The sequence below is a fragment of the Kitasatospora sp. NPDC127060 genome (assembly GCF_042724935.1).
Classification (GTDB): Bacteria; Actinomycetota; Actinomycetes; order Streptomycetales; family Streptomycetaceae; genus Kitasatospora.
The window spans coordinates 78,080-127,078 of record NZ_JBHXEG010000008.1; the positions used below are offsets into that span (position 1 = coordinate 78,080).

The window sequence follows — 48,999 nt, forward strand, 5'->3', positions numbered from 1 at the left end:
GGCCCCAACCCCCTCCCCGCTCCACCCCCCACCCCCCCCCCCCCCCACCCCAAAAAACCCACCCCCTGTATAAAACCGGTGTGGGGGCATCCCCCCCCCCCCCCCCCCCCACTCCTCGCTCCACCCATTCCCTACAGTGCGGTGCGGTAGGCCTCCAGCCGCTCGGCCAACTCCTTCGGGTGGCCGAGCATCGGCAGGTGGTCGCCGGGCATCTCGTCCGGCTGGATGCCGAGCCGTTCGACCGTCACCCGCCGCATGAACTCCACGGGGAAGAACCGGTCGCCGGCCGACAGCAGGGCCCTGGTCGGCACGTCCGGCCATGAGGTCAGCGGCCACGGTTCGCCGAACGGGGCTGCTGCCTGGGGCCGTTGGTGTTCGGCCAGCAGTTCGGAGGCGAGGGGTGCCGGGGTGTCGTGGAGGTAGAGCGAGCGCGGTTCCTCCTCGGTGCCCTCGGGGACGCCCCGGTGCCGGTCGGCCTCCTGTCGTGCGGGCCCGTATCCGGTGTTGTCCCACCAGAGGCCCGGTGTCTCGCCCGGGGCCGGGACCTGCGCCTGGAGCATGACCAGCAGGTCCACCGGCAGCCGTTCGCACACCAGTGGGCCGGTGAATCCGCCGAACGAGTGGGCGACGACGACCAGTTCGGTACGGTCGCCGATCGCCTCGACCACGGTGTCCGCGTACTCGGCGAGCCCGGCCGCCTCGTCGTCGCACGGCAGGTCCGGCGCGACCACCGCGTGGCCCCGGTCGCGCAACTCGGCGGCCAGCGGCCCCCAGTACCACGCGTCCGCCGCCGCGCCGTGGATCAGTACGTACGTCGCCACCGTGCCCACCTCCGTCATCGGGAACCCGCCACCCTCCGGCGGCACTTCACCCGCCGCACCGTACTCGGCCGCGCGGACGACCGGCCGCGCCGACGCGTGGGTTCACCAGCCCGGTCGACGGTTCGCGGGTGCACCCGACCCCCTCCTCCGGCGCCTCGGGAGGCGGAGGTCTAGGCTGGCGCGGTGACTGATGAGCGGGAGCGGGAGCAGCCGTCGGGAGTGTGGGCCACGGCGGTGGGGGTGGCCCGGGTGCGGGCGCTGGAGACCGAACGGGCGGACGCGTTGTTCCGCGATCCGCTGGCGCGGGCCTTCGCCGCCGCCGGCGGCCTCTGGCCCGGCTCGCCGCCCCCCGCCGACGAGGCCGCGCACCGGCGGCGGCTGGCCGTGTCGTACTCCATCGTCATCAGGACGAAGTTCCTCGACGACCTGGTGCGTGAGGCCTCCGCGTCCGGAGTCCGGCAGGTCGTGCTGCTCGGCGCGGGCATGGACAGCCGGGCCTTCCGGCTGGACTGGCCCGAGGGCACCCGGCTGTTCGAGGTCGACACCGCCGTGCCACTGGACTTCAAGGCGTCGGTGCTGCGCCAGGAGCGGGCCGTCGCGCGCTGCGAGCGGATCACCGTCCCGGTGGACCTGCGCGAGGACTGGCCGGGCGCGCTGGCCGCCGCGGGGCACGACCCGGCCGCGCCGACCGTGTGGATCGCCGAAGGGCTGCTGATCTACCTGCCCGAGGACGCGGTGGAGCTGCTGCTGACCCGGATCGGCGCGCAGTCGGCGGCGGGCAGCCGGATGGGGCTGACGCTGGGCTCGCGCGGCGTGCTCGAGCGCTTCGGCGCGGACGCCGTGCCGGGATCGGCGGCGTCCATGTGGGTCTCGGAGATGCCCGACGACCCGGTGCACTGGCTGGCCGGGCACGGCTGGGAGGCCGAGAGCCACACCCTGCGCGAGTGCGGTGCCGCCTACGGCCGCCCGATCAGCACCCCGCCGCAGCGCGAGGAGCGGCCCGGCGGGCTGATCTCGGCGGTCCGCCGGTAGAGCGCCTCCCGGTTCCCCGGACGGTGAACCGGTGCGGCGGGGTGGCGGGGTACCGGGGCGCCGGAGTGGCGGGGTGGCGTTCGGGGTGGAGATCGGGGAGGCTCGGGCGCATGGTCTCGGTGGTGCAGAACGTGGCGATCGACTGTGCGAACGCCTATGAGCTGGCGCAGTTCTGGAGCAGGGTGACCGGCCGTCCGCTGGGCCCGGACGACAAGCCGGGGGACGAGGAGGTCGCGGTGGCGCTCGCGGAGGGAGGCCCGGTCCTCTACTTCGCCCAGGTGCCCGAGCCCAAGACGGTCAAGAACCGGCTCCACCTCTGCCTGCGCCCGGAGGACTCGCGCGAGCAGGAGGTGGAACGACTCCTGGGACTCGGCGCCACCCTCGTCGCCGACCACCGGCAGCCCGACGGCGGAGGCTGGGCGGTCCTCACCGACCCCGAGGGCAACGAGTTCTGCGTTCTGCGCAGCACGGCCGAACGCGCCGCCACGGAGGCCTGACGTCCTGCGGCCCGCCGCAAGGGCGCCAGGCCGTCGACCAGCATCCCGATCAGGTCGAGCTTCGGCGGCTGACTGTCGAGCAGCGCCTCGCCGCCGATGGTGTGGGCGATGTACGCGTAGGCGTGGAGGTCTTCCTCGATGCGTGCTGGAGGAATGGCCCTTGTGTGCGCCATGATCGCCCCATCTTCGTAGGAGGCGACCTTGACGACGGCTGGGCAGTTGGATCTGGCTCTGTTCCGTGATGACGAAGGCAACAGCGTTCGCATCACGGTGCTCGGCCCTTTGCCGGGAGTACCTGGAGGGCTCGCCGCCGAGATCGTCGTCGACACGCCGTTCGTGGCCGGACGCGTGAAGCTCTCGTTGTGGCGGTCACGGCTGACTTCGTGGGGCGAGGCCCTGGATCGCCTTGAGGCCGGCGAGGACATCGCCTGGTTGCACGTCCAGCGTGGCCCGTCCGTCTTCGTTCAGCTCGACGGCGAGCGTGGCTGTCCCGAGGTGGTGATCGAGGATGCCCTGGTCTCGATGGCGACCGTGCGGGTGCCGATCGACCTGCCGCCCGACTGGATCGCGACCCATCGGCACCTGCTGAGCGCCGTTCTCGCCACCTGGGACGACCGGCTGTCATCGGAGTGAGCACCGTTTCCACGGACGGACGGACGGACGGACGGACGGGCGGACGGACGGATAGACGGATGGCGGCAGGGCCGGGCACGACAGGTGTCGTCCGCCGGACTACAGCTGAAGTGTCGCCAGTTCCGCCGCCGAGAGTGCCAGCCCCGCTGCGGCGGCCGAGTCGCGGACGGACGCCGGGCGGCGGGCGCCGGGGATCGGCAGGACGGTGGGGGACTGGGCCAGGTGCCAGGCGAGGCAGACCTGTTGGGGGCTGACGCCCCGCGAGCCGGCGAGGGTGTGGAACGGGGTGTCCGTGCCCGGTCCGCTCGCGCCCGGGTCGTCGACGGCGCTGCGGGAGATGCCGCCGAGCGGGCTCCAGGGGAGGAAGGCCAGGCCGAGGTCGGTGCACAGGTCGAGGGTGTCGCGGGTGGCTTGGTGCGCCGGGGAGAAACGGTTCTGCACGGCGACCAGGCGCGGGCCGAGGATCTCCCGGGCGGTGCGGATCTGCGCACAGTCCACGTTGGAGAGCCCGACCAGCCGGATGGTGCCCGCGTCGGCCAGGTCGCGCAGCGCGCCGACCGAGTCGGCGAACGGCACGGCCGGGTCGGGCTTGTGCAGCTGGTAGAGGCCGATGGCCTCGACACCGAGCCGGGCGGCCGACGCCCGGGCGGCCCGGCGCAGGTGGCGCGGGTCGCCGTCGACCGTCCAGCTGCCGTCCCCGGGGCGGCCCCGGCCGCCCTTGGTCGCCACCAGGACGCCGTCCGCCGAGCCGCCGTACGCAGCCAGCGCGCGGGCGATCAGCCGCTCGTTGTGGCCGACTTCGTCGGCGTGCCAGTGGTAGGAGTCGGCGGTGTCGATCAGCGTCACCCCCGCGTCGAGCGCGGCGTGGACCGTGGCGATCGCCTGCTCCTCGTCGGGCCGGCCCTCGACGGACAGCGGCATCGCGCCGAGACCGATGGCGCCGACGGTGACGTCACCGATCCTACGGGTGGCCGGAGCCGTCTGAACGGCGGTCATGCGTGCGCCTCCTTGACGGCCTGCGGCAGCCAGTCGCTGATGTGGGAGAAACGGAAGCCCTGCCGGGCCGACCGGCCGGTGTCCATCGCGTAGCAGTGGTCGAAGGAGAACGGCGAGAGCGGCTCGCGGGCACCGCCGGCCGTCAACAGCGGCTCGGCGCCGACCACCTGCCCGACGACCTCGCACAACTGCCGTACGTCCAGCGCTCCTTCGGAGGCCGCGTTGACCGGCCCGGTGAAGTCCGCCAGCGCGGCCCAGGCCAGGAAGCGGGCGATCTCCGGCGCGTGGACGAAGGACGCGGGCTGCGGTGCCGGGTGGACGGCCACCGGCAGCCCGGCGCGGATCCGCTCCACGTAGTGGGCCAGCCGCCCGGTGAAGTCCGCGCCACCGAGGACGTGGGCGGTACGGACGGTGACGAGGTCGAAGGCTGCCTCCCGGGTGAGCAGCGCCTCCGCCTGGCGCTTGCCCTCGGCGTACCGGTCACTCCGGAACTCCTTCTCCGACCAGGGGAGTTGCAGGTCAACCCGCTCGGCGGAGAGGTCCAGCGCCGGTTCCGCGAGCGCCGGTCCGCCGGGCCGCCCGAGGTGGGCGTAGACCTCGACGGTGGAGGTGAGCAGGTAGCGCGGGGTGCGGTCGGCGAACACCCGGGCGGCGATGGCGGCCTGGACGGGCGTGTAGCAGACCTGGTCCACGACGGCGTCGAAGCGCCGGTCGGCGAGCGCGGTGTGCAGCGCGGCCTCGTCGTCGCGGTCGGCGCGCAGGTGGGTCACCCCGGGCGGGGTGGGCGCCGAACCGCGGTTGACCACGGTCACCGCCGCACCCGCGTCGCGGAGCTCCTCGACCAGCCGCCTCCCGAAGTGGCGGCTCCCGCCGATCACGCACACGTCCATGTCGTCGATCCCTTCCCTGCCGTGCCCTGTCGCGCCTTGCCGCGCCTTGCCCCGCCCCGCCCCGCCGTGCCCTGTCGTGCCGTGCCGTGCGGTTCGGTGATCAGTCTGCCCGGCTCTGGACAACAGCAGTAGTGTCGGGGTCGAAGGCTCGTCATTAGGAGAACTGTTGATCGACGTCCAGCGCCTCGCGGTGCTGCGGGAAGTCGCCCGCCGAGGCAGCTTCAACCAGGCGGCCCAGGCGTTGCACTGCACGCCCTCGGCCGTCTCCCAGCAGGTCGCCGCCCTCGAACGCGGCCTCGGCGCGCCCGTGGTGGAGCGATCCACCCGGGGCGTCTCCCTCACCGACGCGGGCCGACTGCTGGTCGAGGCCGCCGACGCGATCGCCGCCGAACTCACCGACACCCAGCAGCGCATCACCCGGCTGACCGCCGAGCGGACCGCCCTGACCATCGCCACCTTCGCCAGCGGCGGCCGGCGCCTGCTGCCCGCGGCCCTGGCCGGCTTCACCGCCGACCACCCCGAGGTGGAACTGACCATCCTGGAGGCGGAACCCGAGGAGAGCCTGCCCGCCGTCCGCGAAGGACGCGCCGACCTGGCCCTCGCCTACCACCTCGAAGGCCCCCCGCCCGTCCGCCCCGGTGACCGCTCCGGCCTGGACTGGACCACCCTCGGCGAGGACCCGCTGCGCGTCGTCCTGCCCGTCCACCACCCGGCCGCACTCCGCCACCAGGACCGTCCCGAGGCGCCCCACCTGGCCGAACTCGCCGACCAGCGCTGGATCCTGGGCTGCCGCAAGTCCGCCGGCCAGCTCGCCCGGTACGCCGCCCTGGCCGGCGTCGAACTGCGGATCTCCTGCACCGCGACGGACTACGAGTTCGCCCAGTCCCTGGTCCGCGCCGGGATCGGCATCGCCCTGATCCCCGAGATCGGCCTCGCCCCGCACCCACAGCTGGTCGCCCTCCCACTGGCCGAACCCAGCCCGCGCCGCCACCTCGGCCTGGCCCTCTCCCGCCGCCGCCGCGGGCCCGCCGCACGGCTGGCGGAGGACCTGGCCGCCCGACTGGCGGAGGGAGGGCAAGCGGACGGGGAGCACGGGGAGCCGGCCGTCACCGTACGGCGCTGAGCGACGCGACACCTCCCGAAGGGTCCCCGGCCCGAGTGCCGGGGGACGGCAACGCCTGGACCAGCACCGTTCGGCTGCTGTGGGCCCCCGGCTCCGGCTGCCCGGGCGAGGCCTGCCCGCCACTGAGCTCCTCGGCCGACCAGCAGCAGGCCGTCGACCTGCTGCTGGTCGGCGCCCGCACCGGGGCCCGCCGGCGCAACGCTCGCTGGGTCAACTACTGCTGGCCGGGCCCCGCCGGCCCCGGGTCCGAATGCGCTGGCCGGGTCTCCCGCCCGCGGGCCAGAATGCCCGTCATGCAGCCGATCACCGAACACATCGAGCACATGGCGGCCCGACTCGCCGACGTACCGGGCGTGGTGGGGGTGATGCTCGGCGGGAGCCGGGCGCGGGGTGAGCACCGGCCGGGGTCGGACTGGGACCTCGGCGTCTACTACCGCGGTGAACTCGACCTCGCCGCCCTGGGGGAGTTGGCCGGCCCCGGGGTGGAGGTGGCCGGGCCCGGGGGATGGGGGCCCTGGGTGAACGGCGGGGCGTGGCTGCGGGTCGACGGCGTCGCGGTGGACTGGATCCTGCGGGACCTCGACCGGGTCGAGCGGGTGTGGGCGGACTGCCGTGAAGGTCGCTACGAGGTGGGGGTGCAGGCCGGGCACCCGCTGGGTTTCTGGTCGCCCTGCTATCCGGGCGAGGTCGCGCTCGGGCGCGTACTCGCCGACCCGGCAGGGGAGTTGGCCGCTCTCCGGGCCGAGGTCGCGGACTATCCCGAGCCGTTGCGCGAAGCCCTGACGGCCGGGGCGTGGGAGGCGGAGTTCCTGGTCGGCGTCGCGGCGAAGGGTGCGGCGCGTGGCGATGTCCTGTACGTCTCGCTCTGCCTCTCCCGGGCGGCGGGCGTGCTGGTGCAGGCGCTGTACGCGCGGGACCGGCGCTGGTGCCTCAACGAGAAGGGGGCCCTCGCGGTGGCGGAGCAACTCGCTGACGTGCCAGCGGACTTCGGTACCAGGGTGCGGGGGCTCCTGGGCGCCGTCGGGGAGACGCCCGAGGCGCTGACCGCGACGGTGGGCCGGGCGCGGCAGCTGGTCGGGGAGGTGATGGCGGTCCTACGCGGATGACCAGCGCGGATGACGAGCGCGGATGACGAACCGGTGAGCGCACGCGCTCCCCGCCACTCTCAACGTATAGCGCACGGGGGGCCTTGCCACAAGGCCCCGGTCGTGCCGCAGAATCTCCAACTCCAGGGCGGCCCCTGGGGGAACGGGAGAATGACGAGATGCGAGTGGTGCTGTCCACCTACGGTTCGCGCGGCGACGTCCAGCCGTTGGCGGGGCTCGCGGTGAAGCTGCGGGAACTCGGCGCGCAGGTGCGGGTGTGCGCCCCGCCGGACGAGGAGTTCGCACGGCGCCTGGCCGTGGCCGGGGTCGAGCTGGTGCCGGTGGGGGATCCGGTGCGGAAGCTGGTGAGCGGCACGCCGCCGGCGCCCGGCGACTTTCCCCGGCGGGTGGCCGCGCTGGTCGCGCGGTTCCACGAGGCCGTCGCGGCGGTGGCCGAACCGGGCGGTGCGGTGGTGGCGACCGGGCTGTTCCCGGCCGTGGCGGGGGCGCAGGCCGCGGCCGAGACGGTCGGCGCCCGCTTCGCGTGCGTCGCCCTCCAGCCGACCATGCTGCCCTCCCCGCACCACCCGCCGTTCGAGTACCCCAGCCAGCCGTACGCGTCGGGGCTGACCGGCAACCGGGAGCTGTGGCAGGACAACGTCCGGACCATGAACGCGCTGTTCGGCGAGCAGGTCAACGCCCACCGGGCCTCGGTCGGCCTGGCCACCGTGGACAATGTGCGCGACCACGTCTTCACCGACCGGCCCTGGCTGGCGACCGACCGACTCCTCGATCCCTGGCGGCAGTTCGCCGGGAGCGAGGTCGTGCAGACCGGCGCCTGGCTGCTGCCGGACCACCGCCCGCTGCCCGCCGGACTGTCGGCCTTCCTGGACGCGGGCGAGCCCCCGGTGTACGTGGGCTTCGGCAGCATGCCGCTGCGCGGCGCGCCCGACGCCGCCGGCGTGGTGGTCGAGGCCGCCCGGGCCCGGGGCCGGCGGGTCGTGCTCGCCCGGGGCTGGGCGGAGCTGGCCCCGGCCGACGGCGGGGCGGACTGCTTCGCGGTCGACGAGGTCAACCAGCAGGCGCTGTTCCCCCGGGTCGCCGCGGTCGTCCACCACGGCGGCGCGGGCACCACCACCGCCGCCGCCCTGGCCGGCACCCCGCAGGTGGTGGTGCCGCAGATCGTCGACCAGCCCTACTGGGCCGGTCGGGTGGCCGAGTTGGGCATCGGCGCCGCCCATGACGGGCCGGTCCCGACGGTCGGGACGCTGTCCGCGGCGCTCGGGCAGGCCCTGGCCCCGGAGGTCGGCGCGCGGGCGGCGGCCGTCGCGGGGGAGATCCGCACCGACGGGGCCGAGGTGGCGGCGAAACTGCTGCTGGGCTGACGGCGCGGAGAGGGGCCGTACGCCCGCCCACCACCGGTTCGAGCGGCGGAGCGGCTGAAACGCCGGTGGGAGCGGGACGTCGGTCCTACCGACTTCCCACTCCCACTCCTCCCGAGCACCGCCAGCGGGGTCGTCAGGCCGGTGTGCCTCACCGCCTCGAACACCGTGGAGGCGAGCAGGAACAGCCCGATCCCGCCCCGACCGCACCGCGCCGCCGTTCGAGCCCCCTGGGCCGTCACCCGGCCACGGAACCACCCGGCCGGGTGGCGGCGCGTCGGACCACAGGCGGAGCCGGGCGGGATCAGCGGGTCAGGAACTGCTCACCCGAGTCGGGGACCTTGGCGCCGGCCTTGTCGAAGTACTCCCAGAGCTTCGCCGTCTTGCCCTCCGGGCGGGCCACCACGGCCTCGCGCAGCGGTGAGTCGGCGACCGTGACGATCTGCGGTTCGGTCGTGCTGCCGTCCGTCCAGGTCACCTTCACCCGGGCGATGTCCGGGCCGAGGGTGAGCCCGATGATCTCCCCGGGGGCCACCGTGTCGCCCTTGCCCCGGGCACCGAGCAGGCCGCCGGCGATGGACGTGCGTTCGCGCGGGTCGAGCTCGCCCGGTGAGGGCGTGGTGCCCGTGGAGTCGTGGCTCAGCCGAATGCCGTCCACCGTGAAGTAGGTGTTGGCGATATCGGACTTGGGATCGTAGTACTGGTCGACGAACTCCTTGGTCGGCTTGGTGAGCGCCGAGTCGTACGGGCTGCGCTCCTGCCACACCGCCAGCGCCTGCTCGAACGCCCGGTCCTTGGGCGCCGTCGGCCACACGGCCCGCCACAGCTTCCACTGCTTGCCGTCGGGCGTGGTGCCCTCCCCGACCACCACTCGTACCGGGGTGAACGGGTCCCGCGCCGCCGGGGTCGCCGCCGCGCCCGGGGTGGCCGACGGCGGGCCGCCGGTGCCCGCGCCGTGGCCCGTACCCGCCGCGACCAGCGGCTGGGAGGCCGTCGGCACCGGGTGCAGCTCGGAGAGCGCCCCGCCCGCCAGCACCACCGCGGAGGCCAGCGCGAGCGCGCCCACCACCGTCCGGCGACGGCGCCGGATCCGCCGGCCGCCCGCCATGATGTCCGCCACCGGCACCGGGCCGATCCGCGCGGTCGACGCCGCCTCGGCCAGACCCAGCCCGACCCACAGATCGGTGTCCTTGTCCGCTTCCGCGTTCCCGATGGTCATACCGCCCCTCCGATCTCAGTCCTGTCCTTCAGTTCCACCAGGGCCGACACCTGCCGCAACCGCCCGATGCCCTTCGCCGCGTGGCTTCGCACCGCGCCCGCCGAGCAGCCCATCGCCGCCGCGGTCTGGCTGTCGCTGAGGTCCTCCCAGTAGCGCAGCACCACCGCCTCGCGCTGGCGCGGCGGCAGTGTGGCGAGCGCCGCCAGCAGTGCCCCGCGCTGGTCGGAGCGGGCGAACCCGTCCTCCGTCCCCGCCGCGTCGGGCACCGCGTCGACCAGCAGCTCCGGCGGCCGGCGGCGCCAGCGGCGGGCGTGCTGGTTCACCAGGATCCGCCGAACATAGGCGTACGGATCGTCCGCCCGGCGCACCTTCGGCCAGGCCGCGCACGCCCTCTCCGCCGTGGACTGCACCAGGTCCTCCGCCGCGTACTGCTCCCCGGCGAGCAGGAACGCCGTCCGCACCAGCCGTGGCCAGGCCACCACGATGAACGACTGGAACTCCTCGTCCCGCACGCTCTTCGGTTCTCCCATGAGCACCTCCTCACCCACCCAGAGCCCACCCGGGGCCGGAAGCGCTTACTTGCTCTCCGCCCGCTCGCTCGCCGTCGGACCGGGCGGGAACCGGCCGCGCCACACCCCCGCCCCGAAATGACTCGCGCCCGACCAGTGGCGATGGCTAGCATCCGCCGAATGATCCTCTCCCATGACGACTCCGGTACCGGACCCGCCGTTCTCCTGCTCCACTCCTCGGTGTGCGACCGACGGATGTGGGACCACCAGCGGCAGGCCCTGCTCGACGCCGGTCACCGCGTCATCCGCTGCGACTTCCGCGGCTACGGCAAGACCCCGCACCCCGACGAGCCGTACGGCGCCGCGGCCGACGTGCTCGCCCTGCTCGACCACCTCGGCGTCGAACGCACCGCCCTGGTCGGCGCCTCCTACGGCGGCCGGATCGCCCTCACCGCGGCGGCCCTGCGCCCGCAGGCGGTCACCGCGCTGGCCCTGCTCTGCGCGGGCCGGCCCGGCCACGAACCCACCGAGGCCATGCGGGCCTTCGGCGCCGAGGAGGACGCGCTGCTGGAGGTCGGCGACATCGACGGAGCCGTCGAGCTCAACGTCCGCACCTGGCTCGGCCCCGAGGCCGGCGAACCGGCTCGGGAGCTCGTCCGCCGCATGCAGCGCCACAACTTCGACGTGCAGCTGGAACTGACCGGCGGTCCGCGGCAGGAGGAGGTCGACCTCACCCGGGTCACCGCCCCCACCCTCGCCGTCTCCGGCGCCCATGACCTCCCGGACTTCCAGCAGATCGCCGCCGCCCTCCCGGACGTCCTCCCCGACGCCCGCCACCTGGCCCTGCCCTGGGCCGGCCACCTGCCGAACCTGGAGCGCCCGGCCGAGGTGACGGCCCTCCTGCTGGACTTCCTGCGCGAGGCGGCCTAGCCAGCCCGCCGCCCGCCGCCCGCCGCCTGCCGCCTGCCGCCTGCCGCCGGGGTGCGCCGCCCGCCGGTGGCGGGCGGCGCCCGTGCCACCCCCGGCGACTATCGGCCACGGGACGGAAAGGGCGGACTCGAACGTGTGTCGGGCGCCATCATGGGTGGGTGCACTTCACCTCGGAGACCAGTTCGGACGGCGTCGTGGAACGCAGCTTCGTCCTCGACGGTGTCCCCGGCCTGCTCTGGCAGCCGGACGGGCCGGGCCTCGGGGGTCGGCCGCTGGTGCTGTTGGGGCACGGCGGCGGGCAGGACAAGCTGGGGCCGCGGGAGCGGGCCCGGCGGTGTGCGGCGCGGTACGGGTGGGCGGCGGTGGCGATCGACGCGCCCGGGCACGGCGAGCGGGTGCGCACCGCGCAGGACGAGCGGTTCGCCACCGAGATCGGGCAGTTGCTGGCGGCCGGGCGGCCGATCAGCGCCTGGGTGGCCCGGCACACTGCGGCGCTCGCGGAGCGGGCCGTACCGGAGTGGCGGGCGGTGCTGGACGCGCTTGAGGGTATGGCCGGGGAGCGGTTCGGGCCGGTGGGCTACTGGGGGTTGTCGCTCGGGACGGTGATCGGCATCCCGCTCGCGGCGGTCGAACCGCGCATCGTGGCCGCGGTGTTCGGGCTGGCGGGCCACGCCTCGTTGGTGGAGCCGGCCGGGCGGGTGACGGTGCCGGTGGAGTTCGTCCTCCAGTGGGACGACGAACTCCAGCCGCGCGAGGGCGCGTTGGCGTTGTACGGCGCGCTGGGCTCGGGGGAGCGGTCGCTGCACGCCAACCCCGGGGGGCACCTCGCGGTGCCGGAGTTCGAGGTGGCGGCCTCGGAGGGGTTCCTGCGTCGGCACCTCGACGGTGCGGTGCCGGTGGCCGACTGACGCCGGGGAAGCGGCGCCCGTCGCCGGATCCGTGTACATCCGCCCCCGATCCGTGCACACTTCCGCCACATCGACCCTGCCCTCCACGGCTTTCCCGCGGCTTCCCCCGGCTTCGCGCGTCCGTATTGCCGGGATGAATGGAATTTGTCGAGGATCGCTTGACATGGTCATATTCCGGCGCCTGTCCGGGGGCGAGTAAAACTTCGCAAAGAATTGCCCCGTTCGACGACCTGTCCGGGCGCCCGTTTCAACAGAATGTTGCAGCTCAGTGGCCTGATGGTCACCCGGCGTCGATTTGACGTGACGCGTCGTGCCCGCCCCGTTCCGCAATCCACAGGAGTACGGTTCCCAACGAATCGCCGAACGGGCTCCCGAGCAATCTCCCGAGCCCCTCGGCCGTACCGGGGAATTGGCGCGCCGTATGGGACGACAAAAGGGTGGGGAAGGGGTCTCGGAAGGAGGTCAGGTGGCTGTCCGTCCGTCACTCGTCAGATTGGCCGTCGAAGTCCTGCGCGGTGTCGCCCAGGTCGATTTCATGCCGTCGGCCGCGTGCGGACTCTTCTTCGTCTCCGCACTGTTCGCCGCCGGCTGGCAGTACGGCTTCTACGGGCTGTTGGGCAGCGCCGTCTCCACCGGCGTCGGCTACGGCCTCGGGCTGCGGCGGGACACCGTCGAGGCCGGGCTGACCGGGTACAACGGGTGCCTGGTGGCGCTCGGTTGTGCGGTGTTCCTCGATCCGGGGCATCCGGCCACGCTGGTGGTGGCCGTGCTCGGCGCCGCCGTCGCCGTGGTGGTCGCGGCGGGGGTCGGGGCGCTGCTGGACGGCCGGGGGCTGCCCGTGCTGACCGCGCCGTTCTGCCTGGTCGCGACCGTCGGAACGGTCGTCGCGCCCGGGTTCCGGCGACTCTGGCCGCAGGGCGCCGGTCCGGCCGCGCCGCCCGCCCCGGCCACCGGTGGCGGCGGGCCGAGCTGGGAACAGCTCTGGCACGGGTTCTTCGCCAACATCGGCCAGATCTTCTTCATGCCCCAGTGGTACGTCGGCCTGCTGTTCCTGGCCGGACTGTTCGCGGCCAATCGGCTCGCCGGGCTGATGGCCTGCGTCGGCAGTGCCACCGGGCTGCTCTCGGCCTGGGCGTTCGGCGCCCCGGCCGGGGCCGTGGCGCGGGGGTTGCTCGGCTACAGCGGTGTGCTGGTGGCGCTGGCACTGTGCGGGGTGTTCGTCGCCCCGGGCGGCTGGAGCGCGGCCTACGCGGTGCTCGGCGCGGTGGCGGCCACCGTGCTGACCCCGGCGCTCGGCGCGATCGCCGGGCCGTTCGGCGGCCACGCCTTCACCTGGCCGTTCGTCCTGACCACCCTGCTGTTCCTGGCGGCGGTGCCGGCGATTCCCCGGTTGCGCCGGGTCTGATCCTGCGGGCGTCGGAGAGCACCGGTGCCGGCGCAGCCCCAATCCGGTATTCCGTCGGCCAACTCCCCTGCATTTCCTCTGACTTGCATTTCGTCGGATTCCCGGAAAGGAGAAGTGGTTCCCGTGAACCTCTCCCCGCGTGAGATGGACAAGCTCTACATCTACGTCGTGGCCGATCTGGCCCGCAAACGCCGCGACCGCGGCGTCAAGCTCAACTACAGCGAGGCCTGCGCACTGATCAGCGAGGCCATCATGGAAGGCGCCCGGGACGGCCGCACCGTCGCCGAGTGCATGGAGATCGGCAAGCAGGTCGTCAGCAACGCCGAGGTCATGCCCGGCGTGCGCGAGATGCTGCCGCTGCTCCAGGTCGAGGCCGCGTTCCTGGACGGCACCAAGCTGGTCTCCTGCCACGACCCGGTCGGTGCCTGACCGATGACGGCGCGTCAGCCCGTCAGGGTCGTGCTGGCCGGCGGGCACGAGAGTGACGGCGGGCGCCGGCTCGCCGCCTTGGCCGAGCACGTCCCACCCGCCGGTCCAGCCGTGCACGCGGTGGCGGCCGCCGGTCGACCGCTCGCCGAAGCCGTCCGGTCCGCCCTGGCGGCCGACGACGACGCACCGGTCTGCGTCGTCCCGATGACCCTCGGCCGCGACCCGAAACTGATCGCCGACACCGCCCGTACCCTGCGCTGGCTCGCCGCCGGCCAGGGCAGGGGACGGCTCGCCCTCACCGCGCCCTTCGGTGCCGCCGAGCACCTGATCGGCTGGCTCCGCGCCGCCGCCGCCTCGGCAGCTGGCGAGGACGCCGTCCTCGTCACCGCCCCGGCCGCCGGGCCCTTCGAGGACGCCGAACTGTTCCGGATCGCCCGGCTGGTCCGCCAGTACGGGCGGCACCGCTGGGTCGAGGTGGCCTTCGCGGGCGGCGACCCCGACCCGGCCGGGGGCGTGGAACGCTGCCGCCTGCTCGGCGCGGCGCGGGTCACGGCCGTCCCCGCCTCCTTCGGCCCGGCGCTGCCCCCGGGCGCGGCCGGCGAGGGCGTGCGGGACGGCGGCCCGCTGCTGCGCCCGTCCGCGGTCTCCGGAGTGGTCGCGGCCCGCACGGCGGCGGCCCTCCACCTGCTCGGCCACGGCGAGGACGGCATCCTGGCCGGCCTCGACGCCGAGCACGGGCACGGCTACGCCCACAGCCACGGGCCGGGCGCGGCGCACCACGGCCACAGCCACCGGCACGAGGAACCCCACGCACCAACTCCCCACGCGCACACCCCCCACGCGCACACCCCCCACTGAACCGGCAGAGAGGAAGGCCCGCCATGTCCGGCAGCGCCGCATACCTGTACGGCGACGACCCGGTGGAGATCAACGCCGGCCGAGCCAAGGCCACCATCACGGTCAGCAACACGGGCGACCGCGCGATCCAGGTCGGTTCCCACTACCACTTCTTCGAGGCCAACCGCGCCCTCGACTTCGACCGCAACGCGGCCTTCGGCAAGCACCTCGACATCCCGGCCGGCACCGCCGTCCGCTTCGAGCCCGGCGACACCAAGGACGTCACGCTCACCGAGTTCGGCGGGCACCGCCGCCTGGTCGGCTTCAGCAACCTCGTGGACGGCGGCACCACCGCCCGCGACACCCGTGCCCGCGCCATCGAGCGGGCCATCGCCCTCGGCTTCAAGGGCACCAACCTCGACCACAAGGACGACCTGTACGGCGGGGACTCCCACACGCACACCCACGAGGAGGGCGACCACTGATGGCCATCCTGTCCCGCAAGCAGTACACCGACCTGTTCGGCCCGACCGTCGGCGACCGGTTCCACCTCGCCGACACCAACCTCGTGGTCGAGGTCGAGCAGGACTTCAACCAAGGCCACTACGGCGACGAGGCCGTCTACGGCGGCGGCAAGGGCATCCGCGACGGCATGGCCCAGGACCCGGCCGCCACCTCCGCGCAGGGCGCGCTCGACCTGGTCATCACCAACGTCGTCGTCATGGACGCGGTGCTCGGCGTGGTCAAGGGCGACATCGGCGTCAAGGACGGATTCATCACCGCCGTCGGCAAGGCCGGAAACCCGCACACCCAGAGCGGGGTGCACCCCAAGCTGGTGATCGGCCCCGGCACCGAGGTGATCTCCGGCGAGCACCTGATCGCCACCGCCGGCGGCATCGACACCCACATCCACTTCATCGCCCCGCAGCAGGCCCAGGAGGCGCTGAGCAACGGCATCACCACCCTGATCGGGGGCGGCACCGGCCCGTCCGACGGCACCAACGGCACCACCTGCACGCCCGGCCCGTGGAACATCGGCCGGATGTACCAGGCGGTGGAGGACCTCCCGGTCAACGTCGGCCTGCTCGGCAAGGGCAACGGCTCGCTGCCGGGCGCGCTGCGCGAGCAGGTCGAGGCCGGGGTGTGCGGGCTCAAGGTGCACGAGGACTGGGGCAGCACCCCGGCGGCGATCGACAGCGCGCTGCGCGTCGCCGACGAGTACGACGTGCAGGTGGCCATCCACACCGACACCCTCAACGAGGGCGGCTTCTTCGAGGACACCCTGTCCGCGATCGACGGCCGCACCATCCACACCTTCCACACCGAGGGCGCGGGCGGTGGCCACGCCCCCGACATCATGCGGATCGCCGGCGAGCCCAACGTGCTGCCGTCCTCCACCAATCCGACCCTGCCCTACACCATCAACTCGGTGGACGAGCTGCTGGACATGGTGATGGTCTGCCACCACCTCAGCCACGACATCCCCGAGGACGTCTCCTTCGCCGACTCCCGGGTGCGTGCCGAGACCATCGCCGCCGAGACCGTGCTGCACGACGAGGGCGTCATCTCGATCTTCTCCTCCGACTCGCAGGCCATGGGCCGGATCGGGGAGTCCTTCACCCGGGCCTTCCAGACCGCCCACCACTGCAAGGCCCAGCGCGGCAAGCTGGCCGGCGACAGCGAGCGCAACGACAACCACCGGGTGCTGCGCTACCTCGCCAAGCTCACCATCAACCCGGCGATCGCCTCCGGTACCGCCGAGCACATCGGCTCGCTGGAGCCCGGCAAGCTGGCCGACATCGTGCTGTGGCCGATCAACTCCTTCGGCGCCAAGCCCAAGTTGGTCATCAAGGGCGGCGTCATCAACTGGGCGCTGATGGGCGACCCCAACGCCTCGCTGCCCACCCCGCAGCCGGTCTACTACCGGCCGATGTACGGCGCGTTCGGACGGGCCAAGCAGGCCACCCGGATCACCTTCATGTCCCAGGCCGCCGTCGACCTCGGGGTGCCTGCCCGACTGGGCCTGGACAGCCGGGTGTTGCCGGTCCGGCACTGCCGCTCGGTCGGCAAGCAGCACATGGTGCGCAACGACGCCCTGCCGAAGATCGCGGTCGACCCGGAGACGTACAAGGTCACCCTGGACGGCGAGCCCGCCACCATCGAGCCGGCCCGCGAACTGCCGCTCAACCACCTGTTCTACCTCGCGTGAACGCCGTGACTGCCCGAAACGCCGTGAACACCGCGGGCACCGTGAACACCGGGGCCACCGGGGCCACCGCGGACACGGGGACCACCGCGGACACCGGGGCCACCGCGGACACCGGGACCGCCACGGACTCTGCGGACACCGCGGACCCGGGGTTGGACGCCCTGCTGGTCAGCCTCCAGCTGACCGACTCCGCCTTCCCCAGCGGCTTCTACACCCTCTCGCACGGCCTGGAGGGCTACGCCCAGGCGAAGGCCGTCACCGCCGACACCATGCCCGCGCTGCTCGCCGACCTGCTGCGGCACAGCGTCGGGCCGGCCGACGCCACCGCCCTGGCGCTGGCCCACCGGGCCGCCTCGGCCGGGGACTGGGAGCTGCTGGCCGAGACCGACCAGCGGCTGCACGCCACCAAGCTCAACCGCGAACTGCGGCTCGCAGCCACCCGCACCGGGCGCCAACTCCTGGACATCGCCCGGGAGTCGGTGGGTGGCGAGCCGCTGGAGCGGTACGCGGCCCTGGTGGCCGGCAAGCGCGCCCCCGGCTGCCAGGCGGTGGCCGCCGGGGTCGCCTACGCCTCGGCCGCCGTACCGGTCGAACAGGCCGTCGCCAGCGACCTGTTCGCCTTCTGCGCCAGCTTCGTCGGCGCCGCCCTGCGGCTGCGGCTGACCGACCACCGCAAGGCGCAGGTGGTGCTGCGGGCCACCGCCCCGGTCATCCGGGAGGTGGTGGCGGCCGCGCTGGTACGGGAGTTGGCGGACCTCGGCGGCTGCGTACCGGTCGCGGACGCGATGTCCGGACGGCACGAACGGGCCGAAGCCCGGCTGTTCGCGAGCTGAACTCACTCATTCTGCAAGGAGATCGCATGACCGAGAACGTGCTCCGGGTGGGCATCGGCGGCCCGGTCGGCTCCGGCAAGACGGCGCTGATCGAGGCGCTCGTGCCGGTGCTGATCGCGCGCGGCCACCGCCCGGCGGTCATCACCAACGACATCTACACCCAGGAGGACGCCCAGCACGTCCGTCGCACCCTGGCCGGGGTGCTGGACCCGGAGCGGGTGGTCGGCGTCGAGACCGGTGCCTGCCCGCACACCGCCGTCCGGGACGACCCGACCATGAACCTCGCCGCCGGGGCCGAGATGCTGGAGCGCTTCCCCGACGTCGACACCCTGCTGTACGAGTCCGGCGGTGACAACCTGACCCTGACCTTCAGCCCGGTGCTGGTCGACCTCTTCCTCTTCGTGCTGGACACCGCCGAGGGCGAGAAGATGCCCCGCAAGCGCGGCCCGGGCATCACGGAGTCGGAACTGCTGGTCATCAACAAGATCGACATCGCCCAGTACGTCCGCGCCGACCTCGGCATCATGGAGTCCGATGCCCGGCGGGTGCGCGAGGGCGGGCCGGTGGTGCTCACCAACTGCCTGACGGGGGAAGGCCTGGAGGAGATCGCGACCTTCCTGGAGACGTTCCGGAAGGTCCCGGCGTGACGGTGGCCGCGCAGGCCGTCGGGGCGGGGCGGCCGGTGCCCCGCCTCGACCCCCGGCACTACGAGCCCGCCCGCGTCCCGTACGAGGTCCGCCGGCACGCCGGGACGCCCGACACCCTCGCGGTCGGGCGCCCCGGCAAGGTCGGACTGCTGGAACTGGCCTTCGAGCGGATCGGCGGACGCACCGAACTCACCGGCCACTACCAGAAGTCGCCGCTGCAGATCATGCGCCCGCTGTACTTCGACCCGGCCCGCCCCGACCTCGCCGTCACCCTCCTGATGTCCACCGGCGGCGGCATCCTCCAGGCCGACCGGCTGCGCACCGACATCCGCTGCGGCGCCGACACGGCCGTCCACCTGACCACCCAGGCGGCCACCAAGGTCTACCGGATGGAGTACGACTACGCGACGCAGCTGGTCAACCTGGAGGCCGGGCCGGGCGCGTACGTGGAGTACCTGCCCGAGCCGGTGATCCCCTTCGTCGACTCGCGGCTCTACCAGCGCACGGTGCTGACCGTCGACGCCGGGGCGACGGTGCTGGCCGGTGAGACCGTGCTGGCCGGCCGCCTCGCCCGGGGCGAGCGCAACGCCTACCAGGTGTTCGCCTCCGACCTCGAAGTGCGGCGCCCCGGAGGGGAGTTGGTGGCCCTGGACACCGTGCGGCTGGAGCCCGCCGGTGGCGGGGTGGCCGGCCCGGCGGTGCTCGGCGGACACGACGTCATGTCCAGCCTGTACGTGCTCAGCCCGCTCGCCCCGGCGGCGCGGATCGCCGACGTGCTGCACGAGGCGCTGGCGGAGCGCGGGCTGCTGTACGGGGTCAGCGTGCTGCCGCAGGACAGCGGCGCCTGGCTGCGGCTGCTGGACTCCGACACCCGGGCCTGCGCGGCGGCGCTGCGGGCGGCCTGGGACGCGGTGCGGCGGCTGCTGATCGGGGCGCCGGCGCCGGAGCTGCGGAAGACCTAGCGGTTCTCCGCGGTGCGGGGCCCGGCGGTCCTCCGCGGTTGGAGGCCCGGCGGCGCTCCGGGGCGGAAGGCCTAGTGGTCCTTCGCGCCGAGGCGGGCGATCTGCCGGTGGCTGAGCTCGACGGTGCGGTCCATGTGCCGGATCAGGAAGGCGAGTTCGTCCTCGCTGTCCTCGGCGAAGACCGCCGCCCAGTCGCCGCCGAGGTCGCGCCACACCTCCCCGAAGCGCTCCAGTGCGTCGGGGAGGACGGCGACCAGCACCCGGCGGCGGTCCGCCTCGTCCCGCTGCCGGGCGACCAGGCCCGCCTTCTCCAGCCGGTCGACCAGCCGGGTGGCCGAGCCGCTGGTGAGCCCGGTCAGCTCGGCGATCCGGCCGGTGGTGACCGGGCCGTCCTCGAGGGTGAGCAGGTTGAGGCACTGGACGTCGGTCGGGTGCATGCCGAGGTGGTCGGCGACGGCCTGGTTGAACAGCACGTAGGAGGCCAGGTAGCGGCGTGAGACCGGCCAGAGCCGGGCCATCAGTTCGTCGCGGGAGGGCGTCATGGGGTCAGGGTAACCGGCGGGCCGAATAAAGATTGCGCCGCGCAGAGATCTGTCCGTATGTTGTCTGCATGACGCAGATGAATGCCCTGCTTCCCGTCGCCGTCGCCGGTGCCACCGGCGCCCAGGGTGGCGCCACCGCCCGCGCCCTGCTCCGGGCCGACCGCCCGGTCCGCGCCCTCACCCGTGACGTCACCTCCTCATGCGCCGTCGAACTCGCCGACCTCGGAGCCGAGTTGGCCGACGCCGACTTCGACGACCCGGCCTCGCTCGGTGCCGCCCTCGACGGCACCGGCGCCCTGTTCGCGATGTCCACCCCGTTCGGGACGGACCTCGACACCGAGGTCCGCCAGGGAATCGCCCTGCTCGACGCCGCCCGGGCCGCCGGCACCGTCCGGCACATCGTCTTCACCTCCGCCACCAATGCCGACCGCTCCACCGGCATCCCGCACTTCGACTCCAAGCAGCGCATCGAACGGCACCTCGCCGGCCTCGGCCTGCCCTGGACCGTCCTCGGCCCGGCCGCCTTCCTGGACAACTACGCCAACGGCTGGACGCTCGAATCCCTGCGCCAGGGCGTCTTCCACCTCCCGATGCCCGCCGACCTCCCGCTCCCGGTGATCGCCGCCGAGACCATCGGCGCCTTCGCAGCCCACGTCCTCGCCCGCCCGGACGACTTCACCGGCCGGCGCATCGACATCGCCTCGCAGTGGTGCACCGGCGAGCAGATCGCCGCCGCCATCAGCGCGGCCAGTGGGCGCCCGGTCCGCTGCGAGGAGGTGCCGCTGTCCGTCGTCGAGACCTACTCCACGGACCTCGCCGCGATGTTCCGCTACTTCCAGCGGGTCGGCCTGGACATCGACACCGAGGCCCTGTGCGCCGCCCACCCCTCCGTCGACTGGCTCACCCTGGACGACTGGGCGGCCCGGCAGGCCTGGAACCTGTAGCGTCCACCGGGTGGCATCGAGAACCCCGCGCAGGATCCACGTCGACGGCCGCGACTACCGCTGGACGGTCCGCCCCCGCGACGGCGCCCACGTGGACGTACGCGTCTGGCTCGACCGTCCGGGCGGCCCCTACCGCCCCCTCCTCGCGAGGCGCCGGTTCGACGACCCGTGGCTGCACTACGGAGTGCTGCTGACCGCACCGCCCGAACGGGTCGCCGAGATCTTCCGGCTGGAGCCCGTCAAGCCCGCCCTGGTCGCCGGGTTGATCCGGGCCGGCCGCGCGGCCGGGTGGCGGCCGGAGCAGAAGGGCGCGGCGCTGGTCCTCCCGGAGGGGTGAGCGGAGGGGGAGCGGCGAGGAGGGCGGGGGAGTGTGCGGCGAGGAGAGCGGGGGAGTGCGCGGCGCTCGGGCGCCGGAAAGTGCGCCGAGTGAGCCGGAGGTGTTCGCGCCAACCTGCCGGAAGCGCCAACAGCGCAGCTCAGGAGCACTGTTGGTACGGCCCAGGCTGGTCCGGAGCCGGGGTGTGGATGTCCGGTTCCCGGTGGACCGGTCCTCCGTGTGCCGAGGATTGGCCCACCGATGTCCGTCCCCGCTGCTACACCCGTGGGACGGGCCACGGCGCACCGGGCGCCCGGGCCCGACTCGGGAGGCACAGTGGGGAACCGGAGCGGAGACGACCGGATCTGGGTGCGCGGGCACTTCCGCCGCAGGCCGGCTCCCGGCGGTGGCGCCGTCAAGGGCGGCGGTTGGCTGATCGCCGGCGCGCTGGCCGCCTTCTGGCTCTGGGGCCACTTCGTCGGCTTCGCCGACACCCCGCCGCAACCCGCGCCGCCGCCCGCCCCGTTGAAGACCTCGGCCCCGGCGCCGACCTCGATCGGCGCCCCCTGATGGCCCGGCCGAGCTCCCGGCCGACCAGCCGGCTGATCCGGCGACCGCGCGGGGCGCGGGAGCAACTCGCTGCGGGCGTGGTGGCGTTGGCCGTCGCCGTGCTGGTCGTCGGGGTGGTCCAGGCCCTGCTGCGCTCCTGGGTGTTCCTCGCGGTGGTCGCGGTGGTCGCCCTGGCCTCGGCCGCCCGCGCGCCCGTCCTGGGCCGCGCCCGCACCCGGCGCCTCGCCGCCCTGCGGATACCGCTCGCCGTCGTGGACGCCATGGACGACCGGAACTTCGAGTACGCCCTGCGGGACCTGCTGGTCCGCGACGGCTGGACCGCCGAACGGGTCGGCGGCCAGGGCGACCAAGCGGCCGACGTGATCGGCCATCACCCCGACCTCGGCCGCATCGTCGTCCAGGCGAAGCACACCAGGGTCGCGGCGAAGGTCGGGGTGAAGGTGATGTACGAGGTGAAGGGCACCGCGGGCCCCGCCCACGGCGCGGACGTGGCGGTGGTGGTGACCAACGGCGGACTCACCCGGGGCGCCATGGCCTGGGGCGACCGGCACGCCGTCCACTGGCTGGACCGGGCGCGGCTGGAGGTGTGGGCGGCGGCCGGGGTGCCGCTGGAGGAGGTGCTCGGACTCAGGAGGAGGCGGACCGGCAAAGCGGCCTGACGGTGCGTCAGTCCTATTGGGCCCGGCCCCAGCGCTCCACGAACTTCCGCTGCCAGGGCGTCTCCACCGCGTGCCGGCTGTAGTGCTCCCGGACGAATCCGACCGCCTCCTCGGCCGGGACGCCGTCCAGCACCGCGATGCAGGCGAGCGCCGTGCCGGTGCGTCCCCGGCCGCCCGCGCAGGCGAGTTCCACCCGCTCGCCCGCGCAGCGCTCCCAGGCCTCGCGGAAGGCGTCGGCCGCGTCCGTGCGGTCCGCGGGCAGCCGGAAGTCGGGCCAGCGCACCCAGCGGCTCTGCCAGGGCAGCGGTTTCGGTTCGCGGCCCAGCAGGTAGATGCCGAAGTCGGGTCCGGGGCCGGGCGGCAGCGGGTTGCGGACGCCCCGGCCGCGCAGCAGCCGCCCGGAGGGCAGGCGCAGCACGCCGGGGGCGGCCGGATCCCAACCGGTCGGCAGGGTGGGGTCGGTCATGTCGCCTCCGGGGCCCAGACGCCGGCGTGGCCGACGAGCTTCAGACTGTGCTCCCACAACTGCGCGCGGGCCCGCAGGTCGTAGGCCTGGCGGTTGGCGCGGGCCTCGCGCAGCCGGTCGTAGTGGCGGCCGGTGCTGCCGGCGAGGCGGTGGGCGAGGGCGCGGCCGAGGCCGTCGGTGGAGCCGGTGATGAGGACGGTCCGCGGCGGGGTGGGCGGGGTCATCGGGACTCCTGTCATCGGGCGGGGCGGCGGAGCCGGATCAGGATGCCACGTGCAGCCGGGCCGCGCCGGGCATTCCGGCCCGGTGGGCCAGGGCGGCCGCCTCACCGCGCGAGCTGACGCCCAACTTGGCCAGGATGTTGGCGACATGGAACTTCACCGTGGACTCGCTGATGTGCAGCGCCTCGGCGATGTCCCGGTTGCGCCGGCCCTGGGCCAGCTGGTCGAGCACCTCCAGTTCGCGGGGCTGGAGCCCGTCCAGCGGATCGGTGGCGGCGGCCGGCGAGGGCAGGCCGAGCGGCAGCTCGACCGTCACGGTGGTGCCCCAGTTGGGGACGGACTCGACCTCGTAGCGGCCACCGAGGGCGGCGATCCGGTCGGCGGTGCGGTGGACGGCGAGGGCGTCGGCGGCGAGCAGCCCGAGGCCGTCGTCGCGCACCACGGTGCGCAGTGCGCCGTCCGCGGTGAACTGCCAGCTCAGGTGCAGCCGACCGGGCTTCTCCTGCTCCATCATCAGCATGACGGCGCACTGCACGGCGGCCCGGGCGGTGTGCGCGGTGTCCGCGGGGATGGACCGGGTGGCGTCGGACGGCGGCGCCAGGTCGAGCCGGACCCCGGTGTGCCGCAGCAGCGGGCGCAGTTCGCGGGCGAGTCGGGCGAAGGCGGCGTCGGCGGGCTCCTCGCTGAGCACGCGGTCCAGGTCGGCGGCCCGGCGCAGGTCGAGCAGCGCGGTGACGGCCAGGTCGGTGGCGGCCCGGCGGGCGGCGGCATCGTCCAGGTCGGCCGAGCGCAGCGGGGCCAGGACGGCGGTCAGGGCGGCGCTGTGGGTGCCGGTGAACTCGGCGATGGTCCGGGCGCGGGTGATCGCGGCGGTACGGGAGATCGCCGCCTGGCTGGGCGCGGCGTCGGTGGCGCGGTGCTCGGAGTGCGCGATGACCAGCTCGCACAGCTGCTGGAGGACGGCGAGCGCCCCGGCGGGCACCGGCGCGGCGTCGCTCAGGACCAGGACCAGCTGGACCGCCTTGTCGTCGGCCGGTGCGGCGATCACCACCACCGGCCGGGTACGGCCCGCCAGTTCGGCCTCGCCCTGCCAGGGCCGGCCGGCCGAGGTGGTCCCGGCGGCCCGCTCGGCGAGCCGGGACAGCTCCAGCCCGGTGAGGCCGGCGACCAGCTCGTGCGGGCCGTGGGCATTGGCGGGGGAGTGGGCGCAGACGCCGCTGAGGTGCGCGATCGCGGTGTGCGGGACGAGCGTCCGGATCACCTCCGACAGCCGCGGCACCACCTCGGGCCGGGGTGCGCGCAGCACCTCGACGGCCCGGGCCAGCGCGGTTTCGGGGCGGCCCCAGTGCTGCTGCCAGCTCTCGTCCACGTCGACGTCCACGCTCTCGTCCACGTCCACGCTCTCGTCCACGCTCACGTCCACGTCCGTGTCTCCCACCCTGTCCATGCCTCCCACCCTAGTTCCGGGCCCGCCACCACCCGCCCCTCCCTTCGGCCAGGTCGAACTGTCCGAACGGCCGGCCGGAGAGCCGGTGCGGGCGCCGCAGGATGGATCCCGTCGGAACGAACAACTCCCGGACGAACCGAGGAACTTCCATGACCAAGGCGATCGCCTTCCCCCAGTACGGCGGCGCGGACGTGCTGCGCCCGATCGACATCGAGCTGCCCGCCCCCGGCCCCGGCCAGGTGCGGGTCGCGGTCCGCGCGGTGGGCGTCAACCCGCTGGACCACAAGCTGCGCGGCGGCGAGCTGGACGGGTTCTTCCCGATCACCTTCCCCGCCGTGCCCGGCTACGAGCTCTCCGGGGTGGTGGAGGCGGTCGGCGCGGAGGTGACCGGCTTCGCGCCCGGCGACGAGGTGTTCGGCGCCCTGATGGGCGGCGGCTACGCCGAGCACGCGCTGCTGGCCGCGGCCGAGCTGGTGCACAAGCCGGCCACGCTGAGCTGGGAGGAGGCCGCGGCGATCCCGGTCGCCGCCGAGACCTCCGAGCGGGTCCTCACCCTCCTCGGCGTGCGCTCCGGCGAGACGCTGCTGGTGCACGGCGCCGCCGGCGGGGTCGGCACCCTGCTGCTGCAGTTCGCCCGGGCGCGCGGCATCACCGTCGTCGGCACCGCGAGCGAGGCCAACCACGACTACCTGCGCGAACTCGGCGCCATCCCGGTGACGTACGGCGAGGGCCTGGCCGAGCGGGTCCGGGCCGTCGCACCGGACGGGGTGGACCGGGTGCTGGACGCCGCCGGCAAGGGCGGGGTGCTGCCGCTGTCCATCGAGCTGGCGGGCGGCGCGGACCGGGTGGTGACCATCGCCGACATCCCGGGCGCGCAGCAGCACGGCGTCCGCTTCTCCGGCGGCGCCGAGGACGGCGAGTACTACCACCAGCGCGCCTTCGCCGCCGCCCTCGCCCTGCACGAGGCGGGCACCCTGCGGCTGCCGGTGCACCGGGTGTTCCCGCTCGCGGAGGCGGCGCAGGCGCAGCGGGTCAGCGAGGAGGGCCATGCGCGGGGGAAGATCGTTCTCACGGTCTGAGCGGTGCCCCCGTCGGGTCCGGGCCTGTCGGGCCCCGTCCGGGCCCGTCGCGTGGAAGCCCGGCCCCGCGCCGCCGCGCTCGGTGGAGTCCCGCCATGGTGACTCCGAACGTGACTCCGAACGTGGCGGGGCGGTTGGCCGGCCGTTCCTGCGTGGTGACCGGCGCGGCCGGCGGCATCGACCGGCCCGGCGGCTCGATCGTCTGCCTGTCCTCCGTCTCCGCCTCCGTCTCCGTCTCCGCCGGAGCCGGTCGAGCGGGGCGTCGGGGGTGAAAACCGGTGGCGCAGCGGCCGCGCAGCGTGTTGGAGTGAGCGGATGGATCATGATCACGTACTTGCCCTGTTCGACCAGCGGATCCGGCGCGACGCCCGGTCGGACGGTCCCGGCGTCCGCGTGGAGCTCGACGGCGCCGTGGTGCGCCAGGTCGGCGGGAAGCACGCCTGGAACGGCGTCGTCTGGTCCGGACTGGACGAGGCCGGGGCGGACGACGCGATCGCCGCACAGGTGGCCCACTTCACCGGGCTGGGCCTGGAGTTCGAGTGGAAGAGCTACGCCCACGACCGCCCCGCCGACCTCGGCCGGCGGCTGCTCGCGGCCGGGTTCACCGCCGAGCCGGACGAGGCGCTGATGATCGCCCGGATCGCCGACCTGCCCACCGAAGTGGCACTGCCCGAGGGCGTCCGGCTGGAGCCGGTGACCGACGAGGCCGGGGTGGACCTCATGGTCGCCGCCCACGAGCTGGCCTTCGGCACCGAGATGCCCTCATTGCGCGAGCGGCTCCTCTCCCACCTGCGGCACGACTCGGAGACGTTGCTCATGGTCGTCGCGATGGCCGGCGACCAGCCGGTCAGCGCCGCCCGGATGGAACTCACCCCGGGCACCGGGTTCGCGGGCCTGTGGGGCGGCGGCACCGTCCCGGGCTGGCGCGGCCGGGGCATCTACCGCGCCCTGGTCGCCCACCGGGCCCGCCAGGCCGCCGAACTGGGCTACGAGTACCTTCAGGTGGACGCGAGCGACCAGAGCCGCCCGATCCTGGAGCGGCTCGGCTTCGCCCAGCTGAGCACCACCACACCGTACGTGTACCAGCCGTAGAGCAACTGGCGGTCGACGGCCGGCAAGGAGTGGCGAACAGCTGACAGGTGGTGAAATCTGTCAGCTGTCATCTGTTCGCTGTCATCTGTCACCGGAGCCGCTCCACGACCACCATCGCCGCGTCGTCGTCCAGCCGGCGGCCGACATGGGCGAGCAGGTCGCGGCGCAGGTGGTTCAGCAGGACGCCGGGGCGCTCGGCCTGCCAGGCGGTGACCCGTTCGGTGAGCGGGTAGAAGCGGCGCTGGGCGTCCCGGGCCTCGATCACGCCGTCGGTGTAGATCAGCAGCCGGTCGCCGGGGCGGAACGGGAAGGTCTGCACCTCGTAGGAGGCCGGGGCGAGCTCGCCCAGGCCGAGCGGCGGCGCGGGGTGCTCGGTGGTGAGCGTGGTGAGGCCCTCGGGGCGCAGCAGTAGCGGGGGCGGGTGGCCGCAGTCGATCAGGTGGACGAGCGAGCCGTCGTCCGGGATGTCGAGCAGGACGGCGGTGATGAAGGACTCGGCGCCCTCGTCCGGGACGTCCTCGGTCGGGCGCTGGTGCCGGGACCGTTCGGCCCGACGGGCCTCGGCCAGCTGGGCGAGGTCCCAGCAGACGCTGCCGTCCAGGTACTCGGCCAGGCCGGGCAGGTCCGCGTGCAGGTGGGCGGCGGCCCGGAAGGCGCCGAGCAGCAGCGCCGCGTCGCCGAGCGAGGCCAGTCCCTTGCCGCGGACGTCGCCGACCAGCAGCCGCGTGCCGTCGGTGGTCCGGGCGGCCGCGTACAGGTCGCCGCCGACCTGTGCCTCGGCCTCGGCGGCCAGGTAGAAGGAGGCGAGGTGCAGCGGCCCGATCCGTTCCGGCAGCGGACGCAGCAGCACCCGCTGGGCGGCCTCGGAGACCGAGCGCACCCGTGCCAGTTCGCGTTCGTGCCGGTCGCGCAGCACCCGCAGGGCGACGATCAGCACCGAGACGACCACCTGGGCACTGAGCTGGGTCTCGATGTTGGCGCTGGTCAGGTCGTCCCGGACGGCGCCGATGGTGGTGAGCGCGCCGATGGCGAGCAGGGCGACCCCGGCGGTGGCCCGGGGGCCCGCGACGGAGGCGGTGAGGGCGGGGGCGACGATCAGCAGCGGGCCGAGGTGGATCTCCGGCGGTGAGAGGATGTCGACGACGGTGATCACGGCGATCAGTGCGAGCGGCAGCGCCGTCATCATGCGGCGGTCGGGCCGCCAGGAGCGGCGGCGGGCGCGTGGACGGGGTTGGTCGGGGCGCTGCCGGAGGGGCACCTTTCCTCTGTACACCGTGGGGGCGGTGGGGCGCACCCCGGGGCGGCGGCGCCCGGTCGCGGGCCCCGCACTTCCCGGTCGGCCCTCGCGGCCGGAGGTCAGACTTCCTCGCCGTACCGGGCCAGGTAGTCGGCGAACCGGGCGACGTCGGCGTCGGACCAGTCGGTGAAGCGGGCGGTGAAGGCGATCCGGCGCTGCTCGTTGGCGTCCCGCAGCAGGGTGAGCCCGGCCTCGGTGGCGCGCAGGATCTGGCCGCGCTGGTCGTCCGGGTCGGCCTCGCGGCGCAGCAGGCCGAGCTTCTCCAGTGCGGTGACCTGGCGGCTGACGGTGGACTTGTCGAGCATGAAGTACGCGGCCACGTCGGCGGCTCGGCAGCCGCCGCGCTCGGTGATCAGGTCGAGGATGCTGTAGGTGACCAGGGAGAGGTCGGGGTGCAGCTGGGAGGCCTTGTGCCGGGCACGGCGGGCGAAGGCGGTCAGCTCGCGCTGGATGGTGTCGATGGACGACTCGCGGCCGGGCACGGCGTTCCTACCTCCTCGGGATTTGTTGCACTATACAACGGATTCGCCCGGGGTCGTGCGCGGCTTCGTGGCCGGTCCGTCGGCCGGTCCGTCGGCTGGTCCGTCGGTCGGAACGGTCGTCGGAGCGCCCGCCGTCCGTCCCCGCGCGGCCTGCCAGGCACGGGCGGCCGTGATCCGGCTGGTCGCACTCGGGTGAGTGGCGAACAGTAGCTCAAGCACCCGCGGCGGGTCGACATCCGAGACGTTCACCACCGCCAGTCTGCGCTGCATCGCCACGAACTGCTCGACGTCCCCGGTCAGTTCGAGTGCGTGCCGATCCGCCCTGGCCTCGATCCGGCGGCTCACCGCGCACTGGACGGGCCCCGACAGGGCGCCGATCAGCGCCGCGAGCGCGGCCAGCAGCGGCAGCGCCCGAGGGTCGGCCGCGTCGACCGCCCCGGCGGCCGTCAACAGCGGGTGCCAGTCGGCCAGCAGGCCCAGTGCGGCGACCGCCACGGCCGCGCCCACCGCCCCGAGCGCCGTGCCGACCGGCACGTCCCGGTGCTTGACGTGCCCCAGCTCGTGCGCCACCACCAGCTCCACCTCGCGCGGCCGCGCGGCCGACAGCAGGGTGTCGTAGGCGACGATCCGGCGGGTCGCGCCGAAGCCGGACACGTACGCGTTCAGCGCGGTGGTGCGGCGGGAGGCGTCCGCCACCAGGACGTCCCGCACCCGCACCCCGTCCCGCTCGGCCAGCGCCAGCAGGGCGGTGCGCAGTTCGCCCGGCGGCATCGGGTCGAAGCGGTTGAACACCGGCTCGATCAGCAGCGGGTGGAGGAAGGACAGCGCGACCGTCAGCAGGGCTGCCCCGCCCGCCGCGGCCGGCCACCAGTACCGCGGTGACCAGGCCGTCAGCGCGAACAGTCCGAGCACCAGCGGCAGGACCAGCAGCAGGGTGAGCGCGAACGCGCGCACGGCGTCCACCGCCCAGCCCGCCCAGCCCTGGGTCACCAGCCCGTACCGGGCCCGGACGGTGCGCACCCCGGCGCCGAAGGGCAGTTGCAGCACCTGGCCCAGCACCACCAGCGCCGTCGCGCCGGCCAGCACCTCGGCCGTCCGGGAACCGCCGAACCAGCGGCCGGTGGCGGTCACCAGCGCGGCACCGGCCGGGGTCAGGCCGAGCACCAGGGTCAGCGCCAGTCCCGCCACCCGGCCGCCGAGCGCCCACGGCAGCTGGGCGCGGCGCAGCGCGCGGCCGCGGGCACGCTCGGCGGGGGTGAAGTCGGGAGCGGCAGCGCCGAGGGCGGCGGGGTCGGATGTGTTCATCGGTGGGGACGGCTCCGGCGGGGGTGAGGGGGTCGGGTCCAGCATGTCCTACCGCACGCGGCGGGCGCCCACTCGTGGTGTCCGTTCGTGGTGTCCGCCAGCGGTGCCGTCCGGCCCGTCCGGCCCGTCCGGAGGGTTCCGGTGGTTCCGGAGGGCTCACCCCTCCGCCGGGCCGGTGGCCCCGTGGACCCCGGCGCGCAGCAGCTGGTGGCCGAGGTCCACCAGGGCGCGGCCGACCGCGAACTCGTCGCCGACCGCCGGGGCCGGGGGGTCGCGGGGGTTGCGGCGGGCCAGGGCGTCGCTGTGCAGCACGGTGCCGTCGGCGTCCAGCACGGCGTGCACCCGGGTGGTGTCCCGGTCCTCGACCACGTGCAGGCTGAGCTGCCAGTCCTTGGTACGGGCGGTCGCCGGGGGCCACTCCTCCGCCACGGCGTCCTCGGTCGGCGGCGGGGGCGAGGCCGTACCGTCCGCCCGGACGATCACCACCGGACAGACCCCGTGCACCGCGCAGCGGGTGGACACCGAGCCGAGCAGCGTCCGGGTGAAGGTGCCGCGGCCGCGGCTGCCGAGCACGAGCAGGTCCGCGCCCTCGGCCGCCTCCAGCAACACCTCGGCGGCGTGTCCGAGCAGCAGGCTCTTGCGGACCTCCGCCGGGCACTCGGGCCCGACGATCTCGTTGACCTCGGCGGTCAGCGTGCGCTGGGCGGCCCGTTCGAAGCCCTCGTCCACCATCGGCGCGAACCAGCCGTACAGGGACGGGTACTCCCAGGCGGCCACCGCGTGCACCGCGGCCCCGGTGAGGACCGCCTGCCCGACCGCCCAGCGCAGCGCCGCCTTCGACGGCTCCGATCCGTCGATGCCGACCACGATCCGGCGCTTCCGGCCGGGGGCCGGTCGGCTGTCGTCCATCACGCACCTCCTCCGGCGTCCAGGCCCAGGGCGTGCCACCCGCTCGCCCGGCCTGCGCCCTCACCTCCACGCTGCGCGCCGTCCGGCCGGGGCGCCAGTCATGCGGTGGCCGGGTGGGGCCGGGGATTGGGACGGACGGGCCCGGTGGGTCGGCGGGAGCGTTCTCCGGGGTGCCGCGCCTCCTGCGTCCTCCCGTGTCCTGCCTCGCGGGCGCTGTCTCCCTTGTGCCGTCTCCCGTGCCCTGTTGTGTCCGGAATGTTGTGGGTGCGAGCTCAAGTGGTGGCGATTCGGTGGCGTAGGCTGATCGTTCTTGTATCGACCTGGGGGGAACCACTCATGCGCCGTGCCGCGGCCGCCGTCGCCGTGTTCGTCGGGCTGACCGCCGTCGCCGCCTGCGGGCCGGACGACCCGGCGCCGGCCAAGGCTTCGAGTGCCCCGCCGGCCGCGGCGCCCGCGCCCGCCGCCGGTGCGGCCTCCGGTACGGCCCCCGCCGCCGCCCCCACCAAGGGCGGCCCGCCCCGCCCGGACGGCAGCATCACCGTCGCCTTCGCCGGGGACGTCCACTTCGAGGGGCGCACCGAACCCCGGCTGACCGTCCAGCCGCCCGAGCAGGCCCTCGGCCCGATCTCCCGCACCCTCGCCGACGCCGACCTCTCCGTGCTCAACCTGGAGACCGCGATCACCGGGCGAGGCGCACCGGAGCCGAAGACGTACACCTTCCGCACCACCCCCAAGGCGCTGTCCGTCCTCAAGGACTCCGGCGTCGACGTCGTCTCGATGGCCAACAACCACGCCGTCGACTTCGGCGCCGACGGCCTCGCCGACACCCTGGCCGCCAAGGACTCCTCGCCCGTGCCGGTGATCGGCGTCGGGCACAACGCCAAGGAGGCGTACGCCCCGTACCTGACCACCGTGCGCGGGGTGAAGGTCGCGGTGGTCGCCGCCAGCCAGGTCGAGGACATCACCAACCAGAAGTGGCGGGCCGGTGCCAACAAGCCCGGCATCGCCTCGGCCCTGGACGTCCCCGCGCTGGTCTCGGCCGTGCAGGCGGCAAAGCAGCAGGCCCCCGTGGTGCTCGTCTACCTGCACTGGGGCGAGGAGGGCAAGGCCTGCCCGACCGCCGCGCAGACCGCCGTCGCCAAGAAGCTCGCCGCCGTCGGCGCCTCCGCCGTGGTCGGCACCCACGCCCACACCATGGTCGGCTCGGGCATGCTCGGCAACACCTACGTGGGGTACGGCTTCGGCAACTTCCTCTGGTACGGCACCTCCAACTACGCCTTCTCCAACGAGACCGGCGTCACCACCCTCACCCTCGCCGCCGACGGCAAGGTCACCGGCGAGGCCTTCGCCCCGGCCACCATCGACGACAAGGGCATCCCCCAGCCGGTCACCGGCGCCGCCGCCGAGGCGGCCCTCAAGCGTCGCGACGGCCTGCGCGGCTGCGCCGGGCTCACCCCGCCCCCGGCGGCCCACTGACACACCCTCGGGCGGCATTCCGTCCGAATCATCAACGGATGGTCGCGCGCGAAGAGTTGACCACCCGTTGACTCCTCCTGCGCCGCCCCGCCGCAGCCGATGGGGTTGCTGCGGCGTCCAGCCGATGGAGCCGGCCGGCCGACCGGTCCTCAACCTCTTCCACCGCTTCGCCCCGCCGCCCGGGCCACGGCTGCGCCGTCGAAGCCGCCGCCACCGTCGTCGGCCGGGCCGCCGCCCGTGCCCCCGGGCCGCCCCTGATCGCCCGCATCCGCCCGGCGGGCCCCCCTCCCGGCGGGCCCCCCTCCCGGCGCGTCGCCCTCCCGGCGGGCCCCCCTCCCGGCGCGTCGCCCTCCCGGCGGACCCCCCTCCCGGCGCGTCGCCCTCCGGGCCGGCCTCCAGCGCGCCGAACACCTCGACGGGCCCGGCTCCGACGGCTTCGACCGGATCCACACCGCCGGCCGGTAGGGATCCGAGGCCGCCCGCCCGCGCGGTCGGGGTGGGCGGCCGCTTCGTGTGTTCGGGCGGATTGACGGGGGCCCAGGTGTCGTGACGGGTCGAACGGACTGGCGACGCAGACGAACCGTTATGTTAGGTTAGGCTTACCTAATAATGCTGGTCGGAGGGGAAGTCCCGTGGAGCGGTCCGAATTCGCCGGTGTCGTCGCGATGGTCACCGGAGCCGGGCAGGGCATCGGCGCGGCCGTGGTCCGGGCGCTGGCCGCGGAGGGGGCCGTCGTCGCGGCGGTGGACCGGAGCGCCGGCCCGCTCGCCGGTGTCGCGGCCGAGTCCGCTGCGGTCCATCCGTATGTGGTGGATGTCGCTGACTCTCAAGAGGTGAGCAGTGCAGTCGAGTTGATCGAACATCAAATCGGGCCGGTGGAAGTGCTGGTGAACGTCGCGGGTGTCCTGCGGGCCGCGCCGGTCGTCGAACTGGCCGACGCCGACTGGGCGGAGACCTTCGCGGTCAACGCCACCGGAGTGTTCCACGCCGGTCGGGCGGTCGGCCGCCGGATGGCCGAGCGTGGGCGGGGCGCCATCGTCACCGTCGGCTCCAACGCCGCCGGGGTGCCGCGGGCCGGGATGGCCGCCTACGCGGCGTCCAAGGCCGCGGCCACCATGTTCACCCGCTGCCTCGGGCTGGAGCTGGCCCGTTCCGGGGTGCGCTGCAACGTCGTCTCGCCCGGGTCGACCGACACCGAGATGCAGCGCGCGCTCTGGGGCGAGGACGCGGAGGCGTCCGAACGGCGGGTGATCGAGGGGGACTTGGGAGCCTGGCGGGTGGGCATCCCGCTCGGTCGGATCGCCGCGCCCGCCGATGTCGCGGAGGCGGTGCTCTTCCTGGCCTCCGACCGGGCCCGGCACATCACCATGCACGACCTGTACGTCGACGGCGGTGCGACCCTGCGCGCCTGAGGAGCCTCCCGCAGACCGGTGGACCCCGAGAACCGGCAGACCGCAGACCGCAGACCGCAGACCGCACACCGCACACCGCACACCCGCCCCAGACTGGAGAGACCACCGTGACCACGGTGCACCACGCCCCGCCAGCCCCCACCGACGGCGGCTCCGACCAGGCCGCCATCGGCGCGGCCAGCGGCCTGCTCGGCCAGTACCGCGCCGCCGCCGACGAGGCGTTCTTCGCCTCGCCGACCCGCACCCTGCTCGCCGCCGGCCTGCACGCCCGGGTGCCGCAGGACGCCCGCCCGCTGCCCGTCCGGGTCGCCGAGACGCTGGCCGGGGCGCGTCGGGCCGGGGTCGAACGGCCGCTGGTGGTCGGGGCGGTGGCCTTCGACCACGACGGCCGGGCCGAACTGGCCGTCCCCGCCGTGGTCCGGGCCGCCGGGGCGCTGCGCGACGACCCGCTGATCGCGCTGCCCGCCCCGCAGGCCGCGGACACCGGCTGGCGGATCCGCCCGGTGCCGGCGCCCGAGGTGTACGGCGCGGGCGTCGCAGCGGCCGTGGAGCGGCTGCGCGGTGGGGAGTTGAGCAAGGTGGTGCTGGCCCGGACACTGGAGCTGAGCAGCGACCGGCCGCTCGACCTGCCGGCCGTCCTGCAGCGACTGGCCCGCCGCGACCCCGGCGGCTACACCTTCGCCGTACCGGCCGGCGGCGGCCGCACCCTGATCGGCGCCAGCCCCGAACTCCTGCTCTCCCGGCGGGGATCGGCCGTGCTGGCCAACCCGCTGGCCGGGTCGGTACCGCGCAGCGAGGACCTCGGCGAGGACGTGCGCCGGGCCGCCGCGCTGCTGGAATCGCCCAAGGATCTGCACGAGCACGCCGTCGTGGTGGACGCCGTCCGCGCGGCGCTGGCGCCGTACTGCCGCGACCTGGAGGTGCCGGAGCGGCCCACCCTGGTGCGGACCGCCGCGATGTGGCACCTGGCCACCACGATCAGCGGCGAGCTGGCCGATCCGGCCCGCTCCGCCCTGGAGTTGGCCTGCGCACTGCACCCGACCCCGGCCGTCTGCGGGACGCCGACGGACCTCGCGCGCCGGGTGATCGGCGAGGTCGAGCCCTTCGACCGGGGCCTCTACGCAGGCATGGTCGGCTGGGGCGACGAGACCGGCGACGGCGAGTGGGTGGTGACCATCCGCTGCGCGGAGGCGGACGGACGGACGCTGCGGGTGTACGCCGGCGCCGGGGTGGTCGAGCAGTCCCGGCCGGAGGCCGAACTCGCCGAGACCAGCGCCAAGTTCCGCACCTTCCTGGACGCCGCGGGGGTGGCCCGGTGACCGCCCTGGACGATGTGCTGGACGGATTCACCCCGTACCCGGCCGAGTTCGCCGAACGCTACCGGGCCGCCGGACACTGGCGCGGCGAGACCTTCGGGCGGATGCTGCGCGAGCGCGCAGCCGCGCACGGCGAGCGGACCGCCGTCGTCGACCCGGGCGGACACTCGGTCGCGGCGGGGGAGCGGCGCTGGACGTACGCCGAACTCGACCGCCGGGCCGACCGAATGGCCGCCGGGCTGCTCGCCCGGGGCATCCGGACCGGGGACCGGGTGGTGGTCCAACTGCCGAACGCCGCCGAGTTCTTCGAGGTGGTCTTCGCCCTGTTCCGGATCGGCGCGCTGCCCGTCTTCGCGCTGCCCGCGCACCGGTACGCGGAGGTCTCGCACTTCTGCTCGTTCACGGGCGCGGTGGCGTACGTCGTCCCGGGCGTCGAGGGCGGCTTCGACCACCGCGAACTCGCCGGCCGCGTCCAGGCGGAGAATCCGGCGCTGCGACTGGTGCTGGTGGCCGGCGGGGACCCGGGTGAGCACGTCCGGCTGGCCGACGTGCCCTGCGACGGGCCCGGGCCGCAGCGCGAACCCGAGCCCGGGGACGTCGCCTTCCTGCAGCTCTCCGGCGGCAGCACGGGCGTGCCCAAGCTGATCCCGCGCACCCACGACGACTACATCTACTCGCTGCGCGGATCGGTCGAGCTGTGCGCGCTGGACGGGCGCAGCGTCTACCTGTGCGTGCTGCCCGCCGCCCACAACTTCCCGCTCAGCTCGCCCGGTTCGCTCGGCACCCTGTACGCGGGCGGCCGGGTGGTGCTCTGCCCGCAGCCGAACCCGGAGACGGCCTTCCCGCTGATCGAGCGCGAGGGCGTGACCGTCACCGGTCTGGTGCCGCCGCTCGCGCTGCTGTGGCTGGACGCCGCCGAGCGCGGCGCCCGCGGCCACGAGAGCCTGGAGGTCCTGCTCGTCGGCGGCGCCAAGTTCAGCACGGAGGCGGCCCGGCGGGTGCGGCCGGTGCTGGGCTGCACGCTCCAGCAGGTGTTCGGGATGGCCGAGGGCCTGGTCAACTACACCCGGCTGGACGACCCGGAGGAGCTGATCACCACCTCCCAGGGCCGCCCGATCTCGCCCGACGACGAGGTCCGGGTCGTCGACGACCAGGACCGCGACCTGCCCGACGGAACCACCGGACACCTGCTCACCCGCGGCCCGTACACCATCCGCGGCTACTGGAACGCGCCCGGGCACAACGCCGACTCCTTCACCCCGGACGGCTTCTACCGCACCGGCGACCTGGTCCGCCGGCTGCCCAGCGGCCACCTGGTGGTCGAGGGCCGGGCCAAGGACCAGATCAACCGGGGCGGCGAGAAGGTCGCCGCCGAGGAGATCGAGAACCACCTGCTCGCCCACCCGGCCGTGCACGACGCGGCGGTGGTGTCGATGCCCGACCCGTACCTGGGCGAGCGGACCTGCGCGTACGTGGTGATCCGCGCCGAGCACCGTGCACAGCCGCCGAAGGGCGTCGAGTTGAAGCGCTTCGTGCGGCAGCGCGGCCTGGCCGACTACAAGGTGCCGGACCGCGTGGAGTTCGTCGACGCCTTTCCCGCCACCGGGATCGGCAAGGTCAGCAAGAAGGACCTGCGGGCCGCCATCGCGGCCTCCCTCACCCGTTCCGCCTCCGGCTCCCATTTCTGAAGCCCGCCAACCCACTTGAGGAGTTCGACCATCGTGGGCCTGCCCCGCATTCCCTCCTATCCGCTGCCGGCCGTCGAGGACCTGCCCGCCAACCGGGTCTCCTGGACGGTGGACCCGGCCCGCGCCGTCCTGCTGGTGCACGACCTGCAGAACCACTTCCTGGACGCGTTCCCCGGCGACGCCGCTCCTGCGCCCGAACTCCTCGACAACGTCGCCGCGTTGACCAAGGCGGCGGGTGCGAACGGGGTGCCGGTCGTCTACTCGGCCCAGCGCGGCGGGCAGAGCCCGGCCGAACGCGGGCTGCAGCAGGACTTCTGGGGGCCGGGCATCCCCGACGACCCGCGCGCCACGGCGATCGCCCCGGCCGTCGCCCCCGCGCCGGGGGACACCGTGCTCACCAAGTGGAAGTACAGCGCCTTCGTGCGCACCGAGTTGGAGCGGCTGCTGTGCGACCACGGCCGGGACCAGCTGGTGATCACCGGGGTGTACGCCCACATCGGCGTCCAGGCCACCGCCTGCGACGCCTGGATGCGGGACGTCCGTGCCTTCGTGGTGGCCGACGCGGTGGCCGACTTCGGACCGGAGGAGCACCGGGCGGCACTGGAGTGGATCGCCGGGCGGTGCGGGGTGGTCACCACCACCGGGGCCGTGCTGGGGGCGCTGGACGGGACGGTAGGGCAGTGAGAGCAGTGAGCGGAGTGAAGGGAATGAGTGGAGTGGCGGGTGCGGGCTTCAGCGTGGAGCGGATCCGGGCCGAGGTCGCCGACCTGCTCGGCGGGGACCCGGCGGACATCCCGCTGGAGGAGGACCTGGCGGACTGGGGGCTGGACTCGATCCGACTGATGACACTCGCCGAGCGCTGGCGCGCCGAGGGCGCCGAGGTGGCGTTCGTCCGGCTGGCGGAGCGGCCGTCCGTCGCGGCCTGGGCCGAACTGCTGGGTGTGGCCTGATGACGGGGGTCGTACGGGAGGCGGGCGCGGGGCCGTCGGGCGCCGCGTCGGCGGAGCTGCCGGGAGCGGTCCCGGCCCCGGTCTCGGCGGAGGGACTGGTCCTGCCGGGCCGGCTGGGGTCCGGACCGGCGGTCGAGCACCCGGCCACCACCGTGGTCGGCCCGGTCGAGGCGCAGGCGGCCCGGACTCCGGACGCCCCGGCGTTGGTGCTGGCGGACGGCGGGACGGTGACGTACCGGGACCTGAACGCCTCGGCCAACCGGCTGGCGCGGGTACTGCTCCGGCGCGGTGCCCGGCCGGGGGCGACGGTCGGGCTGGCACCGGCCCGCCGCCCGGAGGAATCGCTGACGGCGCTGCTCGCGGTGGTCAAGTCGGGGGCGGCGTACCTGTCGCTGGACCCGGCGGACCCGCCCGGGCGGCGGGAGTGGCTGGTCGCCCGGAACGAGCTGGTGTGCGTGCTGGGGGAGGCCGTGCCGGGGGCGGTGGCCGGGCTGGACGCCTCGGCTGAGCTGGACACCGATCCGCCGCGGGCGCTCACCCCGCAGCACCTGCTCTGCGTCGGGTACGGCCCGGGCGGGCGCCCGGGCGCCGTCCGCCTGACCCATGGTGAGGCGGACCGGCGGGTGCGGGAACTGCAGGGCGCCCATCCGCTCGGGCCGGGGGACCGGGTGCTGCAACTGCGGCTGCCGCACTGGGGGTTCCTCTGGCCGCTGCGGACGGGGGCGGCCGTGGTGCTGACGGACGGGTGACGGTGGATGACGACAGCGAACGGTGAACAACGTTCAGTGTGCCCGAGGCCGGGCAGGACGTCGTACTCGCAGACCGACGCGACGGTGACCGGCCCGCTGCCGAGGCTCGCCGTGAAGGCGGTGGCCAGGCCGTGGGCCGGCGCGGTGACGAAGTAGCGGTGGGTGCGCAGCAGTTCGCCGCGCCAGGCCGCCGCCCGGTGTTCCCCGAAGGCGGTCTCGGGGTGGGCGTGGCCGGCACCGGGCCGTTGATCAGATCACATGAAGTTAGGTTAGGCTAACCTAAGTAAGGCGTTCCGGATCCCCGAGGAGCTCTCCGCACCATGCCCGCCGTCGAAACGCACCCCGCCGATCACCAGCCCACCGGGGCGCGGCCCGCCGACGTCCCGCTGCTCGCCGCCCAGGCCGCCGTCTGGTACGGCCAGTCGCTCGACCCGGACAGCCCGGTCTACAACACCGGCGACGCCGTCGAGATCACCGGACGGCTCGACGAGGACGCGTTCGAGGCGGCCCTGCGGCAGACGGTGGACGAGGCCGAGGCGCTCGGCGTGGTCGTGGTCGCCGGCCCGGACGGCACCCCGCACCAGCGGCCGAACCCCGACGCCCCCCACTGGCCGCTGCACCGCCTCGACCTGCGCGCCGCCCACGACCCGGACGCCGAGGCCGAGGCCTGGATGCGCGCCGATCTCGCCCGCCCGGCCGACCTCTCCACCGGCCCGCTGTTCACCCAGGCCCTCATCCGGCTCGCCGACGACCGTCGGCTCTGGTACCGCCGGATCCACCATCTCGCGGTCGACGCCTACGCGTTGACACTCCTCGGCGAGCGCGTCGCTGCCCGCTACACCGCGCACACCAGTGGCACCGGACCCGGCCCCAGCCCCTTCGCGGGCCTCGCCGAAGCCGCCGCCGAGGAAGCCGCCTACCGCGCGAGCGGCGACTACGCGGCGGACCGCGCCCACTGGACCGCCCACCTCGCCGGCGCCGAGGCCCCCGCCACCCTGCCCAGCGCGCGCGCCGACCTGCCGGGCACGCCCGCCGCCCTGACCGGTACCGGTACTCCCGCCGACGGCCCGGGCAGCGCGTCGGCCCCGCTGTGCGTCACCGCCACCCTGCCCGCCGGCGCTCGGGAGTGCCTGGAGCGCGCGGCCACCGCCGTCCGAGCCACCTGGGCCGAACTCCTGCTCGCCGCGACCGCCGGCTACCTGCACCGCCTGACCGGCGCCGAGGACGTGGTGCTCGGCCTGCCGCTGGCCAACCGCCGCGGCCCGGCCGCCCTGCGCACGCCCGTCGCCACCGCCAACGTCCTCCCGCTGCGCCTCGCCGTCCGCCCCGCCGACTCCGCCGAGGAGCTGCTGCATCGGGTGGTCCGTGCCCTGCGCACCGCCCGCCGCCACCAGCGCTACCCCCTGGAGGACCTGCGCCGCGACCTCGGCCTGACCGGTGGGCGCCGCGCCCTGTTCGGCCCGATGGTCAACATCAAGGCCTTCGAGGCCGACCTCGACCTGGCCGGCCTGCCCGGCGTGGTCCGCAACCTCGCCGCCGGACCCGTGGACGACCTCGCCGTCAACGTCTCACCCGGCCCCGACGGCTCCCTGCGGCTGGCGCTCGACGCCGACCCGGCCCGTCATGGCGCCGGCTCGCTCGCCACCCACCGGGACGGCTTGCTGCGCTACCTCGACGCCCTCGCCGAGCAGTTGCTCACCGACCCGCGGACGCCGATCGGCCGGATCGACCTGCTGGACGCCGACGCCCTTCGCCGGGCCACCGAGGGCCGCGCCGAGCCGCCGGTCGAGCGGACCGTGCCCGAGCTGTTCTCCGCCCAGGCCGCCCGCACCCCGTACGCCGTCGCGGTCCGTTGCGGTCCGGCCGCCCTCACCTTCGCCGAGCTGGAGCGCCGGTCCAACCGTCTCGCCCACCGTCTGGCCGCCCTCGGCGTCCGGGCCGGCGCACCCGTCGCACTCGCCCTGCCGCGCAGCGCCGACACCCTGGTCGCGATGCTCGCCGTGCTCAAGGCCGGCGGCGCCTGCGTCAGCCTCGACCTGACCCACCCCCGGCAGCGGCTCGCCGCCGTGCTGGCCGACGCCCGCCCGGTCTGCGCTCTCGGCACCCCCGACGCGCTCACCGCCCTCGACCTGCCGCCCGGCCTGCCCACCGTCCGGCTGTCGGCGGACGCCGACGGCACGCCGGACGCCGGGCACGAGCCGGGCGCCGCTCACAGTCCGGACGCTCCGCACGAGTCGGACGCCGACGGCGCGCCGGACACCGCCCCGCCGCCGCCCCGACTCCACGACGCCGCCTACGTGTTGCACACCTCGGGCTCCACCGGTCGCCCCAAGGGCGTGATCGTCACCCACGCCGCGCTCGCCAACCTGCACGCGGGCCACGGCGAGGACCACATCGCCCCCGCCCTCCGCCGCACCGGCCGCGACCGGCTGCGCATCGCCCACAGCGCGTCCTTCGCCTTCGACGCCTCCTGGGACCCGGTGCTGTGGATGGTCCACGGCCACGAACTCCACCTGCTGGACGACGCCACCTACCGCGACCCGGCCGCGCTCGCGGCCCACCTCCACCGGGAGCGCATCGACTACCTCGACCTCACCCCCTCCTACCTCGAAGTCCTGATCACCGAAGGCGCGTTGGACGAGGACCGGCACCGTCCTTCGGTCCTCGCCGTCGGCGGCGAAGCCACCCCGCCCGCCCTCTGGCAGCGGCTGGCCGCCGTCCCCGGCCTGCACCCGATCGACCTCTACGGCCCCACCGAGACCACCGTCGACGCCTACGCCTGGACCCCGGGCCCGGACGGCGCCCCGGTCGGCCGGGTGGTGCGCGGCTCCCGCGCCTACGTCCTGGACGGCTCGCTGCGCCCCGCCCCCGACGGCGTCACCGGGGAACTGTACGTGGCCGGCGCCTGCCTGGCCCGCGGCTACCTCGGCCGTCCCGACCTCACCGCCGAACGCTTCCTCGCCGACCCCTTCGGCCCGTCCGGTGAGCGGATGTACCGCACCGGCGACCTCGCCCGCCGCCGCCCCGACGGCACCCTGGAGTTCCTCGGCCGGGCCGACGGCCAGGTGAAGATCCGCGGCTTCCGGATCGAGCCCGGCGAGATCGCCGCCGCGCTCACCCAACTCCCGGGTGTGGCCCAGGCGGTGGTGATCGCCCGGCCCGGACCGCAGGGCAAGCGACTGCTCGGCTACGTCGTCCCCGCCGCCGGTGACGCGCCCGACCCGGAGGAGCTGCGCGCCGCGCTCGCCGCCCGGCTGCCCGCCCACCTGGTCCCGGCGGCCGTCCTGCTGCTGGACGAACTGCCGCGCACCGCCCACGACAAGCTCGACCACCGCGCCCTCCCGGAGCCCGCCACCCCCACCCCCGGTGCGGCCGCCGCCACCCCGCAGGAGGAACTGGTCTGCGGGCTGTTCGCCGACGTCCTCGGCCTGCCCGCCGCCCCCGGGCGGGAGGACTCCTTCTTCGACCTCGGCGGGCACTCCCTGCTGGCCGGCCGACTGGCCGCCCGGCTGCGCGAGACCTTCGCCGCGCCGGTCGCCTTCGCCGACGTGTTCCGCCACCCGACCCCGGCCGCCCTCGCCACCCTGCTCCAGGGCGGCGGTCCGGCGCCCGAGCAGCGCCCCGCGCTGGTGCCGGTACCCCGCACCGAGCGCCTCCCGCTCTCGCCCGCCCAGCGCGGCCTCTGGTTCCTGCACCGCCTCGAAGGCCCCACCCCCACCTACAACATCCCGCTCGCCCTCACCCTCACCGGCCCGCTCGACCGCGCCGCCCTCACCCTCGCCCTCGGCGACCTCACCGCCCGGCACGAAATCCTGCGCACGGTCTACGGTGAGGAGCCGAACGGCACCCCGTACCAGCGCATCCTGCCCGCAGCCCCGATCGAACTCCACCACGGCGGCAGCAGCGGCAGCGACGGGGACGGGGACGGGGACGGGGACGGGGACGGCGACGCGGACGGCGACGGCAGTGGACACGTGGCCGAGGCCGTCCGGTACGCCTTCGACCTCGGCGCCGAACCACCGCTGCGGGCAACGCTGTTCACCCACGGCCCCGAGCGGCACACCCTGCTCCTGCTGCTCCACCACATCGCGAGCGACGGCGCCTCCACCACCCCGCTGCTGCGCGACCTCGCCGCCGCCTACACCGCCCGGCTCGCCGGTCACACACCCCGACAGGAGCCGCCGGCCGTCCAGTTCGCCGACCACGTGGCCTGGCAGCGGCAGCTGCTCGGCACCGCCGAGGCGCCCACCCCGCTCGCCGTGCGGCAGACCGAGCACTGGCGCGCCGCCCTCGCCGGGCAGCCCGACCAGCTGGACCTGCCCACCGACCGTCCCCGCCCGGCCGTGGCCGGCCACGACGGCGCCACCGTGCCCTTCGCCCTCGGCGCCGAGGCGCACGCCGCCCTCGCCGGGCTGGCCCGGGCCGCCGGCGGCACCGTCTTCATGGCCGTCCAGGCGGGCCTCGCCGCCCTGCTCACCCGGCACGGCTGCGGCACCGACATCCCCATCGGCACGCCGCTGGCCGGCCGCGAGGACGAGCGGACCGCCGCGCTCGTCGGCTACTTCGTCAACTCCGTGGTCCTGCGGACCGACACCTCCGGCGACCCGAGCTTCCGCGAGCTGCTCCAGCGGGTGCGCGGCACCGTCCTGGCCGCGCACGAGCACGCAGACCTGCCATTCGACCGGCTGGTCGAGGAGCTCAACCCGGCCCGCTCGCTCGCCCGGCACCCGCTGTTCCAGGTGATGCTCGCCTGGCAGAGCCGCGCCGACCGGCCCACCGCCCTGGGCGGCGGCCTGACCGCCGAGATCGCCGCGATCCCCAGCGGCACCGCCAAGTTCGACCTCACCCTGAACGCCGGGGAGCTGCCCGGCGGCGGCATCGGCGGCTTCCTGGAGTACCGCACCGACCTCTTCGACGCCGCCACCGTGGCCGGGCTCGGGGACCGACTCACCCGACTGCTCACCGCCGCCGCCGACGCCCCGGACACTCCGATCGGCCGACTTCCGCTGATCAGCGCCGAGGAGCGCCACCGCGCCCTGGTGGAGTGGAACGGCACCCCGGCGGACACCGCGCCGACCGCCGTCCCGAGCGCCGCGCCGACCGCCGCCCCGACCGGCTCCTTGCCCGCCTCCTCGACCGCCACCCTGCCGGAGCTGTTCGAGGCGGCCGCCGCCGCCAACCCGACGGCCACCGCCGTCAGTTGCGCGGAGGAGCGGCTCGACTACACCGAACTCGCCGCCCGCGCCGACCGGCTGGCCCGGCTGTTGGCCGCCCACGGCACCGGCCCCGGCACCATCGTCGCCCTCGCCCTGCCCCGTTCGGTCGACCTGGTCGTCGCCCTGCTCGCGGTGGCCAAGTCCGGCGCCGCCTACCTCCCGCTGGACCCGGACTACCCGGCCGACCGCCTCGCCTACATGCTGGCCGACGCCACCCCCGCCGCCCTGCTCACCGACCGGGCCACCGCGCCCCGGCTGCCCGCCCACGCGGTACCCCGACTCCTGGTCGACGGCGCGGAGTCGGCGGACTTCCCGGCCACCCCGCTGGCCCAGCACGAGCGCACCCGTCCGCTGCGCCCCGACGACACCGCCTACGTCATCTACACCTCCGGCTCCACCGGCCGCCCCAAGGGCGTGCCCGTCACCCACCGCAACGTGGCCCGGCTGTTCAGCTCCACCGACCACTGGTTCGGCTTCGGCGCCCAGGACGTCTGGACCCTCTTCCACTCCTACGCCTTCGACTTCTCGGTCTGGGAGCTGTGGGGCGCCCTGCTGCACGGCGGCCACCTGGTCGTCGTCCCGCACCTGGTCAGCCGCGACCCGGCCGCCTTCCTCGACCTGCTCGCCCGCGAACGCGTCACCGTGCTCAACCAGACGCCGTCCGCCTTCTACCAGCTCAGCGCCGCCGACCGGGACCGCCCCGGCACCGACCTCGCCCTGCGCTACGTGGTGTTCGGCGGCGAGGCGCTCGAACTCGGCCGCCTCGACGACTGGTACTCCCGGCACCCGCAGGACGCGCCCACCCTGGTCAACATGTACGGCATCACCGAGACCACCGTGCACGTCTCCCACATCGCCCTCGACCGGGCGAGCGCCGCCGCCACCAGCAGCAGCACCATCGGCGTCAACATCCCCGACCTGCGGGTCTACGTCCTCGACCAGCACCTCCAGCCCGTCCCGCCCGGCGTCACCGGCGAGATGTACGTGGCCGGGGCCGGACTGGCCCGCGGCTACCTCGGCCGCCCCGGCCTCACCGCCACCCGCTTCGTCGCCGACCCGTACGCCGGGCTCTTCGACGAGCCCGGCACCCGGATGTACCGCTCCGGCGACCTCGCCCGCCGCCGCCCCGACGGCGTCCTGGAGTACTTCGGCCGCGCCGACCAGCAGGTCAAGCTGCGCGGCTTCCGGATCGAACCCGGCGAGATCGAGGCCGTGTTGGCCGCCCACCCGGCGGTGGCCGACGCCGCCGTGATGGTCCGCGAGGACGCCCCCGGCGACAAGCGACTGGTCGGTTACATCGTCGCCGCCGACGCCACGCCCGAGGACGTTCGCGCCCACGCCGCCGCCGGCCTGCCCGCCCACATGGTGCCATCCGCCGTGGTGCTGCTCGACCGGCTGCCGCTGACCGCCAACGGCAAGCTCGACCGCCGTGCCCTGCCCGCCCCCGACGCCCCGGCCGCCGGAGCCGGCCGCCCGCCGCGCAGCCCGCGCGAGCAGCAGCTCTGCCAACTCTTCGCCGAAGTGCTGGGGTTGGCGGCGGTCGGGGTCGAGGACGACTTCTTCGCGCTCGGCGGGCACTCCCTGCTGGTGGTGCGGCTGGCCGGCCGGATCCGTGAGGTGCTCGGCCTGGACGTCGGCATCGGCACCCTGTTCCAGGCGCCCAGCGTGGCCGCCCTCGACGCGGCGCTGTCGGACGGCGCCCGCGACGCCGACGCGCTGGACGTCCTGCTGCCGCTACGGCCCACCGCCCCCGGACGGCGCGCCCCGCTGTTCGCCGTCCATCCGGCGGGCGGCCTGAGCTGGTGCTACACCGGCCTGATCCGTCACCTCCCGGCCGACGTGCCGATCTACGGCCTCCAGGCCCAGGGCGTCGGCGCCGCCACCGCCGGCGAACCGCTGCCCGCCACCCTGGAGGACCTGGCCGCGCACTACGCCGACCGGCTGCGCGAGGTCCAGCCAGAGGGGCCGTACCGGCTGCTCGGCTGGTCCACCGGCGGGATCATCGCCCACGCGGTGGCCGTCCGACTCCAGGAGCTGGGCGAGCGCGTCGAGTTGCTCGCCGTCCTGGACGCCTACCCGGCCGAGGGCTTCCGCGAACTGCCCGTCCCCGACCAGGCCGAGGCCCTGGAGGCCCTGCTCACCATGGGCGGCTTCGGCCCGGCCGACCTCGACCGGCAGCCGCTAGAACTCGACGCCGTGATCGCGCTGCTGGGACGCGAGGGCAGCCCGCTGGCCGGGCTCGACCGGGCCACCGTCAGCGCGCTCAACGAGATCTACCTCAACACCAACCACCTGGTGCGCGGCTACGACCACCGCCGCTACGACGGCGACGTGCTGTTCTTCCGCGCCACCGTCGACACCGTCGACGACTCCCTGGTGCCCGCACTCTGGGCCCCCTACGTGTCCGGCCGGATCGACAACACCGACGTGGCCTGCTCCCACAAGGACATGACCCTGCCCGCCCCTATCGCGCACATCGCCCGCGTGATCGCCGACCACCTGGAGAGGTCCTCCGATGAGTGACGCCCCCGCCAACCCCTTCGACGCCGACGGCGAGTTCCTGGCCCTCGTCAACGATCAGGGCCAGCACTCCCTGTGGCCCGCCTTCGCCGCCGTCCCGGCCGGCTGGGGCGTCGCCCACGGCCCCTGCGCGCGACCCGACGCACTCGCCTGGATCACAGCGCACTGGACCGACCTGTGACCCCTCCGGCCGTCGAGTCCCCGGCGCGCCCCCTGCTCGCGGGGCGCGCCGCCGTGGTCGTCGTCCACACCGCCGCGATGTGCATGAACGGCCTCGACTCCACCATCGTCAACCCCGCGCTCTACCGCATCGCCGAGGACTTCGGCCGACCCGTCCCCGCGGCCAACGCCGTCGAGACGGCCTTCCTGGTCGGCCTCGCCCTCGGTCTGCCGGTGGCCGGCTGGCTCGGTGACCGGTACGGCGTGAAGCGGGTGTTCCTCGGCGCGCTCGCCGCCTTCACCCTCGCCTCCGCCCTGTGCGCCGCCGCCCCCGGCCTCGGCGCGCTGGCCACCGCCCGCGCCGGCCAGGGCGTGGCCGGCGGACTGCTCACCCCGGTCGGCATGACGCTGCTGTTCCGTGCCTTCGAGCCGCAGGAGCGTCCGCGGCTGGGCCGGATCCTGATCGTGCCGACCGCCCTGATGCCCGCCCTCGGGCCCCCGCTCGGCGGCTTCCTCACCGAACACCTCTCCTGGCACTGGCTGTTCCTGGTCAACCTGCCGATCGGGATCGCCGCCGTCACCATCGGCCTGCTCGCGCTGCGGAGCGAGCCGGAACCCCCGGCCGGCCGCTTCGACACCCGCGGCTTCCTGCTCGCCACCCCCGGCCTCGGCCTGCTCACCTACGCTCTCGGCTTCGGGCCCGCCCACGGCTGGTCCGCTCCGGCGGTCTGGCTCGGCGGACTCGCCGGGGCGGCGCTGCTCGGGCTCGCCGTACGGAACCAACTCCGCGCCCCCGCACCGCTGGTGGACCTGCGCCTGCTCGCCGAGCGGTCCTACGGCGCGGCGGGCTGGCTCGCCCTGCTCACCTCGGCCGGACTGATGGGCGCCCTGTTCGTCCTCCCGCTGCTCTACCAAGCCGTTCGCGGCGCAACGGCGTTGGACGCCGGGCTGAGCGTCTTCCCGGAGGCGATCGGCCTGCTGGCCGCCTCCCGGGTGGTCGACCGCCTGCTGCCCCGGCTCGGCCCGCGCTGCCTCGCGCTGCCCGCCCTGCTGCTGGCCGCGACGGTCCTCGCCGCCCTCGGCTTCGCCGAGAATCCCTGGGCCGTAAGGGCGTTGATGTTCGCCGTCGGACTGGTGCTGGGCACCGCCGTGCTCACCGTCCAGATCGCCGGTTTCGCCGACGTCCCGGCCCCTGCGCTGGGCCGGGCGATGGCCCTGTTCACCATCCTCCGCACCCTCGGCGGCGCCCTCGGCATCGCCGCCACCGCCGCCCTGATCGGCGCCCTCACCGACGGCCCCGACCCCACCCCCTACCGCCTCGCCCTCGCCCTCACGGCCACCCTGATCGCCGCCGGAGCCCTCCTCGCCCGCCGCCTCCCCACCGAGGGCCCACCCCCGCCGCCGGAGGCCTGAGGAGCATGTGATCGGGGCGGGCGGGAGCGACGTCCCGCCCGCCCCGACTACCGTACGGTGGCAGGAGCACCGGAGGAGATCGCATGAATCCCGAGCACTACCGTCTTCTCGAAGAGGCCCGACAGGCCCTCCCGAGCGGCTACAAAGTCGAGCTGTCCGGCGAGATCATCGTCATGCAGGCGTCGCCGTCGTCGATCCACCAGCTGAACCTGTCGATCGTGCAGCGCCAGTTCGAGGCGCACTGCCCGGCGGGGTACTTCCCGACCGGCAACAGCGACCTCTCCTCGCCGGGCGCGGGTGCCGTTCGCAATCCCGACCTCACCTACCTGCCCGAGGACGTCATCGAGCTCGGTGGCCACGACATCCCCGCCGAGCTGGCCCTGATCGCGGTCGAGGTCGTGTCGCCCTCCAACCCGGAGAACGACTGGACGGGCAAGGTCCGCGACTACCCGCGTATGGGCTTCCCCCTTTATCTGATCATCGATCCACGCCGTAAGTCGGTCACCCTGTTCTCCGAACCGAACCGCGACCGTTACCACACCCGGACCGACCGGGAGTTCGGCGAGACGATCCGGATCCCCGAGCCGTTCGGCTTCGAGCTGGACCTGGCGCGGCTGGTCCCGTACCGGGACTGAGGTGGCTTCACCCGTTGGCGGGAACCTGGCGGGGCGGCGCCGCGCGGCGGGCGGGGGGTACTGCATCGGGCTGACACGTTGCAGACTGACGCCAGGACCCAAGCCAACTCGGAGGTACCCCGTGACCGTTTCGCTCACCGAGCTCACCGGGGACTACGTCCTCGACCCCGCGCACTCCCGGATCGGCTTCGTCGCGCGTCACGCCATGGTGACCAAGGTCCGGGGCTCGTTCGGGCAGTTCGAGGGCAGCGCCCACCTGGACGGCGGCGATCCGTCGCGATCGACCGGCCAGGTGGTGATCAAGGCGGAGAGCATCGACTCCGGGGTGGAGCAGCGCGACCAGCACCTGCGGACCAACGACTTCCTGGACGCGCCGAACTTCCCCGAGATCACCTTCCGTTCCACCTCGGTCGAGGTGAAGTCCGACACCGAGTACCGGGTGACCGGTGACCTCACCATCAAGGACACCACCCGCTCGGTGAGCATCGACTTCGAGTACACCGGCAATGCCGTCGACCCGTACGGCAACCTGCGGGTGGGCCTGGAGGGTTCGGCGACGATCAGCCGCAAGGAGTTCGGGGTGACCTGGAACGCGGCGCTGGAGGGCGGTGGCGTGCTGGTCGGCGACAAGGTCGTGCTGGAGTTCGACATCTCGGCGATCAAGCAGAAGTAGCCAGGTCCTGTGGGGCCGCGCCGGCCGGGGGGGTGGCCGGGGCCCCGGGGGGGGGGGGGGTGGTGTTGTGGGGGGATTTGGAGGACGGGTCGCTGTGGGAGGGGGAGGAGGGTGGT

Annotated in this window: 48 protein-coding genes and 1 pseudogene; 35 read left to right on the forward strand and 14 right to left on the reverse strand. The window is 74.6% G+C overall.

All coding sequences use genetic code 11. The features are described from left to right. Nucleotides 1–131: 131 nt before the first annotated feature. On the reverse strand, nucleotides 132–839 hold the full coding sequence (locus tag ACFWIS_RS07300; RefSeq protein ID WP_380451552.1) for an alpha/beta fold hydrolase: 708 nt from the start codon (nucleotides 837–839) through the stop codon (nucleotides 132–134). A gap of 201 nt (nucleotides 840–1,040) precedes the next feature. Between ACFWIS_RS07300 and ACFWIS_RS07305 the strand changes: the two genes are divergently transcribed. The 3 genes from ACFWIS_RS07305 to ACFWIS_RS07315 all read left to right on the forward strand — a co-directional run bounded on the left by ACFWIS_RS07305 (nucleotide 1,041) and on the right by ACFWIS_RS07315 (nucleotide 2,983). Next, a complete protein-coding gene (locus tag ACFWIS_RS07305; RefSeq protein ID WP_380451659.1) occupies nucleotides 1,041–1,853 on the forward strand; it encodes a class I SAM-dependent methyltransferase in 813 nt (270 codons plus the stop codon). A 110-nt stretch (nucleotides 1,854–1,963) separates the two neighbouring features. Beyond that, nucleotides 1,964–2,350, forward strand: a complete 387-nt coding sequence (locus ACFWIS_RS07310; protein ID WP_380451554.1) for a VOC family protein — start codon at nucleotides 1,964–1,966, stop codon at nucleotides 2,348–2,350. Between the two features lie 201 nt (nucleotides 2,351–2,551). Next, nucleotides 2,552–2,983, forward strand: coding sequence for a DUF5959 family protein (locus ACFWIS_RS07315; RefSeq protein ID WP_380451556.1), 432 nt, complete (start codon nucleotides 2,552–2,554; stop codon nucleotides 2,981–2,983). A 99-nt stretch (nucleotides 2,984–3,082) separates the two neighbouring features. Here the strand turns inward: ACFWIS_RS07315 and ACFWIS_RS07320 are convergent, their stop codons facing one another. Both ACFWIS_RS07320 and ACFWIS_RS07325 read right to left on the reverse strand, forming a co-directional pair. Beyond that, nucleotides 3,083–3,979 (reverse strand): aldo/keto reductase, encoded by an 897-nt coding sequence (locus ACFWIS_RS07320; RefSeq protein ID WP_380451558.1) that lies wholly within the window; start codon nucleotides 3,977–3,979, stop codon nucleotides 3,083–3,085. Continuing rightward, nucleotides 3,976–4,869, reverse strand: a complete 894-nt coding sequence (locus tag ACFWIS_RS07325) for an NAD-dependent epimerase/dehydratase family protein (RefSeq protein ID WP_380451560.1) — start codon at nucleotides 4,867–4,869, stop codon at nucleotides 3,976–3,978. Before ACFWIS_RS07325 ends, ACFWIS_RS07320 begins: the two co-directional genes overlap by 4 nt. A 166-nt stretch (nucleotides 4,870–5,035) precedes the next feature. Here ACFWIS_RS07325 and ACFWIS_RS07330 point away from each other — a divergent pair, with 166 nt between their 5' ends. The 3 genes from ACFWIS_RS07330 (at nucleotide 5,036) to ACFWIS_RS07340 (ending at nucleotide 8,462) form a co-directional block, all read left to right on the forward strand. Further along, a complete protein-coding gene (locus ACFWIS_RS07330) occupies nucleotides 5,036–5,992 on the forward strand; it encodes a LysR family transcriptional regulator (RefSeq protein WP_380451562.1) in 957 nt (318 codons plus the stop codon). A gap of 284 nt (nucleotides 5,993–6,276) precedes the next feature. Further along, entirely contained in the window at nucleotides 6,277–7,098 is an 822-nt protein-coding gene (locus ACFWIS_RS07335) for a nucleotidyltransferase domain-containing protein (RefSeq protein ID WP_380451661.1), read from the forward strand. A 158-nt stretch (nucleotides 7,099–7,256) separates the two neighbouring features. Further along, the gene (locus ACFWIS_RS07340; protein WP_380451564.1) at nucleotides 7,257–8,462 is read left to right on the forward strand and encodes a glycosyltransferase; all 1,206 of its coding nucleotides are present in this window, start codon (nucleotides 7,257–7,259) and stop codon (nucleotides 8,460–8,462) included. A gap of 301 nt (nucleotides 8,463–8,763) precedes the next feature. Here the strand turns inward: ACFWIS_RS07340 and ACFWIS_RS07345 are convergent, their stop codons facing one another. Both ACFWIS_RS07345 and ACFWIS_RS07350 read right to left on the reverse strand, forming a co-directional pair. After that, nucleotides 8,764–9,678 carry a hypothetical protein gene (locus ACFWIS_RS07345; RefSeq protein ID WP_380451566.1) on the reverse strand — a complete coding sequence of 305 codons (915 nt, stop codon included), beginning with the start codon at nucleotides 9,676–9,678 and terminating at the stop codon, nucleotides 8,764–8,766. Next, nucleotides 9,675–10,208 (reverse strand): SigE family RNA polymerase sigma factor, encoded by a 534-nt coding sequence (locus ACFWIS_RS07350; protein ID WP_380451568.1) that lies wholly within the window; start codon nucleotides 10,206–10,208, stop codon nucleotides 9,675–9,677. The genes ACFWIS_RS07345 and ACFWIS_RS07350 overlap by 4 nt, the downstream gene beginning before the upstream one ends. Before the next feature lie 159 nt (nucleotides 10,209–10,367). On the opposite strand from ACFWIS_RS07350, the gene ACFWIS_RS07355 reads away from it, so the two are divergent. The 10 genes from ACFWIS_RS07355 to ACFWIS_RS07400 all read left to right on the forward strand — a co-directional run bounded on the left by ACFWIS_RS07355 (nucleotide 10,368) and on the right by ACFWIS_RS07400 (nucleotide 19,347). Continuing rightward, entirely contained in the window at nucleotides 10,368–11,117 is a 750-nt protein-coding gene (locus ACFWIS_RS07355; RefSeq protein WP_380451570.1) for an alpha/beta fold hydrolase, read from the forward strand. Nucleotides 11,118–11,275: 158 nt separating this feature from the next. Next, nucleotides 11,276–12,025 carry an alpha/beta hydrolase gene (locus tag ACFWIS_RS07360; RefSeq protein WP_380451572.1) on the forward strand — a complete coding sequence of 250 codons (750 nt, stop codon included), beginning with the start codon at nucleotides 11,276–11,278 and terminating at the stop codon, nucleotides 12,023–12,025. 466 nt (nucleotides 12,026–12,491) lie between these two features. After that, a complete protein-coding gene (locus ACFWIS_RS07365; RefSeq protein ID WP_380451574.1) occupies nucleotides 12,492–13,430 on the forward strand; it encodes an urea transporter in 939 nt (312 codons plus the stop codon). 123 nt (nucleotides 13,431–13,553) lie between these two features. Next, a complete protein-coding gene (locus ACFWIS_RS07370) occupies nucleotides 13,554–13,859 on the forward strand; it encodes an urease subunit gamma (RefSeq protein WP_188310190.1) in 306 nt (101 codons plus the stop codon). 3 nt (nucleotides 13,860–13,862) lie between these two features. Continuing rightward, nucleotides 13,863–14,717: a sirohydrochlorin chelatase gene (locus ACFWIS_RS07375; protein ID WP_380451576.1), complete on the forward strand. Its 855-nt coding sequence runs from the start codon at nucleotides 13,863–13,865 to the stop codon at nucleotides 14,715–14,717. 23 nt (nucleotides 14,718–14,740) lie between these two features. Next, nucleotides 14,741–15,181 carry an urease subunit beta gene (locus ACFWIS_RS07380; RefSeq protein ID WP_380451578.1) on the forward strand — a complete coding sequence of 147 codons (441 nt, stop codon included), beginning with the start codon at nucleotides 14,741–14,743 and terminating at the stop codon, nucleotides 15,179–15,181. Next, complete coding sequence (gene ureC, locus ACFWIS_RS07385; RefSeq protein WP_380451580.1) at nucleotides 15,181–16,905, forward strand: urease subunit alpha; 1,725 nt, start codon at nucleotides 15,181–15,183, stop codon at nucleotides 16,903–16,905. The genes ACFWIS_RS07380 and ureC overlap by 1 nt, the downstream gene beginning before the upstream one ends. 152 nt (nucleotides 16,906–17,057) lie before the next feature. Continuing rightward, entirely contained in the window at nucleotides 17,058–17,738 is a 681-nt protein-coding gene (locus tag ACFWIS_RS07390; RefSeq protein ID WP_380451663.1) for an urease accessory protein UreF, read from the forward strand. Nucleotides 17,739–17,764: 26 nt separating this feature from the next. After that, entirely contained in the window at nucleotides 17,765–18,385 is a 621-nt protein-coding gene (gene ureG / locus ACFWIS_RS07395; RefSeq protein ID WP_188310185.1) for an urease accessory protein UreG, read from the forward strand. Further along, the gene (locus ACFWIS_RS07400) at nucleotides 18,382–19,347 is read left to right on the forward strand and encodes an urease accessory protein UreD (RefSeq protein ID WP_380451582.1); all 966 of its coding nucleotides are present in this window, start codon (nucleotides 18,382–18,384) and stop codon (nucleotides 19,345–19,347) included. The genes ureG and ACFWIS_RS07400 overlap by 4 nt, the downstream gene beginning before the upstream one ends. A 71-nt stretch (nucleotides 19,348–19,418) precedes the next feature. On the opposite strand, the gene ACFWIS_RS07405 is transcribed toward ACFWIS_RS07400, so the two are convergent. Further along, on the reverse strand, nucleotides 19,419–19,889 hold the full coding sequence (locus ACFWIS_RS07405) for a MarR family winged helix-turn-helix transcriptional regulator (RefSeq protein WP_380451584.1): 471 nt from the start codon (nucleotides 19,887–19,889) through the stop codon (nucleotides 19,419–19,421). 68 nt (nucleotides 19,890–19,957) lie between these two features. Here ACFWIS_RS07405 and ACFWIS_RS07410 point away from each other — a divergent pair, with 68 nt between their 5' ends. The 4 genes from ACFWIS_RS07410 (at nucleotide 19,958) to ACFWIS_RS07425 (ending at nucleotide 22,378) form a co-directional block, all read left to right on the forward strand. Then, the gene (locus tag ACFWIS_RS07410) at nucleotides 19,958–20,833 is read left to right on the forward strand and encodes an NmrA/HSCARG family protein (protein ID WP_380451586.1); all 876 of its coding nucleotides are present in this window, start codon (nucleotides 19,958–19,960) and stop codon (nucleotides 20,831–20,833) included. A 10-nt stretch (nucleotides 20,834–20,843) separates the two neighbouring features. After that, nucleotides 20,844–21,170, forward strand: coding sequence for a hypothetical protein (locus ACFWIS_RS07415; RefSeq protein WP_380451588.1), 327 nt, complete (start codon nucleotides 20,844–20,846; stop codon nucleotides 21,168–21,170). Between the two features lie 315 nt (nucleotides 21,171–21,485). Then, nucleotides 21,486–21,719 carry a hypothetical protein gene (locus ACFWIS_RS07420; protein ID WP_380451590.1) on the forward strand — a complete coding sequence of 78 codons (234 nt, stop codon included), beginning with the start codon at nucleotides 21,486–21,488 and terminating at the stop codon, nucleotides 21,717–21,719. After that, on the forward strand, nucleotides 21,719–22,378 hold the full coding sequence (locus tag ACFWIS_RS07425; RefSeq protein WP_380451592.1) for a restriction endonuclease: 660 nt from the start codon (nucleotides 21,719–21,721) through the stop codon (nucleotides 22,376–22,378). Before ACFWIS_RS07420 ends, ACFWIS_RS07425 begins: the two co-directional genes overlap by 1 nt. 13 nt (nucleotides 22,379–22,391) lie before the next feature. Here ACFWIS_RS07425 and ACFWIS_RS07430 read toward each other — a convergent pair whose 3' ends face one another. The 3 genes from ACFWIS_RS07430 to ACFWIS_RS07440 are packed head-to-tail and all read right to left on the reverse strand — an operon-like array spanning nucleotide 22,392 to nucleotide 24,512. Next, complete coding sequence (locus ACFWIS_RS07430) at nucleotides 22,392–22,844, reverse strand: protein phosphatase (RefSeq protein WP_380451594.1); 453 nt, start codon at nucleotides 22,842–22,844, stop codon at nucleotides 22,392–22,394. Next, nucleotides 22,841–23,068: a hypothetical protein gene (locus ACFWIS_RS07435; protein WP_380451596.1), complete on the reverse strand. Its 228-nt coding sequence runs from the start codon at nucleotides 23,066–23,068 to the stop codon at nucleotides 22,841–22,843. The genes ACFWIS_RS07430 and ACFWIS_RS07435 overlap by 4 nt, the downstream gene beginning before the upstream one ends. Nucleotides 23,069–23,105: 37 nt before the next feature. Further along, nucleotides 23,106–24,512 carry a LuxR C-terminal-related transcriptional regulator gene (locus ACFWIS_RS07440; protein WP_380451598.1) on the reverse strand — a complete coding sequence of 469 codons (1,407 nt, stop codon included), beginning with the start codon at nucleotides 24,510–24,512 and terminating at the stop codon, nucleotides 23,106–23,108. 149 nt (nucleotides 24,513–24,661) lie between these two features. On the opposite strand from ACFWIS_RS07440, the gene ACFWIS_RS07445 reads away from it, so the two are divergent. The 3 genes from ACFWIS_RS07445 to ACFWIS_RS07455 all read left to right on the forward strand — a co-directional run bounded on the left by ACFWIS_RS07445 (nucleotide 24,662) and on the right by ACFWIS_RS07455 (nucleotide 26,683). Beyond that, on the forward strand, nucleotides 24,662–25,591 hold the full coding sequence (locus ACFWIS_RS07445; protein ID WP_380451600.1) for an NADP-dependent oxidoreductase: 930 nt from the start codon (nucleotides 24,662–24,664) through the stop codon (nucleotides 25,589–25,591). A gap of 95 nt (nucleotides 25,592–25,686) precedes the next feature. After that, the gene (locus ACFWIS_RS07450) at nucleotides 25,687–25,863 is read left to right on the forward strand and encodes a hypothetical protein (protein ID WP_380451602.1); all 177 of its coding nucleotides are present in this window, start codon (nucleotides 25,687–25,689) and stop codon (nucleotides 25,861–25,863) included. A 43-nt stretch (nucleotides 25,864–25,906) separates the two neighbouring features. Next, nucleotides 25,907–26,683 carry a GNAT family N-acetyltransferase gene (locus ACFWIS_RS07455; RefSeq protein WP_380451604.1) on the forward strand — a complete coding sequence of 259 codons (777 nt, stop codon included), beginning with the start codon at nucleotides 25,907–25,909 and terminating at the stop codon, nucleotides 26,681–26,683. Between the two features lie 88 nt (nucleotides 26,684–26,771). On the opposite strand, the gene ACFWIS_RS07460 is transcribed toward ACFWIS_RS07455, so the two are convergent. From ACFWIS_RS07460 to ACFWIS_RS07475, 4 genes are all read right to left on the reverse strand, one after another. Continuing rightward, the gene (locus ACFWIS_RS07460) at nucleotides 26,772–27,869 is read right to left on the reverse strand and encodes a PP2C family protein-serine/threonine phosphatase (protein ID WP_380451665.1); all 1,098 of its coding nucleotides are present in this window, start codon (nucleotides 27,867–27,869) and stop codon (nucleotides 26,772–26,774) included. Between the two features lie 170 nt (nucleotides 27,870–28,039). Further along, nucleotides 28,040–28,462, reverse strand: coding sequence for a MarR family winged helix-turn-helix transcriptional regulator (locus tag ACFWIS_RS07465; protein WP_380451606.1), 423 nt, complete (start codon nucleotides 28,460–28,462; stop codon nucleotides 28,040–28,042). A 30-nt stretch (nucleotides 28,463–28,492) separates the two neighbouring features. Continuing rightward, entirely contained in the window at nucleotides 28,493–29,767 is a 1,275-nt protein-coding gene (locus ACFWIS_RS07470) for a M48 family metalloprotease (RefSeq protein ID WP_380451608.1), read from the reverse strand. Between the two features lie 156 nt (nucleotides 29,768–29,923). Continuing rightward, entirely contained in the window at nucleotides 29,924–30,676 is a 753-nt protein-coding gene (locus ACFWIS_RS07475) for a universal stress protein (RefSeq protein WP_380451610.1), read from the reverse strand. Between the two features lie 336 nt (nucleotides 30,677–31,012). On the opposite strand from ACFWIS_RS07475, the gene ACFWIS_RS07480 reads away from it, so the two are divergent. The 7 genes from ACFWIS_RS07480 to ACFWIS_RS07510 all read left to right on the forward strand — a co-directional run bounded on the left by ACFWIS_RS07480 (nucleotide 31,013) and on the right by ACFWIS_RS07510 (nucleotide 38,267). Further along, on the forward strand, nucleotides 31,013–32,152 hold the full coding sequence (locus ACFWIS_RS07480; RefSeq protein ID WP_380451611.1) for a CapA family protein: 1,140 nt from the start codon (nucleotides 31,013–31,015) through the stop codon (nucleotides 32,150–32,152). A 632-nt stretch (nucleotides 32,153–32,784) separates the two neighbouring features. After that, on the forward strand, nucleotides 32,785–33,564 hold the full coding sequence (locus tag ACFWIS_RS07485; RefSeq protein WP_380451613.1) for a 2,3-dihydro-2,3-dihydroxybenzoate dehydrogenase: 780 nt from the start codon (nucleotides 32,785–32,787) through the stop codon (nucleotides 33,562–33,564). A gap of 107 nt (nucleotides 33,565–33,671) precedes the next feature. Next, nucleotides 33,672–34,883 (forward strand): isochorismate synthase DhbC, encoded by a 1,212-nt coding sequence (gene dhbC / locus ACFWIS_RS07490; RefSeq protein WP_380451615.1) that lies wholly within the window; start codon nucleotides 33,672–33,674, stop codon nucleotides 34,881–34,883. Next, nucleotides 34,880–36,568, forward strand: a complete 1,689-nt coding sequence (locus ACFWIS_RS07495) for a (2,3-dihydroxybenzoyl)adenylate synthase (RefSeq protein WP_380451617.1) — start codon at nucleotides 34,880–34,882, stop codon at nucleotides 36,566–36,568. The genes dhbC and ACFWIS_RS07495 overlap by 4 nt, the downstream gene beginning before the upstream one ends. A 33-nt stretch (nucleotides 36,569–36,601) precedes the next feature. Then, nucleotides 36,602–37,252, forward strand: coding sequence for an isochorismatase family protein (locus ACFWIS_RS07500; protein ID WP_380451619.1), 651 nt, complete (start codon nucleotides 36,602–36,604; stop codon nucleotides 37,250–37,252). A 23-nt stretch (nucleotides 37,253–37,275) separates the two neighbouring features. After that, nucleotides 37,276–37,518: a phosphopantetheine-binding protein gene (locus ACFWIS_RS07505; protein WP_380451621.1), complete on the forward strand. Its 243-nt coding sequence runs from the start codon at nucleotides 37,276–37,278 to the stop codon at nucleotides 37,516–37,518. Further along, nucleotides 37,518–38,267, forward strand: a complete 750-nt coding sequence (locus tag ACFWIS_RS07510; RefSeq protein WP_380451623.1) for an AMP-binding protein — start codon at nucleotides 37,518–37,520, stop codon at nucleotides 38,265–38,267. Before ACFWIS_RS07505 ends, ACFWIS_RS07510 begins: the two co-directional genes overlap by 1 nt. A 38-nt stretch (nucleotides 38,268–38,305) precedes the next feature. On the opposite strand, the pseudogene ACFWIS_RS07515 reads toward ACFWIS_RS07510, so the two are convergent. Next, nucleotides 38,306–38,497, reverse strand: a pseudogene (locus tag ACFWIS_RS07515) (amidohydrolase); the annotation flags it as partial. A 90-nt stretch (nucleotides 38,498–38,587) separates the two neighbouring features. Here ACFWIS_RS07515 and ACFWIS_RS07520 point away from each other — a divergent pair. The 5 genes from ACFWIS_RS07520 to ACFWIS_RS07540 all read left to right on the forward strand — a co-directional run bounded on the left by ACFWIS_RS07520 (nucleotide 38,588) and on the right by ACFWIS_RS07540 (nucleotide 48,883). Then, nucleotides 38,588–46,006 carry an amino acid adenylation domain-containing protein gene (locus ACFWIS_RS07520; RefSeq protein WP_380451625.1) on the forward strand — a complete coding sequence of 2,473 codons (7,419 nt, stop codon included), beginning with the start codon at nucleotides 38,588–38,590 and terminating at the stop codon, nucleotides 46,004–46,006. Further along, entirely contained in the window at nucleotides 45,999–46,184 is a 186-nt protein-coding gene (locus ACFWIS_RS07525; protein ID WP_380451627.1) for an MbtH family protein, read from the forward strand. The genes ACFWIS_RS07520 and ACFWIS_RS07525 overlap by 8 nt, the downstream gene beginning before the upstream one ends. Continuing rightward, nucleotides 46,181–47,575, forward strand: a complete 1,395-nt coding sequence (locus ACFWIS_RS07530; RefSeq protein ID WP_380451629.1) for a DHA2 family efflux MFS transporter permease subunit — start codon at nucleotides 46,181–46,183, stop codon at nucleotides 47,573–47,575. The genes ACFWIS_RS07525 and ACFWIS_RS07530 overlap by 4 nt, the downstream gene beginning before the upstream one ends. A gap of 83 nt (nucleotides 47,576–47,658) precedes the next feature. Next, nucleotides 47,659–48,210 carry a Uma2 family endonuclease gene (locus ACFWIS_RS07535; RefSeq protein ID WP_380451630.1) on the forward strand — a complete coding sequence of 184 codons (552 nt, stop codon included), beginning with the start codon at nucleotides 47,659–47,661 and terminating at the stop codon, nucleotides 48,208–48,210. A 121-nt stretch (nucleotides 48,211–48,331) separates the two neighbouring features. Continuing rightward, nucleotides 48,332–48,883, forward strand: coding sequence for a YceI family protein (locus ACFWIS_RS07540; RefSeq protein WP_380451632.1), 552 nt, complete (start codon nucleotides 48,332–48,334; stop codon nucleotides 48,881–48,883). Nucleotides 48,884–48,999 lie beyond the last annotated feature (116 nt).

Coding starts and splice junctions, on each gene's coding strand:
- ureG (WP_188310185.1), top strand. CDS start 17,765: ATGACCGAGAACGTGCTCCGGGTGGGCATCGGCGGCCCGGTCGGCTCC.
- ACFWIS_RS07335 (WP_380451661.1), top strand. CDS start 6,277: ATGCCCGTCATGCAGCCGATCACCGAACACATCGAGCACATGGCGGCC.
- ACFWIS_RS07435 (WP_380451596.1), bottom strand. CDS start 23,068: ATGACCCCGCCCACCCCGCCGCGGACCGTCCTCATCACCGGCTCCACC.
- ACFWIS_RS07405 (WP_380451584.1), bottom strand. CDS start 19,889: ATGACGCCCTCCCGCGACGAACTGATGGCCCGGCTCTGGCCGGTCTCA.
- ACFWIS_RS07445 (WP_380451600.1), top strand. CDS start 24,662: ATGACCAAGGCGATCGCCTTCCCCCAGTACGGCGGCGCGGACGTGCTG.
- ACFWIS_RS07350 (WP_380451568.1), bottom strand. CDS start 10,208: ATGGGAGAACCGAAGAGCGTGCGGGACGAGGAGTTCCAGTCGTTCATC.
- ACFWIS_RS07505 (WP_380451621.1), top strand. CDS start 37,276: ATGAGTGGAGTGGCGGGTGCGGGCTTCAGCGTGGAGCGGATCCGGGCC.
- ACFWIS_RS07535 (WP_380451630.1), top strand. CDS start 47,659: ATGAATCCCGAGCACTACCGTCTTCTCGAAGAGGCCCGACAGGCCCTC.
- ureC (WP_380451580.1), top strand. CDS start 15,181: ATGGCCATCCTGTCCCGCAAGCAGTACACCGACCTGTTCGGCCCGACC.
- ACFWIS_RS07425 (WP_380451592.1), top strand. CDS start 21,719: ATGGCCCGGCCGAGCTCCCGGCCGACCAGCCGGCTGATCCGGCGACCG.
- ACFWIS_RS07440 (WP_380451598.1), bottom strand. CDS start 24,512: ATGGACAGGGTGGGAGACACGGACGTGGACGTGAGCGTGGACGAGAGC.
- ACFWIS_RS07355 (WP_380451570.1), top strand. CDS start 10,368: ATGATCCTCTCCCATGACGACTCCGGTACCGGACCCGCCGTTCTCCTG.
- ACFWIS_RS07475 (WP_380451610.1), bottom strand. CDS start 30,676: ATGGACGACAGCCGACCGGCCCCCGGCCGGAAGCGCCGGATCGTGGTC.
- ACFWIS_RS07480 (WP_380451611.1), top strand. CDS start 31,013: ATGCGCCGTGCCGCGGCCGCCGTCGCCGTGTTCGTCGGGCTGACCGCC.
- ACFWIS_RS07510 (WP_380451623.1), top strand. CDS start 37,518: ATGACGGGGGTCGTACGGGAGGCGGGCGCGGGGCCGTCGGGCGCCGCG.
- ACFWIS_RS07340 (WP_380451564.1), top strand. CDS start 7,257: ATGCGAGTGGTGCTGTCCACCTACGGTTCGCGCGGCGACGTCCAGCCG.
- ACFWIS_RS07325 (WP_380451560.1), bottom strand. CDS start 4,869: ATGGACGTGTGCGTGATCGGCGGGAGCCGCCACTTCGGGAGGCGGCTG.
- ACFWIS_RS07375 (WP_380451576.1), top strand. CDS start 13,863: ATGACGGCGCGTCAGCCCGTCAGGGTCGTGCTGGCCGGCGGGCACGAG.
- ACFWIS_RS07310 (WP_380451554.1), top strand. CDS start 1,964: ATGGTCTCGGTGGTGCAGAACGTGGCGATCGACTGTGCGAACGCCTAT.
- ACFWIS_RS07380 (WP_380451578.1), top strand. CDS start 14,741: ATGTCCGGCAGCGCCGCATACCTGTACGGCGACGACCCGGTGGAGATC.
- ACFWIS_RS07525 (WP_380451627.1), top strand. CDS start 45,999: ATGAGTGACGCCCCCGCCAACCCCTTCGACGCCGACGGCGAGTTCCTG.
- ACFWIS_RS07460 (WP_380451665.1), bottom strand. CDS start 27,869: ATGATGACGGCGCTGCCGCTCGCACTGATCGCCGTGATCACCGTCGTC.
- ACFWIS_RS07410 (WP_380451586.1), top strand. CDS start 19,958: ATGACGCAGATGAATGCCCTGCTTCCCGTCGCCGTCGCCGGTGCCACC.
- ACFWIS_RS07455 (WP_380451604.1), top strand. CDS start 25,907: ATGGATCATGATCACGTACTTGCCCTGTTCGACCAGCGGATCCGGCGC.
- ACFWIS_RS07320 (WP_380451558.1), bottom strand. CDS start 3,979: ATGACCGCCGTTCAGACGGCTCCGGCCACCCGTAGGATCGGTGACGTC.
- ACFWIS_RS07300 (WP_380451552.1), bottom strand. CDS start 839: ATGACGGAGGTGGGCACGGTGGCGACGTACGTACTGATCCACGGCGCG.
- ACFWIS_RS07520 (WP_380451625.1), top strand. CDS start 38,588: ATGCCCGCCGTCGAAACGCACCCCGCCGATCACCAGCCCACCGGGGCG.
- ACFWIS_RS07470 (WP_380451608.1), bottom strand. CDS start 29,767: ATGAACACATCCGACCCCGCCGCCCTCGGCGCTGCCGCTCCCGACTTC.
- ACFWIS_RS07345 (WP_380451566.1), bottom strand. CDS start 9,678: ATGACCATCGGGAACGCGGAAGCGGACAAGGACACCGATCTGTGGGTC.
- ACFWIS_RS07430 (WP_380451594.1), bottom strand. CDS start 22,844: ATGACCGACCCCACCCTGCCGACCGGTTGGGATCCGGCCGCCCCCGGC.
- ACFWIS_RS07450 (WP_380451602.1), top strand. CDS start 25,687: ATGGTGACTCCGAACGTGACTCCGAACGTGGCGGGGCGGTTGGCCGGC.